The sequence below is a fragment of the Hafnia paralvei genome (assembly GCF_020150375.1).
Lineage (GTDB): Bacteria > Pseudomonadota > Gammaproteobacteria > Enterobacterales > Enterobacteriaceae > Hafnia > Hafnia paralvei.
On sequence record NZ_CP083737.1, the window covers coordinates 2,930,469 to 2,988,139 of the forward strand.

The 57,671-nt window shown below is 49.2% G+C and carries 39 protein-coding genes and 1 tRNA gene (2 of these 40 cut by a window edge); 26 read left to right on the forward strand and 14 right to left on the reverse strand.

Annotated elements, in window-relative coordinates; genetic code table 11:
• The 3 genes in view from fruA to fruB are tightly spaced (at most 14 nt apart) and all read right to left on the reverse strand, a layout consistent with a single transcriptional unit that may run on beyond the window.
• Positions 1-373 carry the start of a PTS fructose transporter subunit IIBC gene (gene fruA, locus K9N75_RS13895; protein ID WP_039187575.1) on the reverse strand. The gene continues 1,319 nt to the left of window position 1, outside the view, so the window shows 373 of its 1,692 coding nt (coding positions 1-373); its start codon is at positions 371-373; its stop codon lies beyond the left edge, outside the window.
• Positions 374-387: 14 nt separating this feature from the next.
• Positions 388-1,326, reverse strand: coding sequence for a 1-phosphofructokinase (fruK, locus tag K9N75_RS13900; protein ID WP_004089482.1), 939 nt, complete (start codon positions 1,324-1,326; stop codon positions 388-390).
• A 2-nt stretch (positions 1,327-1,328) separates the two neighbouring features.
• Positions 1,329-2,462 (reverse strand): fused PTS fructose transporter subunit IIA/HPr protein, encoded by a 1,134-nt coding sequence (gene fruB / locus K9N75_RS13905; RefSeq protein ID WP_061059877.1) that lies wholly within the window; start codon positions 2,460-2,462, stop codon positions 1,329-1,331.
• Positions 2,463-2,722: 260 nt separating this feature from the next.
• On the opposite strand from fruB, the gene K9N75_RS13910 reads away from it, so the two are divergent.
• From K9N75_RS13910 to ybiO, 5 genes are all read left to right on the forward strand, one after another.
• Entirely contained in the window at positions 2,723-3,157 is a 435-nt protein-coding gene (locus K9N75_RS13910) for a nucleotide triphosphate diphosphatase NUDT15 (RefSeq protein ID WP_008813921.1), read from the forward strand.
• 434 nt (positions 3,158-3,591) lie between these two features.
• On the forward strand, positions 3,592-4,335 hold the full coding sequence (gene glnH, locus K9N75_RS13915; protein WP_008813922.1) for a glutamine ABC transporter substrate-binding protein GlnH: 744 nt from the start codon (positions 3,592-3,594) through the stop codon (positions 4,333-4,335).
• Positions 4,336-4,562: 227 nt separating this feature from the next.
• On the forward strand, positions 4,563-5,231 hold the full coding sequence (glnP, locus tag K9N75_RS13920; protein ID WP_004089507.1) for a glutamine ABC transporter permease GlnP: 669 nt from the start codon (positions 4,563-4,565) through the stop codon (positions 5,229-5,231).
• A complete protein-coding gene (gene glnQ / locus K9N75_RS13925; protein ID WP_004089509.1) occupies positions 5,228-5,950 on the forward strand; it encodes a glutamine ABC transporter ATP-binding protein GlnQ in 723 nt (240 codons plus the stop codon). Before glnP ends, glnQ begins: the two co-directional genes overlap by 4 nt.
• A gap of 249 nt (positions 5,951-6,199) precedes the next feature.
• Complete coding sequence (ybiO, locus tag K9N75_RS13930) at positions 6,200-8,443, forward strand: mechanosensitive channel protein (RefSeq protein WP_114444902.1); 2,244 nt, start codon at positions 6,200-6,202, stop codon at positions 8,441-8,443.
• Between the two features lie 60 nt (positions 8,444-8,503).
• Here the strand turns inward: ybiO and rlmF are convergent, their stop codons facing one another.
• Positions 8,504-9,451, reverse strand: a complete 948-nt coding sequence (rlmF, locus tag K9N75_RS13935; RefSeq protein WP_008813924.1) for a 23S rRNA (adenine(1618)-N(6))-methyltransferase RlmF — start codon at positions 9,449-9,451, stop codon at positions 8,504-8,506.
• Between the two features lie 174 nt (positions 9,452-9,625).
• Between rlmF and K9N75_RS13940 the strand changes: the two genes are divergently transcribed.
• From K9N75_RS13940 to yejF, 6 genes are all read left to right on the forward strand, one after another.
• The gene (locus tag K9N75_RS13940; protein WP_224451751.1) at positions 9,626-10,267 is read left to right on the forward strand and encodes a flavin reductase family protein; all 642 of its coding nucleotides are present in this window, start codon (positions 9,626-9,628) and stop codon (positions 10,265-10,267) included.
• Between the two features lie 288 nt (positions 10,268-10,555).
• On the forward strand, positions 10,556-12,139 hold the full coding sequence (gene pdeN / locus K9N75_RS13945; RefSeq protein WP_064573481.1) for a cyclic di-3',5'-guanosine monophosphate phosphodiesterase PdeN: 1,584 nt from the start codon (positions 10,556-10,558) through the stop codon (positions 12,137-12,139).
• 249 nt (positions 12,140-12,388) lie between these two features.
• Positions 12,389-14,215 (forward strand): extracellular solute-binding protein, encoded by a 1,827-nt coding sequence (locus K9N75_RS13950; protein ID WP_039187566.1) that lies wholly within the window; start codon positions 12,389-12,391, stop codon positions 14,213-14,215.
• 10 nt (positions 14,216-14,225) lie between these two features.
• Positions 14,226-15,323, forward strand: coding sequence for a microcin C ABC transporter permease YejB (locus K9N75_RS13955; protein WP_008813928.1), 1,098 nt, complete (start codon positions 14,226-14,228; stop codon positions 15,321-15,323).
• Positions 15,323-16,345 (forward strand): ABC transporter permease, encoded by a 1,023-nt coding sequence (locus K9N75_RS13960; protein WP_224451752.1) that lies wholly within the window; start codon positions 15,323-15,325, stop codon positions 16,343-16,345. Before K9N75_RS13955 ends, K9N75_RS13960 begins: the two co-directional genes overlap by 1 nt.
• Position 16,346: 1 nt before the next feature.
• Positions 16,347-17,960, forward strand: coding sequence for a microcin C ABC transporter ATP-binding protein YejF (gene yejF / locus K9N75_RS13965; RefSeq protein ID WP_224451753.1), 1,614 nt, complete (start codon positions 16,347-16,349; stop codon positions 17,958-17,960).
• A 124-nt stretch (positions 17,961-18,084) separates the two neighbouring features.
• On the opposite strand, the gene K9N75_RS13970 is transcribed toward yejF, so the two are convergent.
• The 3 genes from K9N75_RS13970 to rsuA form a co-directional block, all read right to left on the reverse strand.
• Positions 18,085-18,465, reverse strand: coding sequence for a YejG family protein (locus tag K9N75_RS13970; protein WP_008813931.1), 381 nt, complete (start codon positions 18,463-18,465; stop codon positions 18,085-18,087).
• An 886-nt stretch (positions 18,466-19,351) separates the two neighbouring features.
• Complete coding sequence (locus K9N75_RS13975) at positions 19,352-20,560, reverse strand: Bcr/CflA family multidrug efflux MFS transporter (RefSeq protein ID WP_008813932.1); 1,209 nt, start codon at positions 20,558-20,560, stop codon at positions 19,352-19,354.
• A gap of 90 nt (positions 20,561-20,650) precedes the next feature.
• Complete coding sequence (gene rsuA, locus K9N75_RS13980; protein ID WP_008813933.1) at positions 20,651-21,373, reverse strand: 16S rRNA pseudouridine(516) synthase RsuA; 723 nt, start codon at positions 21,371-21,373, stop codon at positions 20,651-20,653.
• A 297-nt stretch (positions 21,374-21,670) separates the two neighbouring features.
• Between rsuA and K9N75_RS13985 the strand changes: the two genes are divergently transcribed.
• The 3 genes from K9N75_RS13985 (at position 21,671) to rplY (ending at position 24,125) form a co-directional block, all read left to right on the forward strand.
• On the forward strand, positions 21,671-21,910 hold the full coding sequence (locus K9N75_RS13985; RefSeq protein WP_008813934.1) for a YecH family metal-binding protein: 240 nt from the start codon (positions 21,671-21,673) through the stop codon (positions 21,908-21,910).
• Between the two features lie 24 nt (positions 21,911-21,934).
• On the forward strand, positions 21,935-23,695 hold the full coding sequence (gene radD / locus K9N75_RS13990) for a DNA repair helicase RadD (protein WP_224451754.1): 1,761 nt from the start codon (positions 21,935-21,937) through the stop codon (positions 23,693-23,695).
• 145 nt (positions 23,696-23,840) lie between these two features.
• Positions 23,841-24,125 carry a 50S ribosomal protein L25 gene (gene rplY / locus K9N75_RS13995; RefSeq protein WP_004089547.1) on the forward strand — a complete coding sequence of 95 codons (285 nt, stop codon included), beginning with the start codon at positions 23,841-23,843 and terminating at the stop codon, positions 24,123-24,125.
• A gap of 91 nt (positions 24,126-24,216) precedes the next feature.
• Here the strand turns inward: rplY and yejK are convergent, their stop codons facing one another.
• Positions 24,217-25,221 (reverse strand): nucleoid-associated protein YejK, encoded by a 1,005-nt coding sequence (gene yejK, locus K9N75_RS14000; protein ID WP_224451755.1) that lies wholly within the window; start codon positions 25,219-25,221, stop codon positions 24,217-24,219.
• Between the two features lie 210 nt (positions 25,222-25,431).
• Between yejK and K9N75_RS14005 the strand changes: the two genes are divergently transcribed.
• The 8 genes from K9N75_RS14005 (at position 25,432) to K9N75_RS14040 (ending at position 31,887) form a co-directional block, all read left to right on the forward strand.
• Entirely contained in the window at positions 25,432-25,659 is a 228-nt protein-coding gene (locus tag K9N75_RS14005) for a YejL family protein (RefSeq protein WP_020303680.1), read from the forward strand.
• 30 nt (positions 25,660-25,689) lie between these two features.
• Entirely contained in the window at positions 25,690-27,474 is a 1,785-nt protein-coding gene (gene yejM / locus K9N75_RS14010; RefSeq protein WP_039187552.1) for an LPS biosynthesis-modulating metalloenzyme YejM, read from the forward strand.
• Between the two features lie 74 nt (positions 27,475-27,548).
• Positions 27,549-27,625 (forward strand) — tRNA-Pro (locus tag K9N75_RS14015).
• 312 nt (positions 27,626-27,937) lie between these two features.
• Positions 27,938-28,264, forward strand: a complete 327-nt coding sequence (locus K9N75_RS14020) for a hypothetical protein (protein ID WP_061059827.1) — start codon at positions 27,938-27,940, stop codon at positions 28,262-28,264.
• Between the two features lie 226 nt (positions 28,265-28,490).
• The gene (locus K9N75_RS14025) at positions 28,491-29,480 is read left to right on the forward strand and encodes a glycosyltransferase family 8 protein (protein WP_224451756.1); all 990 of its coding nucleotides are present in this window, start codon (positions 28,491-28,493) and stop codon (positions 29,478-29,480) included.
• A gap of 483 nt (positions 29,481-29,963) precedes the next feature.
• Positions 29,964-30,719, forward strand: a complete 756-nt coding sequence (locus K9N75_RS14030; RefSeq protein WP_008813939.1) for an AraC family transcriptional regulator — start codon at positions 29,964-29,966, stop codon at positions 30,717-30,719.
• 137 nt (positions 30,720-30,856) lie between these two features.
• Complete coding sequence (hdeB, locus tag K9N75_RS14035) at positions 30,857-31,177, forward strand: acid-activated periplasmic chaperone HdeB (RefSeq protein ID WP_004089553.1); 321 nt, start codon at positions 30,857-30,859, stop codon at positions 31,175-31,177.
• A 440-nt stretch (positions 31,178-31,617) separates the two neighbouring features.
• A complete protein-coding gene (locus K9N75_RS14040) occupies positions 31,618-31,887 on the forward strand; it encodes a DUF1883 domain-containing protein (protein WP_061059824.1) in 270 nt (89 codons plus the stop codon).
• Positions 31,888-32,170: 283 nt separating this feature from the next.
• On the opposite strand, the gene K9N75_RS14045 is transcribed toward K9N75_RS14040, so the two are convergent.
• From K9N75_RS14045 to K9N75_RS14070, 6 genes are all read right to left on the reverse strand, one after another.
• A complete protein-coding gene (locus tag K9N75_RS14045) occupies positions 32,171-32,692 on the reverse strand; it encodes a cysteine hydrolase family protein (protein ID WP_224451757.1) in 522 nt (173 codons plus the stop codon).
• A gap of 393 nt (positions 32,693-33,085) precedes the next feature.
• Positions 33,086-34,483 (reverse strand): ATP-dependent RNA helicase RhlE, encoded by a 1,398-nt coding sequence (rhlE, locus tag K9N75_RS14050; protein WP_008813941.1) that lies wholly within the window; start codon positions 34,481-34,483, stop codon positions 33,086-33,088.
• Between the two features lie 356 nt (positions 34,484-34,839).
• The gene (locus tag K9N75_RS14055; protein WP_008813942.1) at positions 34,840-36,009 is read right to left on the reverse strand and encodes a beta-barrel domain-containing protein; all 1,170 of its coding nucleotides are present in this window, start codon (positions 36,007-36,009) and stop codon (positions 34,840-34,842) included.
• A gap of 11 nt (positions 36,010-36,020) precedes the next feature.
• On the reverse strand, positions 36,021-38,165 hold the full coding sequence (locus K9N75_RS14060) for a type I secretion system permease/ATPase (RefSeq protein WP_039187546.1): 2,145 nt from the start codon (positions 38,163-38,165) through the stop codon (positions 36,021-36,023).
• Between the two features lie 30 nt (positions 38,166-38,195).
• Positions 38,196-39,557 (reverse strand): TolC family outer membrane protein, encoded by a 1,362-nt coding sequence (locus tag K9N75_RS14065; RefSeq protein WP_008813944.1) that lies wholly within the window; start codon positions 39,555-39,557, stop codon positions 38,196-38,198.
• Positions 39,558-39,843: 286 nt separating this feature from the next.
• Positions 39,844-53,265, reverse strand: a complete 13,422-nt coding sequence (locus K9N75_RS14070) for an Ig-like domain-containing protein (protein WP_224451758.1) — start codon at positions 53,263-53,265, stop codon at positions 39,844-39,846.
• Positions 53,266-53,760: 495 nt separating this feature from the next.
• Between K9N75_RS14070 and K9N75_RS14075 the strand changes: the two genes are divergently transcribed.
• The 4 genes in view from K9N75_RS14075 to K9N75_RS14090 are tightly spaced (at most 11 nt apart) and all read left to right on the forward strand, a layout consistent with a single transcriptional unit that may run on beyond the window.
• Positions 53,761-54,498: a CerR family C-terminal domain-containing protein gene (locus K9N75_RS14075; RefSeq protein WP_224451759.1), complete on the forward strand. Its 738-nt coding sequence runs from the start codon at positions 53,761-53,763 to the stop codon at positions 54,496-54,498.
• A complete protein-coding gene (gene hlyD / locus K9N75_RS14080; protein ID WP_008813947.1) occupies positions 54,491-55,489 on the forward strand; it encodes a secretion protein HlyD in 999 nt (332 codons plus the stop codon). Before K9N75_RS14075 ends, hlyD begins: the two co-directional genes overlap by 8 nt.
• An 11-nt stretch (positions 55,490-55,500) precedes the next feature.
• Complete coding sequence (locus K9N75_RS14085) at positions 55,501-57,237, forward strand: ATP-binding cassette domain-containing protein (RefSeq protein ID WP_130961519.1); 1,737 nt, start codon at positions 55,501-55,503, stop codon at positions 57,235-57,237.
• On the forward strand, positions 57,234-57,671 hold the 5' end (the start) of the coding sequence (locus tag K9N75_RS14090; RefSeq protein ID WP_004089570.1) for an ABC transporter permease. The gene runs 708 nt beyond the window's last position; the window shows 438 of its 1,146 coding nt (coding positions 1-438); it begins with the start codon at positions 57,234-57,236; its stop codon lies beyond the right edge, outside the window. Before K9N75_RS14085 ends, K9N75_RS14090 begins: the two co-directional genes overlap by 4 nt.

A 57,671-nucleotide genomic window follows, 5' to 3' on the forward strand; every position in this document is an offset into this window, starting at 1 on the left:
TAGCTTCAGCAGCCATAAAGGTATGTGCAACACCCGTCGGGCAAGCGGTAACGGCCACAATACGCATCTGGCCTTTGGCCGGTGCTGCCGCGGTAGCACTGGTATACTGGTAAGATTGCGCTTCAGCCATCGCCTGAGCTAAAAACGCTTCCGGCTCACGAATCGCTTTCTCAGCACTGCCAATAAACAGGCGTTTGCCATTGAATGCGGTATCCTGTGGCTGCTCGTCACCGATAACGATGATCAGTTCAGCATCCTGAGCAGCATCAAGTAGCGTGATATCCAGTTTAGCTGCAACACTTTCTAACATGCGCTTGGCGAGGTAGCTACGAGCCTGCCCCTGAGCGCCTTCGGTTAACAGTAAGGTTTTCATGTGGCCATCCTCAATTAATTAAAAGGCTTCAGGTCAACACGCGCCATCATGGCTGCCAGTTGTGTACGATCGGCAATTCCTACATTACTCTGGCTGACGGCCAACGCGGCAACGGCAGTTGCCAAACGCAGGGTGTGTTCGCTGGACTCACGCATCATTAGGCCGTAAATCAAGCCACCTACCATGGAATCCCCTGCACCCACGGTGCTAACCACTTCACACGCTGGTGGCTTAGCCAGCCATGCGCCGGATGCATTAACCCACAGCGCCCCTTCAGCACCGAGAGAGATAACCACGTGTGCAATGCCCTGATCGCGCAACGCATGTGCCGCACCGACCACATCGTCTAAGGTTGGCAACTCACGCCCCGCCCAGATCTCCAGCTCGCGACGGTTCGGCTTCACCAGCCAAGGCGCCGCTTTCAAACCAGCAACTAACGCTTCACGGCTGCTGTCAAAAATAATACATGGGCATTGGCTGCGCAGACGGCGCATCCAATCGGTGAAATCATCAGGATCAACGCCCGCTGGCAAACTGCCACTCACGCAAACCATATCAAACTGTCCCAACCAGCTCAGAGAGTCATTAACGAAACGCTCCCAGTCCGGCTTGGTCACTTCAAAACCAGAAAAGTTGAAGTCAGAAACTTCGCCGTCTTTTTCAGTCAGTTTAACGTTGATACGCGTACGACCGGCTACGACCTGAAAACGGTTCGCAATACCCAGCTCGCTGAACAACTGCTGAAAGCCATCCTGATTCTCTTTACCGAGAAAACCACCCACGGTCACGTCGATACCAAGATCTTTTAATACTTTGGCAACGTTGATCCCTTTACCTGCCGCATGAAGGCCTGCAGTCTGAACGCGGTTAACCTCACCACGTTCAATCTCGGCGCAGTAACCAACCAAGTCATAGGCTGGATTTAAGGTAATTGTTGCAACTCTTCTACTCATTCTTATGCCCCTTCGCCTAGACCATCATTGATAGCCTGACCGATTGCTTCTAATGCTTGCGCTGCGTCGCTACCATTAGCAGTGAAACGCAGGCGATGACCTTTTTTAACGCCCAGCGCGACAACTTTCATCAGGCTGCGCCCATTAGCAGGAACGCCAGAACCATCGAGGTTTGTTACGGTGATCTGGCTTTCAAATTTCTTAATAGTATTCACCAGCAGCGTCCCCGGACGCGCATGCAGGCCATGCTCGTTGCGCAGAACGAACTCCGCGCTAAGCACAGAATCTTCTTCAGCCACTTCGCTGGTCAGTAACGCCACCAAGGCGGCGGCATCCGTCGCTTTCAGCAAGCGCTCGGCCTGATTGTTCTGCAATAAGGTGCTCAAATACCCCAGCATGCCTTCTGGCTGTGCATCCGCCATGGCAACCGTCAGCAACAAACCCACTTTCTCGCCATCCACGTCAAACGGAGTCTGAGGCCGAGCGGCGGCCGCGGCGCTAGCCTGATTGCCCAACGCACTGTCGCTTAGCCAAATACCTTGACCAAGATTCAGCGGCTGACGCGTAATCACGTCGCTAACAAATTCTGCATTGACCGCACCGGCCTGTTGCAAACGACCCGCATTGATAGCCTGTAACGTCATCAGGCTATCGGCGTTGATATCCAGCGTGACCATTCCCGCGTCGAAACGAAAGGCCGCCACGCTACGCTCTCCCATCAACAGGCTACGTAACTCTTCTGCTGAAGTAGTTTGTGCCATCTGCTGTGCAACGCTGTCATCACTCAGCACATGTGTCAGTTGACGCAACAATGCGAGATGTTCATCAGAGCGCGCAGCAATACCGATAACGACGTAAGCACGCTGGCCTTCGCTCCACTCAACGCCCTGTGGAAACTGGAAAACCTTGACTCCGGTTTTCAGCACCATATCGCGGGTATCGGTGGTACCGTGTGGGATCGCGATGCCGCTACCAAGATAGGTCGAGGTCTGTTTTTCACGATTAAGCATACCCTGCACATAGCCTTCGCTTACATACCCAGCCTGAGTCAGTGCAGCTGCAATTTGTTGAATTGCTTCTTCTTTATTACTCGCCGAAGCGGCAAGATGTATATCTTGTGGGGACAGGTGAAACATAAACGCTCCTCTCACACTGGGCAAAATTTATGGTTGAATCGTTTCAGCTATGTTTTAAAAAAATCGCGCTGTATTTTCTAAAACAGATCGAATACAACGCTGAATCGTTTCGATGAGTTTGGCCTCTGCCCTTTTTATAAGCAAGATATTCGATGAATGTTATTTTCGTTTTTTGAGGGACAGCACACTTTTGCTGAAGTGCTGTCATTAAAAGTATGAAGCTGAGATAATTTGCTGAAGTTTGCTGATGGAGAAAACTAATGGCAGTAAAAGTCGGCGTTGGCGTCATTATCGCTAATCCACAAGGTCAGGTGCTACTGGGAAAACGTTGTGGCAGCCATGCACCATTCTGGTCGATCCCCGGCGGGCATGTTGAGGAAGGCGAAACTTTCGAGCAAGCAGCGATCCGCGAAGTTGAAGAAGAAACGGGCCTTATCGTTACCGAACCACGTTTGATCGGCGTGACCAATAATTTAGCCACTTGGTTAGATGAAGGCGTCCATAGCGTCTCCATGATTATGGTAGCCACCTATGTTCGCGGTGAGCCCCAGTTACGCGAACCAGAAAAATGCGAGCAGTGGCGTTGGTGTAATCCACAACGCATGCCAGAACCCTGCTTTGAAGCCTGTCGTAATGGTATTCACCTATGGCTGAATGGTGAGTTTTACCTCCCGTCGGCGGCCAATAACGCCTGACACCCTGCATTCAATAAAACCCCTGATGTGCAGCGCGAGTAGGTGCTTAGATGTCATCATCTACTCGCTTTTCGTTTTCTCACGGGTTTGTCCAACGCCACCCCATCGCACCATTTTAGTGCAAAACAATCCCTTCGATGAACAAAAGTTAGATTTAGTTATCACAACTGAAACAAAATTGTTAAATATAGATTGTGAATCCTGTGTTTTTCCCTTAAATCTACTGCGGTGCACCATTTGGGAATTCGATGCACCAAAAAAGGGCACCAAAACAATGCGCCCACAGGTTTAGCCTGACCTTTATGGGTTAATCTCTATCCACACCATCTGATAACCATTTGATATGCATAGAATATAAATAGTTGGCATGATTCTTTCATTGTCAATCAGGTACACACCAATGGGCTATCCCGAAATTTAAGGAATTTTTGCTTATGAAATCTATAATTAAAGCATCTGTAGCTGCTCTTACCTTAGCTCTTGCCATGAGTTCTCACGCCGCTGAAAAACAGCTTATCGTTGCTACGGATACGGCATTTGTTCCTTTCGAATTCAAACAGGGTGATAAATACGTTGGCTTCGATATCGATCTGTGGGATGCCATCGCTAAGCAGTTAAACCTTTCTTATACCCTGAAGCCAATGGATTTCAGCGGGATTATCCCTGGTCTGCAAACTCGTAACGTCGATTTGGCGCTGGCGGGCATCAGCATCACTGACGAACGCAAAAAAGCGATCGACTTCTCTGATGGCTACTACAACAGCGGTCTGCTGGTAATGGTGAAGAAAGACAATAACGACGTGAAAAGTGTGAAAGATCTGGATGGCAAAGTGGTCGCCGTTAAGAGCGGCACTGCGGGCGTTGATTACGCCAAAGCCAACATCAAAACCAAGGATTTGCGTCAGTTCCCAAATATCGATAACGCCTATCTGGAGTTAGGTACTGGCAACGCCGACGCGGTACTGCACGACACGCCAAATATCCTGTACTTCATCAAAACCGCCGGTCATGGCCAGTTCAAAGCCGTGGGTGATTCTCTAGAAGCACAACAGTATGGCATCGCGTTCCCTAAAGGCAGCGACCTGCGTGAAAAAGTAAATGGCGCGCTGAAAACGCTGCGTGAAAATGGCACCTACAACGAAATTTACAAAAAATGGTTTGGCGTAGAACCGAAATAAAACCAATAAAAATTTAATGAATTTATCCGGGGGGATTTGTCCCTCCGCGATATTGGCGGTAATGGGTAAATAGTTGAAGTAATTGCCCGATAGAACTTTCTATACTCACCATCCTTGGAATTGCATCACAAAAGGCTTCAGCCTTTGAACAGCGCTTGCGCTGACCCAAAAGGGGCAAATTCAAGTACGACGAGTATAAATGGGCAAAGTTTCCAGGAGAATACAACATGCAGTTTGAATGGAGCGCCATTTGGGACGCTTTCCCTATCCTGCTCGAAGGTGCCAAGCTGACGCTATGGATATCTATCGTCGGGCTGTTAGGTGGCTTGGTTATCGGCCTCGTCGCGGGTTTTGCCCGAGCGTACGGTGGCTGGCTGAGCAACCATATCGCGCTGGTCTTTATTGAGCTTATCCGCGGTACACCTATCGTCGTTCAGGTTATGTTCATCTACTTCGCCCTGCCGATGATGCTACAAGCATTCATGCAAGTGCGTATCGATCCGCTCACCGCGGCGGTCGTGACGATCATGATTAACTCTGGCGCCTATATTGCTGAAATTACACGCGGAGCTGTACTTTCTATTCATAATGGCTTCCGTGAAGCAGGTTTAGCACTAGGCCTTTCCAAACGCGATACCCTGCGCTACGTCATTATGCCACTGGCGCTACGCCGCATGTTGCCGCCGTTGGGTAACCAGTGGATTGTAAGCATCAAGGACACATCCCTGTTTATCGTTATTGGCGTCGCCGAATTAACTCGTCAGGGACAGGAAATTATTGCCGGTAACTTCCGCGCAATGGAGATTTGGAGCGCAGTCGCCGTGATTTATCTGATCATCACGCTGGCACTGAGCTATGTATTACGTCGTCTGGAAAGAAGATTGAAAATAATATGATTGAATTTAAACATGTTGATAAAAGCTTCGGTCAGACTGCGGTTCTGCATGACATTAATCTGAACATCAATCAGGGCGAGGTGGTTGTCATCATCGGCCCATCAGGTTCAGGGAAATCAACGCTGCTGCGCTGTATCAACAAGCTGGAAGAAATCAGCGCCGGTCAGCTACTGGTTGATGGCATGGACGTGAACGATCCGAAAGTTGACGAGCGTCTGATTCGTCAAGAAGCGGGCATGGTGTTTCAGCAGTTTTATCTGTTCCCGCACCTAACCGCACTTGAGAACGTCATGTTTGGCCCGACGCGTGTTCGCCACATGAAGAAAGAAGATGCAGAAAAGCGTGCGCGTGAACTACTGGCAAAAGTGGGCCTGTCTGAACGCGCCGATCACTATCCATCTGAACTTTCTGGTGGGCAACAGCAACGTGTGGCGATCGCTCGTGCGCTGGCGGTTAAGCCCAAGATGATGCTGTTTGACGAGCCCACCTCTGCACTCGATCCTGAGTTACGTCATGAAGTGTTGACGGTCATGAAGGATCTGGCTGAAGAAGGCATGACGATGGTTATCGTGACGCACGAAATTGGCTTCGCACAGAAAGTGGCCTCGCGCCTGATCTTCGTGGACAAAGGCCGCATCACTGAAGATGGCGAACCTGACGCGCTAATCAGTCATCCGCCAAGCGACCGTCTGCGCGAATTCCTACAGCACGTTTCCTGATAATACTAAGTACCTCATCTCAAGGGCGCTTTTAAGCGCCCTTACTTTTTTGTCCACTACGGCTGCATGCGTATTACGCACGAATCGCTCACGGATACTCAGCAAAACCGGTTCACTATTCCTATACTTAACACCGTTTAGCCTCATCAACACCGCAGTTTGACGGCGTCAAATAATCAGCCGTCTGCTTTTTTTACCGCAATCCCCATCACCGAGCAGCGTTGTAAGCTTATTTAATGGAGTCTTTTTATGTCACAGGGAGCCCGCCTTATCCCCACTTTCTTACGCTACTGGCTTTTCGTTTTTGCCTTACTCTTTTCATTCACCGGTGCGATAAGCAGCGCAAATGCGGCTGACGCCGCTAAAAACAGCGATTCAAAAGCCGCCTATACGGCTCTGGCCGATATTCTGTCTGACGCCTCCAGCCGCGATGCACTGATTGCTGAACTACGCGACAGCGCCAAAACAGGCAAACCACCCACGCCTCCATTAAACAAAGAGACCACGGCGCCACCACGCTCAGACTCTTTTGCTGAGCAACTCGACACCACGGTTCAGGGTTATCTGGCCGCGGCTCAAAATAAGCTGAATAACGTTGTCACCACGCTAAAAGCGCCGCCACATAAGGCGTTTAACCCTGACACATTTTGGCCTGCGCTAAGTCACTTTCTGCTCACCGTGGCAGTGACCTTTGCCATTTTCTTATCAATCCGTTTTTTTGCCACCCCGTTTTATAAGCGCATCGGCAGTTGGGGACATAAAGCGCGCGAAAAGCGTGTGGATTGGGCACGACGCCCAACCGCCATCTTAAGTGCGTTTATTATTGATTTACTGATCCTGCTATTTTGCATTACGGCGGGCAATATTATCGCCGCCTCGTTTGGCAGCAATTCGTTTGGTCACAACAGCCCTGCGGTCATGCGCCAACAAACGCTATTTCTGAATGCTTTTGCGCTTATTGAGTTTTTTAAGGCCGTCTTACGTCTGATCTTTGCCCCTAAATTTGACTATCTGCGTCCGTTCCCTTTTAGCGACGCTACGGCCAAATATTGGAATACGCGACTTGCGTGGCTAAGTGGTCTTATTGGCTATGGGCTGATGGTCGTCGTTCCCATCACTAACGCTCAGTTAGGCACCTCGGTGGGGGTTCTCGTTAACTTCTGTATTATGCTGGCGCTAACGGTCTATGCCATTGGGCTGATACTGATAAATCGCACACCTATTCAGAAAGAAATCACCGCGCTAGGCAACCGTTCTCTGGCGTTTTTCGGCATGTTCTTACACGCGCTGTCTCACGTCTGGCATCTGTTAGCGATTGGCTATTTTCTCGTGCTGTTTTTACTTTCTCAGTTCGACCCCGGTAACAGCCTCGCCTTCATGATGGACGCTACGATTAAAAGCCTGTTAGTCGTTGGCTGCGGTGCTTTAGTCTCCGGCCTGCTAACACGATGGATTTCACGCCGCATTACGTTACCGGCCGATATGAAACTGAAATATCCCATGCTGGAGCGTCGGATAAACTCTTATATTCCCAGCGCGCTACAGATCATGCGCTTTATCGTCGTGGTCGCGATCCTGCTGTTCCTGCTCGACGCTTGGCATATCTTTAATCTACGTTCATGGCTAGACTCTGCGACCGGCGAAAAGATTATTGGCGGCATCATCCATATCCTGCTGATTATGTTTATCGCCGTATTAGGCTGGACGCTGCTGGCAAGCATTATCGAACATCGACTCAGCTTAGAAATGGATAACCCCAAGCATCCCGGCGCACGCGAACGCACTTTACTGACGCTGTTCCGCAACGTGCTTTCCATTGTCATCACGACCATAACGGTGATGATTATTCTTTCTCAAATCGGCATTAATATCGCCCCCCTGCTGGCTGGCGCGGGGGCTCTCACCCTAGCGGTCAGCTTTGGCGCTCAAACACTGGTCAAAGACGTTATCAACGGTATTTTTATTCAGTTTGAAAACGGTATGAATACTGGCGAGTACGTCACCGTGTTTGGTATTACAGGCACCGTTGAACGGATGACCATCCGCTCTATCGGCCTGCGCGATGATTATGGTGTTTATCATCTGGTGCCGTACTCCTCAATCACCACCGTCGCCAACTACGCTCGCGAATTTGGGGTTTATCGTGCCAACTATGTGATTAGCCGTGATGAAGATATTGAGAAAGCCAACGAAGTGTTGAAACAGGCCGTGGCGGAGCTACGAGAAAATCCGCGTTTGAAAAGCCTACTGATTGGGGAACCCGCGTTTAACGGTGTGGTTAAGCTGGATGATATTTCGTTCACTCTACGCACGACGATCCGTACCGTCGCGCTACAGCAATGGACGATTCAGTATGCATTGGACAAACTGGTTAAAGAACATTTCCAACGCGCGGGGATCAAAACGCCGCATCAGAATGTGCAAATCAGCTATGCAGAACAGCAGAGAAAGGCGTTACCGCCGCTGGAGGGTGCAGATGGCATAACGCCGTAGGAAAATCAGGTTTCCTCTCCTAATCACTTGAGAGGAAACCGTTGATTCAGCTAGCGCTGATTAGCGGATTTTACGTTTGTTCTCAGGCAGGAATGTCCATGCCACAAAGCGGCTGACTTTCTGCCCCTGAGACATCTCTACGGTGCGCACGTCCAAGGCCTCGACGTCTTCTAAAGCCTCATAGATAGCCGGCAGATTCTCTTGGCGAGAGACTAAACTGGTGAACCATCCCACTTGTTTAGCGTAAGACTCGCTCTCTTCAATCATTTTGGTGATGAAGGCCACTTCCCCGCCTTCGCACCACAGCTCCCCGGCTTTTCCACCAAAGTTCAGCACCGGTTTGCTCGCATCGCGCCCCAGATTAGTGAGTTTGCGACGGGTACCATTCAGCGCCTCTTCAGCCGAGCTATGGAATGGGGGATTACACAGCGTTGCCGCATAGTGTTCGCCAGCCTTGATTGCCCCTTTCAGGATTTTGGCCGGATCTTGCTGCTGACGCAGACGGATATTTTTTGCAGCTTCAGGATTAGCCTTGATAACCGCACCCGCAGATTTCAACGCCACAGGATCAATCTCGGTACCCGTAAAGCGCCAGCCATACTCATGCTGACCAATCAGCGGGTAGATGCAGTTCGCACCGACGCCGATATCAAGAATGCACACGTTAGGTCCGCGTGGCACCTGATAGCCATTGTCCGACGCGAGGACATCAGCCAAATAGTGCAGATAATCGGCACGGCCAGGAATAGGTGGGCACAGATAGCCATCGGGAATATCCCAGTGACCGATCTGATAAAAATGCTGCAACAGCGCGCTATTCAGCGCTTTCACCGCCAGCGGATCGGCGAAATCAATGCTGTCATCTCCCCACTGGTTACGCGCAACAAAGGCCTTTAACTCTGGCGAGGTTTCGCACAAAGCCGGAAAATCATAGCGTTCACGATGGAGATTACGTGGATGCAAATTGGTTTTTTGTGCAGGAAAACTTTTCTTTTTTGGGTTTTTCATTCGACGGTTTCGATCAACATTAAGACATCATGAATGTATGCCCCACACGCACGGATAGGCTACGAGTTAGGGTATAGAATAGGGAAATTAGGCGAAGTATACCCGTTTCTACTGACACTGACTAACACACCCGCTAAGCTGTTGCTGACTCTATTGAATGCGTAAGGATGTGCCATGTCTTCACTCTTTGAGTATTACAGCTATCAGCCCGCCCAAGGCCACGGATTAGCACACGATCCCCTTAATGCCATCATCGGCCCGCGTCCTATTGGTTGGATAAGTTCTATCAGCGGCGATGGACAACACAATCTTGCTCCGTACAGTTTTTTCAACTGCTTCAGCTATCATCCACCGGTGATTGGTTTCGCCAGTAGCGGCTGGAAAGACAGCGTAGCAAACATTAGTGAAACCGGTGAATTTGTATGGAATCTCGCCACCCTTGATAATGCTGAGGCGATGAATCAAAGCTCGGCATCATTACCACACGGCGAAGATGAATTTGTGTTTTCAGGGTTAAACATGCTGGCTAGCCGCTGGGTTAAGCCTGCTCGGGTAGCTGAAAGCCCAGTGAATTTTGAATGTAAACTCACACAATGCATTCAGCTCCAAGACCAATACGGTCAGCCCTTTGACTCTTGGCTAGTATTAGGCGAAGTGATTGGTATTCATATTGCCGAAAACCTACTTGATGAGAATGGTATATATCAAACCGCCGCGGCCAACCCTATTTTGCGTGCAGGGGGTCCCTCAGCCTATTACTCAATCAGTGATGGAAATCGTTTCGATATGCGTAGACCAACAATAAATAGAACGTAGCGAAGATTAAAAAACAGACACTTTCTATATAAGAAGCCAATTATATTATCCTTTTTGGCTTCAACACCTTACAGCGATTTCCTGCTTTTTAGCCTCATATTAATTCACAATAGATAAACATTTTTAATTTTTTATTAAATACCCAGCAATAGAATAATTCATACCAAAAACAAATATCCCTGTATTTATTAATGGAAATATCTTATTTTCTATTTAGAAAAATCCTAACCATTAATATCAGGCGCTCCAGAATTATCTCTGAGCCCTACTTTGCTCAGGAACTGCGGCATGGTGTTACCCACAGCCTTGTATAAAAGATCTGCCTCAACGTCATTGCGCGTATTGATATCAACAATCGTCGCCATCATCGTCGCCGCGGTTTTTTTTATGCTGGCGGGTCACTCCCTACAACAACAACGCGAAAAACAGCAGTTTGAGTTAGCAAAAACGGGACTGATGTACGCATCACATCTTGCCGATGATTTAGACCAAAAAATGGTCTCCCTGTTACCACTCACTCATGTGCTCTGTGAAGAGGTGGCAAACACCCTCTCCAGCAAAGCCGTCTTCAGTGGAGGCGTACGGGCCTATATTCTGGTTCGCAACGGTACCGCAGTGTGCTCCAGCGTCACGCACACGATGTCGTCTCCAGCAACAAATATCTATCCCGATATCGATCTAGACCGTGATGCCGATATGATCTTACAGCAAGGAACGCCGCTGGTTCCCGATCGCCCGGTCATTGCCTTTTGGCGCTCCACTGGTGATGGTACTCGCTCCGGTGTTTTGCTAACGCTGGATATCAATCCCGCGCCTTACATGCTGTTTTTCAGCCGCGAACGTACTATTTCTGGCTTAGCGCTGATTATCAAAGATCGCGCAATTAGCACCTATGAGCCCAACATTATTACCGTTGACGAATTACCTTCGAACCCTGATGTCACCGTGCAGGATGAGAAAAACCGCTTTACCTTCCGCCTATATGGAAGCCCTCTCTCCACCAGCGATTTGGGATTATTAGGCATGTTTTCTCTGCTGGTCGCGGTGATTGCTTGGCTGATCACCTTCTATTTCTTATCTCAGCAACGCCGCTTCGATCGCGAGATCCTGCAAGGCATCAAACGCGATCAGTTTTATCTGCTCTACCAGCCAGTGATTCATGCAGAAACCCATCTGCCGGGAGGATTTGAAGCCTTAGTCCGTTGGAAACATCCTAAACTAGGGCTGATCCCACCTGATGAATTCATCCCGTACTGCGAGTCACAGGGATTGATCGCGCAACTCACCCAACACATCATGACACTGGCGGCTCGCGATGCGCATCGTCTGATCGATGTTGTCCCCAAAGGGACTAAGCTGGGCTTGAATATTTCGCCATTGCATATGACACTCGACGGTTTCAAAAATGACGTCCTGCACTTCATTAACATGATGCCGACGGAGTATCTCATTCCACTGTTTGAAATTACCGAACGCAGCATGGTGCAACATGGCGGCGCCGAGGCCATCTTTGACTGGCTCCACGCTCAGGGGATTGAGATCGCCATAGATGATTTTGGTACGGGTCATAGCGCGCTGATCTATTTGCAGCGCTATAAAATTGATTACCTGAAAATCGACCGCGGTTTTGTGAACTCAATTGGGCTCGAAACGGTCACTGCGCCTGTTCTTGATGCAGTGCTCGAATTAGCCAAAAAGCTTAAACTGCAAATCGTCGCGGAAGGTATTGAAACCGAAGAACAGGCAGAATATCTGCGGCAACGCCATGTTAACTACTTACAGGGCTATTTATTCAGCCGTCCTATTCCGGTTGAGCAGCTGTATGACTATTATCGTGACCACGTACTTCCAAAACTCAACGCCATCATTTGAGTTGGCTTTAGACAAAATATTGCCAATAACCGTGTTTGCACTAATAAAAGACACAAAAAAATACAATGAATTGAAACTTTTATCCCCCGCTTAGCTTAACATTGCTATTCTTGGTACATCTGCAGGGTTGCGGAGAATTCGACGGAGTAACACGCGGTTGATTTTATTCACCGTGGATCCCTCGTTTGCCTGATTGAATATCATGTTTGCCCAGAAGATTCTGGGCGTAAAGCAGGAGCTAACACATTTATGCACTCGCGCTTTCTGAAGACTTTGTGCACGGTGGTTCCCCTTGTGGCCGCCCTCAGTTTTAACGTTCGTGCCGACGTCATTAACGAAAGCTATGCCTTTTCCATTTTAGGCGAGCCGAAATACAGCAGTGATTTTACCCACTTTGATTATGTGAACCCCGCGGCTCCTAAGGGCGGTGATATCACACTTTCGGCGCTGGGTACCTACGATAATTTTAATAGTTACTCTTCTCGCGGGCATGCCGCCGTGCGTGCTAACCAGCTCTATGACACGCTGTTCACCAACTCCGCTGATGAAATCGGCAGTTACTATCCCCTCATTGGCGAATCCGTACGCTATGACGACCAATTCCGCTGGGCCGAAGTCAACATCAACGCTGATGCGCGTTTTCAGGATAATACGCCGATAACCGCGCAGGACGTCGCGTTCAGCTTTAATAAGTTCATGACTGAGGGTGTTCCTCAATACCGGATTTACTATAAGGGAGTGAATGTCAAAGCCATCTCTCGCCTGACCGTGCGCTTTGAACTACCGACGCCTGACAAAGAAATGATGCTTAGCCTGATCGGTGGCTTAAAAGTGATGCCAGAAAGTTTTTGGAAAAATCATAAACTTTCCGAGCCGTTGAGCACTCCCCCGCTGGGCAGTGGCCCCTACCGCATTTCAGATTATCGTTTAGGGCAATTCGTCACCTACTCGCGTGTGACCAATTATTGGGCGGCTAACCTACCGGTCAATCGCGGGCAGTACAACTTTGATACCATCCGCTACGATTACTATTTGGATGACAAAGTGGCGCTGGAAGCCTTTAAAGCCGGTGCTTTCGATTTTCGCATCGAAACCTCGCCAAAAAACTGGGCGACACAATACAGCGGCGGCAATTTTGCCAAAAACTATATCGTTAAATCTGACGAAACTAACCAGTCAGCACAGGATACACGTTGGCTGGCGTTCAACACCAAGCGCCCTATTTTTGCCGACCGGCGCGTGCGTGAAGCGATTTCACTGGCCTTTGATTTTGCTTGGATGAACAAAGCGCTGTATTACGACGCCTATCAGCGTACCAATAGCTATTTCCAGAATACCCAATACGCAGCGCGAAGCTATCCAGACTCTGCCGAACTCGCGTGGCTAGCGCCGCTCAAGGGCAAAGTGCCAGCGGAAGTCTTTACCCAGATTTATCAGCCAGCCAGCACGGATGGCAGCGGCAATGACCGCGAAAATCTGCTGAAAGCCACCACACTCTTAGAAGACGCAGGGTGGACGGTAAAAGATCAAAAGCTGGTCAACAAAACGACCGGAAAACCGTTTGTCTTTGAATTGCTGCTGCCCAGCAGTAGTAATTTCCAATATGTCATGCCGTTCAAACATAATCTGGAAAAGCTCGGCATCACATTAAATATTCGTGAAGTGGATACCTCGCAGTACACCAACCGTATTCGCTCGCGGGATTTCGATATGTTCCCCACCGTGTATGGCGGAATGAATTATCCTGACCCGTCGCTAAAAATCCTATGGCGCTCAGACTATATCGACTCTACGTGGAACAGCGCCGGCGTGCAGGATCCTGCCGTTGATAGCCTGATAGACAACATCATCAGCCATCAAGGCCAACCGGAAGCTTTGCTATCGCTTGGCCGTGCGTTAGATCGCGTACTGACGTGGAATCATTACATGCTGCCTATGTGGTACTCCAACCACGACCGCATCGCCTACTGGGACAAATTTTCCATGCCGGCACTGCGCCCAGCCTATGATCTTGGATTTGATACCTGGTGGTATGACGTAAACCGCGCGGCTCAGTTGCCGCAGCAACGGCGATAAGAGGTTTACGATGACCGCTTATCTTATTCGTCGCCTATTACTGATAATCCCCACGCTCTGGGCCATTATCACCATCAATTTTTTCATCGTGCAAATCGCGCCGGGTGGCCCCGTCGATCAGGCAATTGCCAATATCGAAATGGGGCAAAACGCGGGATTTGGCTCCGGCGGCGGCGACCAAATCGGAGCCGCGCGCGGCGGTATTGCGGCCAGTAACGTTGGCGAAGGTCAATATCGCGGCGCTCGCGGATTAGATCCGCAGATTATTGCCGAAATTGAAAAGCGCTTTGGCTTCGATAAACCGCTCCATCAGCGATATTTCGACATGCTATGGAACTACGTTCGTTTCGATTTTGGCGATAGCCTGTTTCGCGGCGGCTCCGTTATGTCACTGGTTGGGCAAAGCCTGCCGGTCTCCGTTTCTTTAGGGCTATGGAGCACGCTGATCATTTATTTGGTGTCGATACCGTTGGGTATCCGCAAAGCGGTTCATAACGGCTCACGGTTCGATACATGGAGCAGTACGCTGATTATTATTGGCTACGCCATCCCCGCATTTTTGTTTGCCATCATGCTGATTGTCCTGTTTGCAGGCGGCAGCTATTGGGATTGGTTTCCGCTACGCGGTCTGGTTTCCAGTAATTTCAGCTCGCTGCCGTGGTACAGCAAAATCACCGATTACTTTTGGCATATCACCCTGCCGGTGCTCGCCACCGTTATTGGCGGCTTTGCCAGCCTGACGATGCTAACCAAAAACTCATTTCTGGATGAAGTCCGCAAACAATACGTTGTCACTGCACGTGCCAAAGGCCTCGACGAACAGAAAATTCTCTACCGGCATGTGTTCCGTAACGCCATGCTACTGGTGATTGCAGGTTTTCCCGCGACGTTTATCAGCATGTTTTTTACCGGTTCACTCCTGATAGAAGTGATGTTTTCACTTAACGGCCTTGGGCTGCTGGGCTACGACGCCATTTTGCAGCGCGACTATCCGGTGATGTTCGGCACGCTGTATATCTTCACGCTGCTTGGTTTATTACTGAACATTATCAGCGATATTACCTACACGCTGGTCGATCCGCGTATTGACTTCGAGGCTCGCCACTAATGACGCTTAATCCAATAAATCAGGCTCGCTGGCAGCGCTTCAAGGCCAACCGACGTGGCTATTGGTCGCTATGCATTTTCCTGATCGTGTTTATCATGAGCCTCGGTTCCGAACTTATCGCTAATGATAAACCCTTGTTGTTACGCTACGACCAGCAATGGTATGCCCCTTTTTTAATCAACTATCCAGAAACCACTTTCGGCGGCGATTTTAAAACGGCGACCGATTATCAAGACCCGCTGATCCGTAGCAATATCGAACAGCATGGCTGGGCGGTTTGGGCTCCGATTCGCTACAGCTATAACAGTATTAATTTCGCCACCAAAGTGCCGTTCCCCTCTCCGCCGTCTAGCCAACATTGGCTCGGCACCGACGAAAACGGCAACGATATTCTGGCGCAGGTGTTATATGGCCTAAGGATTTCCATTCTGTTTGGTCTCATGCTCACGGTACTCTCGAGCATCATTGGCATCACCGTGGGGGCGACTCAAGGATTTTACGGCGGAAAAGTGGATTTAATCGGCCAACGTTTTATAGAAGTGTGGTCCGGTATGCCAACGCTATTTCTGATTATTTTGCTTTCCAGCGTGGTGCAGCCGAACTTTTGGTGGCTACTGGCGATTACCGTTATTTTCGGCTGGATGGGTCTGGTGGGCGTGGTACGCGCCGAGTTTCTCCGCACGCGCAATTTTGACTATATCCGCGCAGCCAGAGCGATGGGCGTAGACGATCGCACGATCATGCTACGCCACATGCTGCCGAACGCGATGGTCGCAACGCTCACTTTCCTGCCCTTTATCCTATGCGGCGCTATCACCACCCTCACCTCTCTCGATTTTTTGGGTTTCGGCTTGCCGACCGGTTCTCCCTCATTAGGTAGCTTGCTGCTGCAGGGGAAAAACAACCTGCAAGCACCATGGTTAGGCATCACGGCGTTTGTGGTTCTGGCGGCGCTGTTGTCGCTACTGATATTTATATTCGAAGCGGTACGCGACGCTTTCGATCCCTCGAAGGTGAATTGATATGACGGAAATTTCACTCTCGCACTCACAGCCGCCTCTGCTTAGCATTCGCGATCTACATATTCATTTTCGCCATGGCGAAGTGACTCGTCCGGTGGTTAACGGGGTATCGCTTGATATCAACGCCGGTGAAACCCTCGCACTGGTCGGAGAATCTGGTTCTGGAAAAAGCGTCACTGCGCTTTCGATTTTGCGCCTGCTCTCTTCGCCTCCGGCACAATATCCTAGCGGAGATATTCTGTATAACGGCCAATCGCTGCTGCACGCAGACGAAGCCCTTTTGCGTAGCATTCGCGGCAATGAAATTGCCATGATCTTCCAAGAGCCGATGGTGTCGTTAAACCCGTTACACTGCATCGAAAAACAACTGGCTGAAGTGCTATCGCTGCACCGAGGCATGCGCCGTGCTCAAGCTCGCGCAGAGATTATCCGCTGCCTAGATCGCGTGGGAATTCGTCAGCCTGAAAAACGCCTGAATGATTATCCCCACCAACTCTCCGGCGGGGAGAGACAGCGCATCATGATTGCCATGGCTATTCTGACTCGACCTAAGCTGCTGATCGCCGATGAACCGACCACGGCGCTTGATGTTTCCGTGCAGGCACAAATCCTTGAACTGCTGGCTGAACTCAAGCAAGAGCTCAATATGGGGATGTTGTTCATCACCCATAATCTCAACATCGTTAAGCGCTTGGCCGATCGCGTAGCCGTGATGCGCTATGGCGAAATCGTTGAAACCGGTGAATGTCAGGCGCTGTTTTCAGCACCGCAGCATCCGTACACTCAACAGCTCCTCGACGCCATCCCTTCTGACGATCCGGTGGCGCTGCCTCAACCGGCGCAAACCCTGTTGGAAGTCAAAGATCTCAGCGTCCGGTTCCCCATTCGGCAGGGAATACTGCGCCGTACCGTTGGCTATAGCCATATCGTCGATCGTCTCAACTTCACGCTGCAACGAGGGGAAAGCTTAGGGCTAGTCGGTGAATCAGGATCGGGGAAAAGCACCACTGGTTTGGCTCTTTTGCGGCTCATTCCGGCGCTAGGCGAAATTTGGTTTGAGGGTACTGCGCTACATTTGCTGAATTTAAAGCAGCTTCAGCCGTATCGCAGCCAGATTCAGGTGGTGTTCCAAGATCCGTATTCGGCGCTGAACCCTCGGCTGAACGTTTTGCAAATCATCGCCGAGGGCTTGCAGGTACACCAAAAGCTGAGCGAACAGCAACGGGAAGAGCGGGTAATCAGCGCTATGAACGAAGTTGGGCTCGATCCAGAAACTCGTTATCGCTATCCCACCGAGTTCTCCGGCGGTCAGCGTCAGCGTATTGCGATTGCCCGCGCATTAATTCTTGAACCTCGGTTATTGATACTAGACGAACCGACCTCTTCGCTCGATCGCTCCGTGCAGGCGCAGATTTTAACGCTGCTGAAAACGCTTCAGCAACGCCACCAACTCAGCTACCTGTTCATCAGCCATGACTTGCAGGTAGTGCGGTCACTGTGCCATCAGGTGATGGTGATGCGAAACGGAAAAGTGATTGAACACGGAAACTGCGCTGAAGTTTTTTCAAATCCAACTCAAGACTACACGCGCCAGCTATTAGCCTTTGCTGACTGAGATACGCTAAATCATTGCGGATGCAGCAAAAGAACGATAGCGAAGAAAGACAGGAATGATAGGCAGATCCCTGCATGCACCGGCAGCCACACAGGCGTGCCGGTATGCGGTTCTAACAAGGAAGTCAGAACGGATACTGAGCGATAATCGGCTCGGCGATCGCCACACCGACGTTTTTCAAACGGCACATCGCCGCACTTTCATCTTCAAGATGAACAAATAGGCAAGGTTCACCGTCAAGCTCAACGACAGAGCAGTTTACCTGCATCTCTTGTAAAGACTGATTCAGACGTTTCATGATTTGCCATGCAGCTTCTCCCTCTTCACTCAGGAGCTTCAGGCCAATCAGACTATTACTCTCAATAGCACTATTATTAACGTCCGTATTCTCAACGCCAGCCGTCTTTTCCAAATAAATGGGTTCGACCTGCACGCCGGTGAGCCCTGATGACCATCGGTAGCTTTGCGGCAACCGGTGGACTATCGAAAGCTGGAAACTATTCACATTTTTACCCTGATTAAAAACTAACTACAATTTTTTCACAAAAAACTCACATCGTAAACCTAAGTTCGCACTATTCCGGCTATTTGATGACTTAATCGTCATTTTGTTATGAGTTTGTTTATTACATTTCGGTAACACCGAAGAATAAACAGCCTAAAGCACGATCTTGTTGGCGCTACTCCATTTTTTCACTCTAGAAGTACCACGATGGAGGGAGATCGGTTATTGGGGTTATATGTATACTTTTATCTTTATTACCACAACCATTTTCGTTTCATTTTAATTACTTTGTCGTGTTTTTCAATTTACATACAAAATACAATAAATCACTGAACCATGATCAATGAAATTAGCTAATTAATTGTTTTGATGGAAAATAAAAAGCACAACGAATGCTAAATAACTTTAATGTTTTTTCTTTTCACAATGGATTTTACCTAGTTAAGTTAGGTGTTCTGTTAAAAAAATGAAAATCCATGCCAAAAACTGAAAATAGTTAGCACGATTATATTTTCTAAGCTTCCTGTACGGCAGTGAACTGTAGAATAATAGCAAAAAGGTTTGACTAATCAGAGCGGTAACTCATTTTTGGTTAAAAGACCTTTTTTATTTCTGGCTCGGCACCACACATAAAATCAATACGTTACGTGTGGGTGAGAAAAAAGGGTTTTGCGCCACGGATTTTCATTTCTAAGTAAATCACTGGAGAATGGGGCTCAAATCCCGCTGGAGAGTTTGGATCAGGCGAGTGCGTGGCTGAAAGCATCTGCGTATCTGATGCTAAAGCTGTGTGATATGGTCAACACACGGTTGCCGCAGATATCTCCGAACGCCCAGTCGTCGGCCTCCCCGCCTCTTTCAGCGACGGGGAGACGAGCGGTCAAGCTCAGACAGGTTCTACGCGGCTACTCTTGGAAGGTCTAGAAGCGTACAGGAACAACATCATTGCGGCGAAAATGCATAAGAACATTGAGCTGACCATAGGCCATTCACTGCGCGCCGAAGCCAGTGCCAACAACGTTCCTACCACTGCACCAAGGCTGAAACGTAACGTTCCTGCCAGTGACGAAGCCGTTCCCGCCATATGTGGGAAGTCATCCAAAATAACCGCCATCGCATTCGATGTGATCATTGCGATACATCCCACGTAAGCCGCTACCCCAATCACCAGCGACCAAAAGCCTAGGCCTAGCGCTGCCGTGATGACCAACCAGATCCCCATAACAAACTGCACCAGCAGACCAAATCTCAGCATGTTTATCGCACCAAAACGGCGCACATTGCGGCTATTAATCAGCGTCATGATAAACAGGAATACGATGTTTAACGCAAAGTAGTAGCCAAAATGCTGTGGCGATACGCCGTTAAGATCGATGTAAACAAAGGGACCCGCACTAAGGAATGAGAACATACCGGCAAATGAAAAGCCGCTGGCTAGCATGTAACACAGCACCCGCTTATGGCGGAACAACGACGCAAAGTTGCCCAACGTGGTACGCAATCGGAACTTTTGTCGTTTCTCTTTCGGCAGCGTTTCCTTAATAAAGATGGCCACCAAGATCGTGCCCAACAGTGCAGCACCTGCCATCGCCCAAAAAATCGCATGCCAGCTAAACCAAATTAGCAATGCTCCGCCCATGATCGGCGCCAGCAGCGGCGCGATAGTCATAACCAGTACCACAAACGACATCATGCGAGCGAAATCGTCTTTCGTGAACATATCACGCATCAGCGCATTGATAACGACGCTTGCCGCCGCGGCGGCTAAACCGTGGATCAAGCGCATCACAATCAGTTGGTCAACAGACTGCGCCATCGCACACGCCGCACCGGCCAAGGCAAAGAATAGTGTGCCGTACATGATGACGGGTTTACGCCCAATGCTGTCTGCCATTGGACCATAAATCATTTGCCCAAACGCGAAGCCCAGCGTGTAAGCACTGAGCGTCATCTGCACATCACCGCTTGGAACACCAAATTGTTCAGCGATCACCGGCATACTCGGCAAATACATATCGATAGCCAACGGCATCAACATAGATAACAAACCGAGGATCAGGATCAATCCAAGATGGGAACTACGGGGTGTCTGCACGCAGCACATTCCTTATTCATTGTTCTTATCGTACTTCAGGCTGTCGCCATGTTGCGACAGCGCGAAGTATTCTAAGCGTTAACGCATTGATTAATCTTTCGACTGTAGCTCAATGGGTAATCCCACGCTGGCAATCTCTTCCTCAGTCAGAGGACGGTATTCACCCGGCGCTAAGTCTTCATCCAACTCAATGGCGCCAATTCGCTCACGGTGTAGTTCAACCACGCGATTACCGACTGCAGCAAACATGCGTTTTACCTGATGGTAACGCCCTTCGCTGATGGTCAAGCGCACGACATTGGCATCCAATTGTTCAAGCGTAGCGGGTTTAGTCAGATCTTTCTCGCCGTGCAGTTGCACACCGTGAGCGAACTGTTCTGCCGTATCGTCTGCCAGCGGATGTTCAAGGGTAACCAAGTAGGTTTTATCGCATTCATGCTTTGGTGAAGTGATTCGGTGCGACCACTGGCCGTCATCGGTTAATAGCACCAGACCCGTGGTATCCAAATCCAAGCGCCCCGCGGCATGTAGTTTTTCGGCCAGCGGCTCATCGATAAAATAGAGAATGGTTGAGTGATCGGGATCGTCCGTGGAACACACATAGCCTTCAGGCTTATGCAGCATGAAATAGCGTGGACCGTGGATCTGTTCCAATACTTGACCATCAAAAGCCACTTCTTGTTCTGGGGTGAGCTTGTGCGCACCGCTCTTTACAATTTCGCCGTCTACAGTGACGCGCTTTGCACGCAGTTCTCGGGCAATCAGCGCACGGCTGATACCTAACTGCTGGGATAAAAACTTGTCCAGTCGCATGGAACCTGCTTTGTATTTCTATAAGAATCGGAGGGTTTCATTGAGCGTGCGCGCTATTACCGCCTGAGCAGTACGGGCATCGTTCATAAACCAAAGAAGAACCGAGGATTATAGCGACTCTTCACCGCCGCGCCTATCTCAAGCGTAGTTTAATTATCCGCGGAGTATCTGAAACAAGGGTGATATTGCCGTAGCGCCCCTATTTTGACGAATCCTAGCAATATTGCTCAGCAACATTGCCAAACTCACCCTTTTTACTGCATGCTATATCACTGTACACTTTTACAGGAGATTTCAATGTCGTCCATCCACGGTCATGAAGTGCTCAACATGATGATTGATTCTGGCGAGTCGTTTTCAACCGCTAGCCTGATTACCGCCATTGAGCAGCGCTTTGGTGCCGACGCCCGTTTTCATACCTGTTCTCAGCAAGATTTGACCGCCGCTCAGTTGGTGGATTTTTTGGCATCACGCGGCAAATTCATTCCTAGCGATAACGGTTTTAACACTCATAGCAGTAAAATCTGCCAACATTAATAGACATTCGATAATAGCAATTTAATGGCCTTTACTCTTCGCCCTTACCAACGTGAGGCGGTGGACGCAACCATCGCACACTTTAGAAAACACCAAGAACCTGCGGTTATTGTGTTACCTACCGGCGCGGGTAAAAGTTTGGTCATTGCCGAGCTGGCAAAGCTGGCCCGCGGCCGCGTTCTGGTTCTCGCCCACGTAAAAGAGTTGGTGGCGCAAAACCACAGTAAATACTGTGCTTATGGTCTGGATGCCGATATTTTTTCCGCCGGTTTGCAACAGAAAGAGAGCAGCGGAAAAGTGGTATTTGGCAGTGTGCAGTCCGTAGCGCGTAACCTGCCGCTGTTCGACGGCGAGTTCTCATTGCTGATCGTGGATGAATGTCACCGAATCAGCGACAGCGACGATAGCCAGTACCAGCAAATTCTTCAGCATTTGCGCAGTAACAATCCCAATCTGCGTTTGCTCGGCCTTACGGCCACGCCCTATCGTCTTGGCAAAGGTTGGATCTATCAGTATCACTATCACGGAATTACGCGCGGCGACAGCAACAGCCTTTTCCGCGACTGCATTTACGAATTACCGCTGCGTTATATGATCAAAAACCAATTTCTGGTTCCGCCAGAAAGATTGGACATGCCGGTAGTGCAGTACGATTTCAGTCGTCTGGAACCCAACAGCAACGGATTATTTCGTGAAGCCGATCTCAACCGTGAGCTAAAGGATCAGCAGCGGATCACGCCGCATATCGTCAGTCAAATTATGGAATTTGCCGCCACGCGCAAAGGCGTGATGATTTTTGCCTCTACCGTTGAACATGCGCGTGAGATCCACGGTCTTTTGCCTCCTGAACAGGCAGCGCTGGTGAGCGCAGAAACCCCAGGCGATGAGCGTGACGCCATTATCAACGCGTTTAAGCGGCAGGAGTTGCTTTATCTGGTGAACGTCGCGGTGCTTACCACCGGATTTGATGCGCCCCACGTCGATTTGATCGCCATTTTACGACCAACGGAATCTATCAGCCTTTACCAACAGATTGTCGGTCGTGGTCTGCGTCTATCACCGGGGAAAACAGACTGTCTGATCCTCGATTATGCCGGTAACCCACACGATCTGTTTACACCAGAAGTGGGAACCACCAAACCCCATAGCGATAGCCAACCGGTACAGGTTTTTTGCCCTGGATGCGGTTTTGCCAATACGTTTTGGGGGAAAACGACGGAAAACGGCGACATTATTGAGCACTATGGCCGCCGCTGTCAGGGATGGCTGGAGGACGATGAAGGTGGGCGTGAACAATGTGACTACCGTTTTCGCTTCAAAACCTGCCCACACTGTGGAGCAGAAAACGACATCGCTGCTCGACGCTGCCATCAGTGTCATCAGGTATTAGTCGATCCCGATGATATGCTAAAAGAAGCCCTCAAGCTAAAAGACGCCTTAGTGCTGCGCTGTGGTGGAATGCAGCTTCAGCACGGAGAAGATGACAAAGGTGAGTGGCTGTCGATCACCTATTACGACGAAGATGGTGCTGACGTCAGTGAACGGTTTCGCTTAAAAACTCCCGCTCAGCGTACCGCCTTTATGCAGTTATTTTTACGTCCGCACCTTCGCGCCCCCGGTATAGAGCTGGTTTGGAAGCGTGCTGCGGATATTGTGGCTCAGCAAGAGAAACTTCGTTACCCCGATTTTGTGGTCGCCCGCATGAAAGGACGGTTTTGGCAAATAAGAGAAAAAGTTTTCGATTATCAGGGGCGTTATCGCAAAGCTGATTCGCTACGCGGCTAGGTTTTCTTGCCAAAGCGGGCAGATTTATTTGCCGTAAGCCCTGTGTTTCGTTAGAATGCCGCCCGCTTTTACTATTAAAAGCAGAATCTCCTGCCTGTTGCTGGGTCGCCTGTAACAGGTCTAAATTTTATATAGAGATACAATTATGTTCACTATTGAAGCAACTGCACGTAAAGAGCAGGGTAAGGGTGCGAGCCGCCGCCTGCGTACTTCTGGTAAGTTCCCAGCTATCGTTTATGGCGGAAACCAAGAACCAGTAGCCGTAGAAATCGATCATGACACGACTTGGAACATGCAAGAGAAAGAAGGCTTTTACGAACAAGTAATCGCTCTGATGATCGACGGCAAAGAAACCAAAGTTAAGGTTCAAGCTGTTCAGCGTCACCCGTTCAAACGTAAACTGACTCACGTTGACTTCGTTCGCGCTTAATTGCCGACTGAGTTAAATCGAGTTTCGTTAGTTTGAAAGAAAAAACGCCGCAATTGCGGCGTTTTTTTTATCTCAAATTCGGTGCAAAAGATTAATTCCCACCGAACTTACGCTGTAGCTGATCGCGTAAGTTCGGTGGTGTTCCTTTGATGGTCAGCGTATCCGTCGCCGGATCCCAGAAAATACGCTCGCCGAGCAGCATCGCATCAAAGTTAATGGTCAAACCGCCACCGCTGCCCGCCATTTTAGTCAGTTGGCGCAGCGTACTGCGATCGGCAGGGAAGCTCTCTTCTAAATCATAGCCCTGTTCGGCGGTAAACTGCTGGAAGTCTTTCTCTCCCACCGGTGGAATTTCTTTGGCTAACGCTTCGAGCTCAATCTCTTCACCCGCCTGTAACTGGCCGTTACAGTAGCTGTACACCTGCTGACGATATGCCTGCCGCTCGTTCTTATCCAACTGCCCTTCAGCGCAGTAATCATCAACCGCCTGTAACAGACCTCGGTTTTGAGCTTTGGCATCGAGCCCTTCGCTCGCGGCGAGAAAATCCATAAAGAAATCGGAAACTTTTCGACCGACACGACCTTTCAGGAAGGTCAAATAGCGGTGGGATTCTGGGTTGGTTTCCCACTCGGTGAGATCTATCCGCGCAACAATATCGGCGCGCATGATATCGAGGTAGTGGGTGCTGCTGATATCGAGTTCTTCATTAACGCGCATGCTGCTACAGCTGTTAAGCACCGCAATCAACAAATACTCCACGGCCAGATAGCGATATTGGCAGAACAGCACCACGCCGCCATCGGCGAACGGATATTTTGCGAGTTCATCACGCAAACGGCCCGTCGCTGCACGACTAAATGCCAGAAAATCTTCATTGCCGCGACGATAGTTACGCAATGCCTCTGCCAACTCGCTCTCTTCAGAGAAGGTGCCATAGGCTTTGCTTTTCGCACTGTATACGCGATGCAACTCAGCCATCATCTCTTCTACTGCCGCATTTTTGGCTAACAATGAATCACGTAGCACCACATCTAATTGCTGCTCGTCGCGTTTAACCAACTGATGCAACGCAATCTGTTCGAGATCCAGACTCATTTTTCTTCTCCCATTTCGCCCCGGACACGTTTAGGCGCGTATTCAAACACTGTTGATTCTTCCCCGCAAGCGAGGCTGAATGTATTTTGATAAATTGGGTGGTGGAAGCTAAGGTATAATCAATGAAAATAACAAATGTATAAAAGAGCGGAAAATCACGCGCCTATACGGTAAGATATGGCACTTTGTCAGTCTGAGAAGCTTAATTCTATGCCACAATCATCCCGTTACAGTGACGAACACGTTGAACAACTGCTCAGTGAGCTGGCCAACGTACTGGAATCGCACCACACACCAAACGATCTTTCTTTGATGGTTTTGGGTAATATGGTGACGAATCTGATTAACACCAGCATCGCACCCGCACAGCGCCATGCTATTGCACGTTCTTTTGCTGAAGCTTTACAGGCTTCAATTCGGGAAGATAAAGCCCATTAATTTTTTGCCCGGACGTATAGACATACTTTTATGGTGACAAACCGTCAGCGATACCGTGAAAAAGTTTCCCAGATGATTAGCTGGGGGCATTGGTTCGCTCTGTTTAATATTCTGCTCGGTCTGCTTTTGGGCAGCCGGTATCTGTTTGTTGCCGATTGGCCCTCTTCATTGTTTGGGCGTGTCTATGCGGTGATCAGTTGGTTAGGGCACTTTAGCTTTGTTGGCTTTTCTGCTTATCTACTGATTATATTCCCACTCACGTTTGTGGTGATGTCGCAGCGACTGCTGCGCTTTATTTCCGCCGCGCTGGCGACCACAGGGTTAACGCTCCTACTGGTCGACTCTGAGGTCTTTACGCGTTTCCATCTCCACCTCAATCCGGTGGTGTGGGAGCTGGTAGTAAACCCAGATCAAGGTGAGCTGGCGCGAGACTGGCAGCTGATGTTTATCTGCGTGCCGGTCATTTTTCTGGTCGAAATGCTGTTTGGCACCTGGAGCTGGCAGAAGCTTCGTAGTCTGAACCGACAAAAATTCGGCAAACCCCTCGCTGGGCTGTTTATCACGGCGTTTCTGGCATCGCATCTTATCTACATCTGGGCCGATGCGAACTTCTATCGCCCTATCACCATGCAGCGCTCCAACCTTCCGCTTTCATATCCAATGACAGCGCGGCGTTTCTTGGAGAAACATGGTCTATTAGATGCTCAAGAATTCCAAAATCGATTGAACCAGACCGGTAGCCCGGAGGCGGTATCCGTTGAATATCCACTCAGTAAGCTTAGCTTTGCGGATAAAGGTACGGGTTATAACCTTCTGGTAATTGCCGTTGACGGCCTGCGTGCCGACGATATTAAACAAGATCTACCGCAGCTTGCCGCGTTTAGTGATGAGAATCTGGATTTCACCCAGCACTATAGTTCAGGTAACAATCTGGATAACGGGCTGTTTGGTCTGTTCTATGGTATCTCGCCTTCCTACCTTGAAGGTATTTTGGCTGGACGCAAACCATCTGCGTTGATTAACGCACTCAGTCAGCAACACTACCAGTTTGGTCTGTTCTCTTCCGATGGCTTTAGCGCCCCGCTCTATCGTCAAGCACTGCTGACCGATTTCAGCCTGCCAGCGCCAATCCGTCAAAGTGATGCCGATACCACCAAACAATGGCAACAATGGCTGGCAACCCAAACGACTCAATCGCCGTGGTTCTCTTACGTAAATTTAAACGGTACACGTAGCGCATTGGCGGGCAGTTCTGGACATAAACCTGAAGATTTCATGGCGAAATATCAGAAGGCAGCTTCCGGTGTTGATGCCCAGATAGCAACAATTCTGGATACGCTCAAACAACGCGGCGAACTCGATAAAACGGTCGTTGTGATTACCGCCAGCCACGGTATCGAATTTAACGACAGTGGCAAAGGTGATTGGGGCTTCGGGACTAACTATAGCCGCTATCAACTGCAAGTTCCGTTGATTATCCATTGGCCAGGAACACCGGCTCAAACCATCAACAAACTCACCAGCCACGCCGATGTTATGGCAACGTTGATGCAACGCTTACTGCACGTTGATACTCGAGCCGTTAACTACACGCAGGGCGAAGACCTGTTTGCTCCGAGTAGGAAACACAACTGGCTAGCGCTGGGTGATAGTGATGAGTTAGTCATCGTGACACCAAAAGAAACCATCATTTTGGATAAAAATGGCCGCTATCGTACCTACGATGCTGACAATGAAGAGATGAAAGGTGAGAAACCACAGCTAGCCTTACTGCTGCAGGTGCTTACGGATGTGAAACGCTTTATCGCCAATTAAACCTGGTTAAATAACGCGCGAACGCAACGCCATTATCTTGATAAACGGCAATTTTTGAGTACTATATGCCTGTTCGGCACGTAGCGCAGCCTGGTAGCGCACCGTCATGGGGTGTCGGGGGTCGGAGGTTCAAATCCTCTCGTGCCGACCAAATTATCCCAAGAAAACCAACCTATTATGGGTTGGTTTTTTTATGTCTTCAATTTGTCACTACGGCCAATATTACGCGCAGCAAGAAGTAAAAAGCCCCCAAAGTGATTGGGTGGCGGGCTGAGGAAGTGCTCGAGATGGCTGAAGCAGGACTGATATACGACGAATTTAGGGCAGTCTAAAGCTATTTGAATCCTCATGACCACGCTGAGGTTGAGGTATACTGCTTCAGAGCGGGGTAAATAAATTACGTCGCTATAGACAGACATAGGGATTGTCGCAGTTCTGGTCAGAAGACATTAGGATTGAGAATATGGAAATAAATCACTGCGAATTACATGTCAAAGACCTTGTCGGCCTGTCCCTGATTTTGATTGTGTGGGCTGTACTCGTCTGGAACTTCATTTCCTGCTGCTTCACAGGGCGTGCTAGCTTTATGTTTTCCCGTTATAGCTTCAGACGCACCAAGGACGAATTGGGAATCATTGGGGATCGAACGGGAAGTAAGATACTCTATTTCTTAGCTATGGCGCTCAAGTTACTTTTAATTGTATTTTTTTCATACAGTGTATTTGTGCCATTGTTCAGCCCTGGAGTATTTGAGGAAGTAATGGGTCACATTTTTACCTGCCATAAATGAGTTCTGATACTCTACCCTCCCCCACGATGAACTTTTAATGTTAATAAGTTTGTTCATTTCGTTACGTTGCTTCTGCAGATGGAGCCCCTCTATAACGAATAAAAAAACAATCATTAGGGTCTCTTAATACCTAATTAACCAAAAGTAACATAGCATTTTCATAATAGATAAAATTAGATATAATCAAATATTATCTATTATTAATAGCATGGCTAATTTTTATTACATGGATACAGACAAAAATTTCAATCATGAAAATGATTCACTATTCAAAAAAAACACTATTAAAACAAGCAATAACAATCTAAAAGTACTAAATATTGCATTCTGTTTTGATGATAATTTTGTGATGCCAACAGGTGTAGCCATTGCATCTGTCATTGAAAACAATAAAGACTCGCACCTCCACTTTCATTTATTCTTCGAATCCATTTCTGAAAAAAACAAATCTAGAATACTTGAGGTACAAGGTGATAACGTTTCAATAACAACATATGAACTTCAGGAAGAAATATCCGTCAATCCTAATACACTCATTCTGGGAATCCCAAAGTCCACGTGCTTAAGATTTATGGTTCCTTTTGTTCTACAGCATGAGGTTGATTCTGTTTTATATTTGGATGGCGATATGATTTGCTTAGATTCATTACACGCCTTACATGACCTAAACCTTACAGGACATATTGCTGCTGTAGTTGCTGACTCTAAAGAGATGCAACAGAAAGCCAGCACACTAGGATACGGTATTGATACCGATAAATATTTCAATGCAGGATTTTTATTTATCAATGTATCTGAGTGGAATTTTAAAAACGTCACCGCCGTGGCATTTAGCATGATCAATAGCGGTACAATTTATAAATATGCCGATCAGGATGTATTAAATATACTCTTAAACGAAAATATTAAATTAATTGATAAGAAATATAATAAAACTATAACGCTAAGCCCTATCGATAGGGTAGATGATAATGCATCTCGTGGCACAACCATTTTGCATTATGTTACAAAAAATAAACCGTGGTTTATGATATTTGAGTCTCAGATTTTCTTTTATTACCTGAATCAATCTCCATGGAAAGACACGCAATTAAAACTGACACCTAATGCTAGCCTGCTTAGAATAAAGGCAAAAAAACTCCTTTCTGATAAGAAATTTGTCGATTGGATAAAATACTTCTCCCTATATATTAAATATAAATTATTTAGCAAATAAAACCATCCGCATTATTCATGTAGCATTTGACCTAAATTGGCTATTTCAAATGCTACATCATTGATCTCTTAACCTTCCACCGAGCCTAGTGTAGTTCGGCGCGCCTCTTCCTCGATATGAATTCACCCACCTCATCATAACCATCATTATAGTTTTTCATGGGACTATATCGTTAAATATAAAAACGAACATCACTGTGATTAGAAAAACGATAAAGATATAGATTTCATGAGGCTATAACCTCTGTACTTACTTTAAAAAAAGCTTATTGTTATAAAAAAATACATAATAGTGACACTCAAATTTCTCATAATTAAATAAACCTCAAAGCATTTGAAATACCGATTAAGATAAATCTTATATTCATTTCATGGTGATATTATTTCATTTTACATCCAATTAACATTGAGCTATATCTACGGCTATCACTGATTAAAGTGATTTATAACAATTAGATTATATTGAGTACTTATTGGAGGGTGTATGAAGCTTGGATATGATAGCTGTTTTGCGGTTGTGCTTTGTCATCAAGAATCAACGGTAGTCATTGATGATATTACAAAAGTCCTTGTACCTGCATGCCATAAAATACTCCTCAACTGTCAAGCAAGCAGTCATACCATACTGTCTGATGGGCTGATTGAAGTGATAAAAATTGATCACTGCACTATTCGTGACTTTTTGGCATCAACGACATCTGATGCTTATCATTTGCCCTATAGACCGAAAAAAAAATATTGGGAGTTTATCTCTAAATGCATATTCGTTGAAGTATTCTCATTAGTCATCAGACTTTCAAAAAGTTCCCACTTATCAACGATAGAGGCATACTACCACAAGAGATTACTTCATTTACTGCTTTATGCATTCTCCACAGATAAAGACTTTATCCCCTACCTCGTCAAAGAGATTAATTTAGGGCTAGCATTCGCTGTTCAAGAGTTAATTATGAGTGACCTTACAAAAAACTGGTCTTTAGACTCAATCGCAAGATTACTTTTTGTCAGTTCAAGCACCTTAAAGAAAAAACTTAAGCAGGAAGGTACGAGTTACCAAAAAATACTTGTTAAGAGTAGGATGCAGTATGCTGCTAAGCAGTTGAGTATAAACAGTAACCTAACAATATCACAGCTAGCTGAGCAGTGCGGCTATAGCCATTTATCTTACTTTATATTTGTATTTAAAAATCATTACGGCGTTACACCTTATCAATTTTGCCGAAAACAGATGGCTGCGTAACAGCCCACCGAGACTTAGATCCTTGCCGTTGTAAATATCCAAAATCGACAAACTTTGGCCCATTTTTTGTCAAATTTAAATTTTATCAGCCTATACTTACAGCGATAATTTTCGACATATGTATAAAGGATATCTTAATGAAAACTAAACATGCTTTACTATCTGGATGCGCTTTAGCGGCAAGCCTACTACTTGCATCAATAACCAGCGTGCAGGCAGCAGAAAATAACCCAAGCAAAATGACCTGTGAAGAGTTCGTCAACCTTAATCCTAAAGCCATGGCTCCTGTCGCGCTTTGGATGCTCAACGATAAGACTGAATACAAAGGTGGAGACTCTGTTGATCTGAATATGGTCGAAACCGTCGCCGTTCCTCAAACACTCGAGTTTTGCAAAAAATCCCCAAAAGCTAACGTCTACGAATTCAAAAACAACCTACAATCGCTGATTGCTCATTAGTTTTCTCCTGTAGAGAGCAACATGTTATCGCGTCGACCTGCACGCTCAGGTCGACGCAAATTTTCATTGTCAGCACAACAATAAATGGCTTCCATCCTGAAGCAAACCTCATCCATCTATAAATAAATCATGCACGAATTTTGTTAAATGGTTTAATGAAGCGATTTATCCTATCCAACACCCCCCCCCACACCACTTAAAAAACTTTTTATTTTCAATTAGTTAATTAATTCAATAAGATTTGATTATATAAAAAATCAAAACACGCATTTGGTTAATAAATTTAATAGATCTAAATCAATAACTTATGTAAATTTATGCGTTATAACAATTTCATCACTCAACGTAATTTGTAAGTTTCCCTGGTGTTGGCCTATGGCTACTCTCATCCACACATACGGGGATGAGAGTTTTTTTTATTGCGTATGGAGCTCTATTGAATGAAAACCAGTCGTTGCTATTTAGCGGGCAATAGCTATGTGAAAGTAGTATGTTCGGAGCCTGCAAAGGTTCTTCTGATCCATGAAAAGCAATACGACCGCTTTTGTCGCGATAGCTGGGCTGATTATCATGGGGGATTTTTTAGTTCTTTTCCCGCGGTGATAGAAGTTCCGTATGACGGTATATGGAACATCGTTATCGATACGCACAGCGCAGAATGCGCTCCTCCATCTGTCAAAATAAGCATCATTTCAGATAGCGACTCATGAACGGGCTAGCTGCGCATCCGCCACACACCTTGGACTGTTACCTGCGTCATAACTCAAAACACGGCTTTATGCTAAGCTGTGCCCTCTTCAAATTAGCCAGAGCCCCCTAATGAGAAAAATAACCATCGTGATGATTATCATGGCCGCTGCAGTATACGCGTATAACTACCTGTAACTTAAGAAATATTAATTTGACGAAAGCGGTGATTGATAAGACAGATTTCGTAGATAGAGTGGCGGTGCAGACCAACAGCATCGCCATTTTGAGGAAGCAACATCAGCGCTATTGCAGCTCAGTGCTTGAATCAACCAACGGTACACGGATAGATAATGCATTTAAGGCAATCCGATGAACCATCTGGCTAACGCTGGTGCAACAGTCAGACAATACCTTTATAGAATACTTCTCTGCCGCTTTTGAGACTGCCGTAAATGCCACGCAGTTCTGCGTCATCATGCCACAAATAAGCAATTCCTCGATGTCTCTGGCTGATAAAACATTTTCCAAATCAGTATGATAAAAACTATCGGCAAACGCCTTGACGACGACTTCAGCCTGCGGTGCAGCAGCCAAAATACGCGGATGAATATCCACACCCGTCGTGCCTTTATTGAAGAAAGGAGCAGTGCCGCGGCTTACATCCGCAACATGCTGAACCAGAATGATCGGTATACTTTTTAACTGAGCTTTAGCGACGGCATTTTCAATCTTGCTCAGCGTATCCTCAGTATTCCATTGAGGGTAATTCCCCCCATCGAAGTAATCATTCTGGATATCAATAACGATTAGGGCTTGCTTTGGCATGCTGTTTTCCTTGTATGTGAGATAACATCCACCGCTATGATCTGTACTCTAGAAGAAAATTCCAACCATAATCAACATTAAGCTCTCTGCAATAATAGTGGCATAAATCGAGTATCCCCTTCCCTGCTATCGCACAACTAATTTTGATTTATGTTAGGTTTGCAGGGCTGTTGAGGCGGAAACGGTGGGGATGGCAAAAAGATTTACCAACAAGCTCGATTCAAATCAGCTCACTATGCAGCATAGTGGTTTTATAAAATAAAACACCCTGCCAGCAAACTGCTCACAGGGTGTGATGGGTACTTTGTTAATCCAGCCACAGAATATGCGCTGAATTTTTCTTGATGGCTCTCTTACATCCTGATGTTCATCTGGCCTGAAGAGGAGCTAGGCTTACGCAGTCGTTGCCGTTTTCTTGTTTCCACGATACGGACGACGCTGCTGTGATGCAGGAGCATCACCGCGAGATTCAGGCTTACGTCCTTCTCCCTGCGCACGGCGTTGGCCACCGTTGTTTGCGCGAGGTTTATCGCCGGAGCGAGCACCATCACGCGATTGTCCGTTACCTTGGCTGCGTCCCTGAGATTGACCACGGCCTTGACCGCGACCTTGGCTTTGACGGCCATTCTGGATTGGATCGGCCTTAATGCTAGGGTCTGGCTCATAGCCTTCAATAGCGATACGCGGAATTTCGCGTTTAAGCAGGCGCTCAATATCACGCAGCAGCTTATGTTCATCCACGCAGACTAATGACAGTGCTTCGCCGGTACATTCGGCACGACCAGTACGGCCGATACGGTGTACGTAATCTTCCGGTACGTTTGGCAGCTCGAAGTTAACCACATGAGGTAACTGATCGATATCTAAACCACGAGCGGCGATATCGGTCGCCACCAGTACACGAATTGAGCCTGTTTTGAAGTCGGCTAATGCTCGGGTACGTGCGCCTTGGCTTTTATTACCATGAATAGCCGCAGCGGTGATACCGTCTTTATTCAACTGTTCAGCCAAATGGTTTGCACCATATTTAGTACGGGTAAATACCAGCACCTGCTGCCAATTATGAGTGCCAATCAGCTGCGACAGCAGTTCACGCTTACGGCGTTTATCCACAAAATGCACCGACTGCGCAACCTGCTCAGAGGCAGTGTTGCGACGCGCGACCTCAACGGAGGCAGGATTGGTCAGCAGTTTGTTTGCCAGTTCTTTGATTTCGTCAGAGAACGTTGCGGAGAACAGCAGGTTTTGGCGCTTAGCGGGCAGCTTAGCTAACACGCGACGGATATCATGGATAAAGCCCATATCCAGCATACGGTCAGCTTCATCCAACACCAAAATCTCAACTTTAGACAAGTCAACCGCGTGTTGATGTTCCAAGTCCAGCAAACGTCCCGGCGTTGCCACCAGAACATCCACACCACCGCGTAGTTTCATCATCTGCGGGTTAATGCTGACGCCGCCGAATACCACCAACGAACGAAGATTCAGATATTTGCTGTAATCACGCACGTTCTCGCCGATCTGGGCTGCCAGCTCGCGGGTTGGTGTCAAAATTAACGCGCGTACAGGGCGACGGCCTTTTGCTGGCTGAGTATCCTGAGAAAGAATTTGTAACAGCGGCAAGGTAAAGCCCGCGGTTTTACCCGTGCCCGTTTGCGCACTGGCCATCAGGTCACGGCGCTGTAGAACGACGGGGATAGCTTGGGATTGGATAGGCGTAGGTTCGCGGTAGCCCTGTTCTTCAACAGCGCGCAGCAATTCGGCACTCAGGCCGAGAGTATCAAAAGACATATTAGGGTAAAACTCCAAATCCACCTTGACCCGAAAGGACGGGTGCAGTTTCCGGGTGGATTTATCAGACGCGGTAGTATAAGAAATCACCACGAGGGATAGGCACAAACTGCGAGTGCAACATAATTGTGCTGGATTCTAACAGAAAATGTGATCGGAGTCTGATTTGTTTTTTAGGGGGGATAAGGTTTCGCTCGCCATTCGTTTATAGAACGGCGGCGAAATGTTTCGACCGCCTATCAATTACGGTATTTATACAACCACCTCAGTCGAAGGTGACCGAGCTGAATGTACCAGCGCACGCACTCCGCACAGTAGATATACGAAAAGTTGCGCCGTTATCATATCTCTCATACCTACCGCTCCCTAAGCGCTTCTTTCACCTTATTCAGCGGCTTAATCAAATAATCCAACACCGTTTTCTGACCCGTTTTGATCTCTACGCTGGCCACCATCCCCGGTAATATTGGGAATTTACGCCCTGCTTTGTTGCTTAGCTCTGCGCTTTGGGTACGTACGTATACTCGGTAATAATATTGGTCGCGACGGACTTCATCTTGCAGCGTATCGGGCGAGACAATTTCTACCGTGCCATTTAAGTTGCCATAGATGGAGGAGTCATAAGCGGTGATCTTAACCGTGGCCGGTAGCCCCGGACGAATGTAGGCTATGTCGCGAGGGTTAATACGTGTTTCTATCAGCAGCTGATCTTCTAACGGAACAATTTCCATCAATTTGCCGCCCGGCTGCAGCACACCACCAACCGTCATCACCTGAATATCCTTCACGATGCCGCGCACCGGTGAAATCATAGTGACGCGATCTAGCTGATCTTCCTTACCGGCCATAACTTCAAGTTGAGCATCCAAATCGGCATTGTTCTTAACCTGTTCTTCACGCGCCCTAAGCGCATATTGGTTACGAGCGTCATCGATTTTTCCCTGTAATTCGCTGGCCTGCCGCTGTAAACGAATAACCTCAACCTGACTTGCCGCCCCTTTGGCAACCAGCGGCTGAGTCATCCTCAGCTCGGCAACCACCAACCGATACGACTCTTGTAAATTAGCCACGGTCTCATTCAAATTACGACGGCGAGACTCATAGAGCTGACGTTCACGCGCCACTAACGCGGGCTCAGCCAGCGTACTGGCACTGAATTTTAGCGGTTCCCCGGTCAGTTCAGAACGCAAACGCTCAGAAGACGCACGAAGCGCCCGAGCTCTGGCCGCGGCTTCACCGTAGTTAGACTGAAATCGCTTGGGATCAAGGCGCGCAAGAATTTGTCCCTTTTTGACAATATCGCCTTCATGCACCAACAGCGCAGAAACAATACCGCCATCCAAACTTTCAATCAGTTGGGCACGGATTGACGTCGTCACCTTACCAGTACCGACGGTGACTTCATCCAGCGTGGCAAAATAGGCCCAAATGAAAAATCCCACCATACCCGCCAACGTGATCCAAACGACTGATGAATAGAAACGTGACTGACGCGCCATATCTTCCTGCATTGTGAGTTCTGCCATATCAACCCCGCTTAGGCCACAACCGATGTCACGTTACTGTTACGCTGCGCCTGCCCGAGAATCTCGTCTCGAGAGCCATCAGCCACCACTTTGCCGTTATCCATCACGATAATTCGATCAACCATAGCTAAAAGCGCTGGACGGTGTGTAACTAATACCAACGTACGCCCCGCCATCCAGCTCTGAAGCTGGCGGATCACGTAGCTTTCGAGCTGCTCGTCCATGGACGCCGTTGGTTCGTCTAACAGCACGACCTGGGGATTACGCACGATCATACGGCTGAGCATCACCATTTGCCGCTGTCCTCCAGAAAGTCCGCGCCCACCCTCGTTGATCATACGATCTAAACTGGCGGCGTCTTTTTGTACCATGCCTAATGCTCCGCTAATCCGCAACGCCTGAATCAGCTCCTGATCGGTGGCATGTGGATGTCCTAGCATCAGGTTTTGCCGCAAAGTGCCAAAGAACAGTCGCGAATCCTGCGATAGCAAACCAATCTGTCGCCGAACATCCACCGGATCAATATGAGCCATATCAACGCCATCAATAATTAGCTTTCCTTTGCTAGGCTCTGCCTGACCTGAAAGCAATTTTAACAAGGTGGATTTTCCCGCGCCCACCTTGCCCACCAACGCCACACGTTCGCCGGGTTTTATTTCTAATTCAGGGATATATAACGCCTGTTCCCCTTTCTCTATGTCATAGCTGTATTGCACATTTTCGAACTGGTAGTGCCCCGCTAACGCCGGACAGTGCGCCATTTTTTTCTCTGGATCGCGATCTAACGGTTTCTTCAGCAGCTCATTCAGCCCTGTCATGGCGCTTTTAGCATGCTGCCAGCGTGAAAAAACCATCGTGAGCTGCATGAGTGGCGCAATGGTGCGTGAAGAAAGCAGGCTACAAGCCACCATAGTACCTGTGGTGATATCCCCCGCCAGCACCAGATATGCCCCGAGAACCAGCATCCCTGCATAGGTAATTTGTTGTACCGTCGAGGCCCATCCGCTAAGCCGAGCGCCCCACACGCGCTGTTTCATGCCGATAGCCGCACTGACATGGTGTGTCTGTTCCCACTGACGCTGAAAATAGGGTTCAGCCTGAAGCGCTTTAATATCCTCAACGCCCTCGATGGACTCCACCAGCACCGCGTTACGAATGGCGCTTTCACGCATCCCTTCTTTCGCCAATTTAGCCAGCGGCCACTGGATCAAAATGCCAGGGATCACAATCAGCGGAATAGCGATCAGCGGGATGGCAACCAAAGGCCCGCCCACCATTGCCATAATGGCTAAAAACAGCAGCACGAACGGCATATCCATCGCGGCACCGACGGTTGTCGACGTCAGCAGCTCACGCACCTGATCGATTTCCCGCAGTTGAGAAATAAAAGAACCGGTGGATTTTGGACGCGCGTCATTTTTAATCGCCAGCGCTCGGGCAAAGAACATCGATGACACTTTTAAGTCGATATGTTTGCCCATCAGATCGGAAATATGGGTACGTGATAGGCGAATGAAATATTCCAAAAATGCAGCAAACAAAACGCCGATAAACAGCACCCATAGTGTCGGATACGACTGGGCAGGTATCACTCGATCGTACACCTGCATAGAAAACAGAATTCCCGCCAGCGCGAGTACGTTGCCCAATACCGAGGCGAGAGAGATTTCAGACAGCTTGCGTCCTGCATGTTTAAAATGATGCCAGAACCAGTGCTCTCGATAAGGCTGCACGAAATCGTCAATGCGTGAGTCTTGCCCGCGAGCCGCAATCCCCAACAGCACCACATCGGGTTGTATGCGTGCCAACAACGCGTCGAGTTCCTCTTCACGCACCATGTCGCCACAGTCGCTTAACCAATAGCTCACATGCTTTTCAGCATCCATGTTTTCCAAAATCAGAACAGAACCATCTTCCAGCTGCGCCATCACCGGCATGATCTCATTACGCCACTTGACATTGTTTTTTGGACGAATGCTGATCTGTAATCCGAGTAACGCCCCCAACCGCTCCAACCGGCGCTGCACGGGAAGATTTTCAAACCAGCGCATCTGCTGGCGTAATGCGGGTATATCACAGGGAAGTCCAAAACGCCCTGCCGCGCGCCCCATCGCTAAAATCCATTTATCGGCGTTTGCATGTTGATCTGCTGCCATTGCATACCTCTTCTGGATTTAACGCGTTCGTCATAATGCAGGCAGGGTATCGCCCGTCACTTTTGGCCGCGAAATATTCAACATATCGAGTAAGTTATCTACTGCGCCCGCATAGCGAACAGCCGCATCCCAGACGTCATAGCGGGCAATAATCGCCGCACTATCAGCCTGTAATACATCTTGCTCAACGCTGAGTAGGTCATTCAAACTACGTTTGCTGAGCTTGTATTCATCCTGATAGACGCTGCGAGTATTTTCCGCCGAGCTGAATTGCTCTTCACCCGCCAATTGACGCTGCTGCGCACCGATCAGATCGGCATAGGCCACCGACGCCTTTTGGTTTATATCCAACTTACTCGCCTCGACCTCAGCCTGAGCCGATTGGCGATCGCCCTCCGCGGCATCCACTTTGGCACTGGTCGCTCCCCCCTGATATATCGGGGCCTGTACCACTAATTGCACCTGATCGTCCCAATAGGAGCTGGCGCTGTTTTCGTAGCGAGTTCGCCCAGCCTGCACTGAAATAGTGGGCCAGTGTTGAGCCTCGGCCTGTCGCACTCGCTGTTCGGCTGCTAACTGCTTAGCCTGCGCACTGCGAACAGCACTGTTTTGCTCATAGGGAAGGTCTTTAATGGTGATCTTTTGATCGAGGAGGTCTTTGGGTAAATCGGGAAGGTTTGTCGCCACAACGCCCGTTAAGACTGAGAGATTCGCCTGCGCTGAACGTTCTTGTGCGCGATACTGTTCATAGGTGGCGTTCATTCCAGCAATGCGGGTTTCCGCCTGAAGAACATCAGACTGCGAGCTTAGCCCCGCATCCGCGCGGAGTTTCGACATCTCTTTGACCGCTTCCAGCGATGCCAGATTGCGCTGTGCCGCAGCCATAAGCTCTTGATAACGCTTGACCTGCAAATAGGCCTGTACCGTCTGCTGTCCGACGTTATTCAGGACGCTATAGAGTTGATAATCATAAGCCGCACCGAGGTTTTGTTGCTCATCGATGCTGCCGCTCGTTTTACCAAAATCGTACAGCAGTTGATTCAGCGTCACGCCCGCCGACGCATTGCTGTTTAGCGAACCGGAAGAGTCCGTTTGATGCGAACGCCCTGCCGCACTCTGCAATGAAATCTGCGGAAACCAAGCACTTTTTGCCACGGTCAAGTTTGCCGCGCCGACATGAATCTGCGCCGACGCTTGGGCGATTTGTGGATGGCGACCAAACGCCCGCAGAATCGCTTCTTTGATCGAAAGCTCAGCCTCCATTTGCTCGGAGGGTGCCGACTGCCACTGATAATCCGCAGCCGGAGTTTTAGCCAACAGCGGAAACGAGGTAAAACAACTCAAACCACAGCACAACCAAGCCGTTACCGGCCATTTTTTTAAGCGCTTCATAATGTTGCCCCACCTTTACATCGTGATGATGGCTTATCGATTTTTGTGTTTAGAGCTCATCCCGCTCTGTGCTCCTATTCTCAAGCGAGAAAAAGGATAATGTTGGTGTAACTGTTGGCGCCCCTAACAACCACGCGTTTTTCCGTGACGCCCTCTTCGCACAGGGTTGACATGCCACATCCCTGTGGCCGCCTTCCCACACCAACATCCTGTTGGCGTTGCTTTAACTGCCTAGGTTTAGGCTAAAACCCATGCGTGAACTCAGGCAGCACATTGCCTCGACCATCTACATCAAATTCACGTGCAGCCCCTGTTGGATCAGAACGTCTCCCAACGTGCTGTTGCCGGTTGATGAGTTATGGTAAACGTCATAGGTCACGCCATTGACTTCACGTTGGCCGCTGACGTCCCAAATATCCCCTTGCCCATGCACCAGATTGACCCGATCGCCGACGCTACCTTTAATCAATAGGTCATCTTCAGGTTTGTCCGTCACCTTGAGCGCCTCCTTAAGATCTAATGTGATGGTGTTATTGCCCGCTTTGCCTAGATCGAAAATCTCAATGTGCTCGACTTTCATCCCCAGTGACGTTAAATCCAGATTCATATTGCTGCCGTTCAGTACCAATGTGTCGGTGCCTGAACCGCCGTCAATATGAGTGAAGCCAAGATCGGTAACGTGCACGGTATCGTTCGCCGTACTACCAGTGACTGAAGCACCGCTGTTATGCGTCCCATCCGCCAGATCAATGGTGACGCCACCGATGGTGAAAGTGCCGGAGGATGGTGTGGTGACGGATTCATCGCCACTCGTGCTAGACAGCGATTGAGACAGGTGATCCTGAGAACTGGATTGGCTGGTATCAACATCATCCAGACTCATTGCCATCATCATCGGTGCTGGCGCAGAGGTTGGAGTGATATCAATAATATGGCCATCGAGTCCCACGTTGACGCTAACGCCGTTGCCGGCATAATCGTGAGCACTCAGGTTAACGACCTTGTTGAGCAGTAATAGGTTCAGCAAATCCAACGTCAGCGTTAGCGATGCCGACCAATTTCCTTGCCCATCGACTTTGGCATCCGCCGCGAGCGTGTCATTCAGCAATGAAACATGGACGTTGTCTCCTTGCTTCAGATTGCCCGCCGTCCCTTTTATCACCAGCAATTTGCCGCCGAACAACAGATCGGTCAGCGATGGCAAAGCGAGAGCCGCCATCGTTAAAATCGGTTGGGTGAGTTTGACGCCAACATCAACGGCGGTGCTGTTGGTATTGCCCACCACGTCGGTGACTTTAACGCCAATATGCAAATTGCCGTCGGTGAGGGTTTTAAGCAGCGTAGGACTGAGGTTTAACGACCAAGTACCGTTGGTATTCACCGTGGCCTGATAGTCTACGGCACCTAACGTGACCACCACTTTTGCACCCGGTAATGCGCTACTCACCGTACCGCTCAGCAGTTGTGAAACGCCTGATTCAGCGATATTCAACACGCCATCGCTGCCAAATAGACCACTCGCAATCCCCACGGTTGGTAAATGGGTAATGACGTTGAGTGAACCCCCGGTGCTCACCGTATTGCCAATTGGGTTAGTCAACGATACGTTGACGCCTAAATTGCCATCACCAAGCAGTGACAAATCCGTTTGAGGAACGCTAATGCTCCATGAACCGTCGCTTCCCACCGTTGTGAGGTAGGACTTACCCCCTAACGTCACGGTGAGCTGAGAACCTTGTGCGTTGGTACTGGTTCCGCTGATCACTTGAGCGCTGGCTAAATCGCCAATATTCAAGCCACCGTCGCCAAAAATGCTGCCAATGGCCAGCGTCGGTAACGCGTGCGTGATAACAGAAAGCAGGCCGCTGGCGCTGGCAGGGTTACCGGCCACATCTTTCGCCGTAACGCTCACCGTGAGATTGCCATCCAGCAACGCTTTCAGGTCTAACGGTGGAACGGAAAGACTCCATGCGCCGTTGTTATCTACCGGTATGCTGTACGCTTTCCCGCCTAGCGTCAGGCTTAATGATCCCCCCGCCAAATTCACGGATGTTCCACTTATCACCTGAGCCGACAGCAAATCACCCACGCTCAACGCGCCATCACCAAACAGGCTGCCGATAGAAATCGATGGGAGTGCATGGGTCAGCGTGGTCAGAATCGATGGCTGGGTAATAATATTGCCAACCGAGTCGGTCACACTCACGCTAATGTTGAGTTTTCCATCGGGTAGATTGCTCAACACACTGCTGCTAATGACCTGACTCCAGGTGCCATCGGCATTGATGGTCGCTGTCAGCAGCGTTCCACCGACGTTAATATTGACGGAACCTGAGGTCATATTGGTCACTTTGCCGCTGATAGTCTGATTCACCAGCGACTCAACGTGATTAAGGTATCCATCCCCACCAAACAGAGCGTTGAGAGCAATCGTCGGCAGATTCGTCAACCCTACTTTAACGCCAGCCGTCGCCGATGAGGTGTTACCGGTCGGCGTGGTAACGGTCACCGTTGCGGTTAAGCTACCATCCGGCAATTGAGACAGATTAGCCGGCGTGAGCGTGATGCTAAAGCTACCATCCGCCAAGGTCACGCCGGTGAAGGTTTTCCCCCCCACCACTACGCTAACGGTTGAACCCAGTGGCGCACCGGTCGCAGTACCTGTAATCAATTGGTTAGTCGTCGCATCCACCGCGTTCAGCAAACCATCGCCAAACAAGGAGATGTTGCTCAATACCGGTGGCAGAAGATCGAGCTTCAGACCTGCAGTTTGATCGATAGGGTTACCCGCAATGTCTTTACCGGTCACTTCTACCGTCACATTGCCGCTACCAATGCCTTGCAAAATTCCCACTAAGTCAGGCGTTAACGCCAGACTCCACTTACCATCAGAGCCGACTTTCACATTGACCGCAGGTGAACCGGCAATGCTCACGGCTAGTGTTTGCCCTGCCAACCCCGAGCTTGAGCCACCGATAGACAAGCCACCGGCCAATAGCTCCGACAACGATAATGTGCCGTCACCAAACAGCGGGTTGAAACTTAAAGTTGGTAGATTATTAACAATGACGTCCAGCAGGCTATTGCTCGTCACCACGTTGCCCGCGGGATCGGTCGCCGTAATGACGACTTTGACATTGCCATCTTGCAACGCGGCCAGATCGACCTGAGGTATACTTGCCGACCATGAGTTCCCTGTTAAGGTCGCCGTATAAGTTTTGGTACCCAGTTGTACGGTGACTGTAGTACCCGCCACCACGCTATTACCCAGTAGGCCGGATATCACGCCGCTGGTGGTACTTTCAGCCTTGTTCAAGAAGCCATCGCCCATGGCGACCACATTTTGAATGATTGGCAGATTAGTCAGCGCTAAATCAAGATTAACAGGGGTATGTTTGACGTTGCCATTAGCATCCGTGAGCACGACATCAAGCACAACTGAGCTCCCCGCCGCTGAGAGCCAAGCGCTCGGATCAATATTTAGACTCCACTTGCCATCGCTCCCCACATTCGCGGTAAATGGATGACCAAAGATGTCTACCGAGACTTTAGCGCCGGTATAGTTACCGCTGGCCGTTCCGGTTAACGTTTGGGTCAGCAAGGATTCAGCCAGATTCAACACCCCATTGCCACCAATGAGCGTGTTAATCGTATCGCCTAACCCAGGGTTAAGAGCCACGTTAAGACCAACGTTGACAGGCTTACTCACGTTGCCATAAGCATCGGTGCTGGTAACGCTTATTACCTGTGGGCCATCGGTCAGAGATTGCAAATCAATCTTCGGCACAGTCAGCGACCAAATACCGGAGCTGTTGGTTTGCACGGTTTCAGTCAATGGCCCGATCTTGATAGTAATATTACTGTTAGCCTCTGCATGCCCCGAGAGCAACATACCTGCGCCAAGAGTTACCGTGTTCAACAGTCCTCCAATACTCAGAGGATCTATGCTCACGAGCGGAATAACCGTATCTACATTGACTGTATGAGTGACCTGGGTTGAGTTGCCCGCCTTATCGGTGAGCGTAACCGTGATGTCATTGTTACCTTGATTCAACAGAGCCAGATCCGCCGCAGGAACAGAGACTGACCATGTCCCTCCGCTGCCGCCATCGCTAATGACTGTAGCAGCATAGTTTTTCCCATTCAGTTGAATCTGAACGTTCTGCCCAACCTCGGAACCACTTGCCGTCCCGCTAAGAATTTGAGCTGTAGTGGCTTCAGTTGCATTGAGTTTGTCATCACCCGCAAAGGCGTTCACGGTTAACACTGGTGCTACGGTATCAACGGTAAAATTCACCGCGCCGCTTTCGCCCAAAGAGACCGCCGTGATCACATGTGGGCCATCGGTAAACTCACTGCGAGGGATCGTGACCGACCAAGAACCATCAGCATTGATGATTCCCAGATAAGGTCCGAGCACGTCCAAGCTCACGCTAACCGGCGATCCCGGTGCGATATTGATAGAGTGCCCGGTGATGGTGATATTCGCCGTCGAAAGATCGGCAATCCCCATCAGGTTATCGCCACCCACAGGATCGACCGTTAAAATTGGAATAATCGAGGCAGGATTCAGTGTAAAGGACGTCGTCAGCGAATCGACGTGGTTGTTTGCTGCATCATTGGCAGATACCACCAACGTACCTGGGCCACTGGCCAGTGAAGCTAAATCAGCAATGCCTAAATTATAACTCCATGAACCATCGGCCTTCACCTGCGCTAAGAACGTTTTTCCACCAATAGCAATGCTGACGTTTTGCCCCACGCTCAACCCTGTCGAGGTCCCGCTGATGGTTTGTGACGCATGCAAATCGCCAAAATCGACCACGCCATCGGAGGCAAAGTTCGCATTCACCACAATAGTCGGCAGTGTCAGAGCAATAAGAGCCTGACCCGACGTTGATGACGTATTGTGAGCCTGATCGGAAACGACAACGCTGATAGTTTGATTGCCGCTTCCCAGATTTGCCGCTGTAAGATCCGTCGGTTGCAGTGTTAACGACCAAGAGGTGCCATCTGCACTAATCGCCGCATCATGGGGAATCCCGTTAATCGTCACCACAACGCTGGAACTCGCCACCGTCGAACCATGCAAATCCAAAGATCCCTTCAGGACTTGAGCAGAGAGCGCATCATTGACGTTCAGCGCACCATCACCAAACGGCGTATCCAGCGTTACCGTTGGCGGCGTGAGGAATGCATGGAACACCGGCGCAGGGGTCAGTGTGGTGGAGTTTCCAGCCGCATCTTGCGCCGTCACGCTAATGGTGTGATTACCGTTGCCGATATCCAGTAAAGATTTCGGTGGAATGCTCACCAGCCAGTTACCGTTGATGTCTACGGAGCCGGTATAAACGACGCCGCCGATATCAATGCTGATTTTCACCAGTTGGTTCGCGCCCGTTAGCCCCGTTGTCCCACTGAGCAACGCGACATCGTTAGCTTCACCGATACTTAAATTGCCGTCACCAAACGGTAGGTTGATCGTCGGATTAGGCGGGGTCAACATGGCGGTAAAGTTGCCATCAACGCCAACGCTGTTACCGGCATGATCGGTGACTTGGACATGAATTTTTCCTGCCCCGTTAGCAATAGTCGATAACGCGCCAGTCGGAGCGGTAACGGTCCATTGCCCATTATCCTGTACCGTCGCGGTGAGTATCTGAGTCCCCACGGTGACTTTAACGATCTGCCCCGCGCCGGTGATCCCCGTCGTCCCCGTTAAGATTTGTGCAGCACCGGCCTCAGCAATGCTCAGTAAACCATCACCAAACGGCTGTAAAATGGTCGGCGTCGGTAAGAGATGAGTGAGGATTTCGATGTTTTGCGGTGCCGAAGTCACCACGTTTTGTGCAGAGTCAGTTACCGTGACTGTCACCGGCCACACGCCGTCTGGCAGAGACTGGAGTACGGCGCTGCTCAGCGGCAGCGTCCATGAGCCATCAGCGTTAACTGTCGCCGCCAGCGGAGTTCCGTTAACATTGACAATCACAGTAACGCCGACGTTCGTACTAAGCCCAGATGTGCCACTCAAGCTCCCGTTGCTCTGCGCTTCAAGCGCGTTGAGAATGCCATCGCCAAACGGCGTATTCAGCGTCGGAATCGGTAATGTCACTTTCGACGTAAAACCCACAACGTCGCTAGTGTCGCTGTTACCTGCACGGTCTGTCAGCGTCACACTAATCGCATGGCTGGAATCCCCCAACGCCAGCAGCACATTGGAAGGTAATTGCACACTCCAGTTGCCATTCACGTCTACCGAACCGGTGTAGGATTTTCCATCCAGTGTGATCGTTACCGTTTGACCCGCGCCCGTGAGCCCTGAAAGGCCCGTCAGCGTTTGACCCAGTCCCGCTTCAGCATTATTCAAAATCCCATCGCCAAACAGAGGCAATGTAATCGTCGCATCCGGCAGTTGGTGAGTCAGCACATCTAGCGTCGTCGAGACCGAGCTTGGGTTTCCATAGGCGTCCGAAGCCGAGACGGTAAGCGTGGCTTTTCCATCGGCCAAAACATCCAGCACATGCCCATTGACGGGAATAGACCAATTACCATTAGCATCAACGCTGCCTTTTAAGGTCACGCTGCCCACGGTGACGGTCACGATAGTTCCGGCAAGCAGATTGGTCGCTTTACCGTTTAATACCCCACCCGCGGCCGATTCGGCAATGCTAAGAATTCCGTCGGTAAACGGGGTATTCAGCGTTAGCGTTGGCAACAGATGAGTACCTACGTTAATGCTGAGATCTTTATTCGTCACGTTCCCCGCCGTATCCGTGACGACGACCGAAATCGTATTTTTACCATCCGGCAGTGCTTGTAAATCCACGGCGGCGATAGGCAATTGCCACACACCGTTGTTATCCGCCGTTACCTGTACCGTTTTGCCATTAACCGTCACGCTGACGGTCAGACCCGACTCTGTTTTGCCACTCAGAATCTGCGTTACCAATGATTCGGCATAATTTAGGATATTGTCGCTGGCGAACACATCTATCGTAAGCAGCGGAGATAGCGTATCAACCTGAATAGGGTGATTGTCGGTAACGACGTTTTGCGCCACATCTTTCACCGTCGCGCTCACGGTTTGAGTGCCCTGACCCAACGCTTGTACATCAGCCTGTGGCACGGTGGTGGACCACTGCCCGCTGGCGTCCACTCTCGCCGTGTACGTTTTACCATTCAGCGTGACGGTGACCGTTTGACCCGCGGTGACATGCGATGTGGTGCCGGTAATTTGCAGTGGACTGTTAGCTTCCTGCGCATTAATCACGTTGTCCCCAGCGACGGTATTGACGTGAATCGTCGGCAAATCAGCAGGCTGTGCAATCACAGTGACGTTGTGGGAATCCGTTGCAGGGTTACCGCTGGTATCGCTGACAGACACATTAATGCTATCCAGACCATCTGGCAGCAGCTTAACGTCACTGGCTGGAACACTGTATGACCAAGTACCATCGGCGTTAACATTCGCGGTATACACTTTGCCGTTTAGCGTAATGGTGACTTGCTGGTTCAGCTCAACGTGAGTGGTGGTGCCCGAAATCGTCAGCGCCCCATTCGCTTCCTGAGCATTGATGTAATCGTCGCCCGAGACCGTATCAATATGAATGGTAGGTTGATTGGCCGCAGACGCGTCTAATTTCACCGTTTGGCTGGTGGTTCCCGTATTTCCCGCCATGTCGGTAAGCGACGCGGTAAAATTAATATTGCCGTCATTAACGCCATTGAGCGCTCCTGCCGGCAACGTAATACTCCAGGTTCCATCCGCGTTCACCGTAGCGGTGTATGTTGAACCGTTGACCACAACCTTAAGCAACACAGACTGCCCGCTATCACTGATAGGCGCAGTGCCGCTCACAACGATCGGGCTCTGAGCCTCTGCGGCGTTAATGATATTATCGCCCGCGATAGGATCTATGGTGATCTGTGGCAGCGTTTTGTCGATTTGAGCAGAGCCATTGAGGACATCCGAATTACCCACCGCGTCACTCGCAGTCACGGTGATCGCCTGCTGACCATCATTCAAATTCGCAAAATCACTGCTTGGAATATTCGCTTTCCAGTTGCCTTGAGCATCGACCGTCGCGGTGTAACTCTTGCCACCAAAGTTGACGGTGACAGTTTGTCCAATGCCTGATACGCCGGTACTCCCACTAAGCACCTGATTATTTGTCGCTTCGACAGCATTCAAATAGCCATCACCAAATGGCGTATTTAACGTTACATGCGGTGAGGTGTGAGTAATAATTTCAAAGTTCTGGCTAGAAGATACGGGGTTTCCTGCGTTATCCAAGACCGCCAGCGTCACCGTCGAGGTACCATCAGGGATCGCCTTGGCATCTTGCACGGGAACAGTAAAGTTCCAGACGCCATTTGCCTGAATTGTGGTGGTATAAACCTTCCCATTGAGGGTTATCTCTAATGTTCCCCCCACCGGAATATTCGAGGACGTTCCACTCAGCGCCAGCCCTGACGCTATTTCTGAAATATTAACCAGATTATCACCGGTGATGGGCGACACCGTGACCACGCTAGCGGCCGTGTCCACAGAGAAATTATGAGTGGTTTGAACGCTGTTGCCGCTCAGATCACTCACCTTAACCGTGAGTGTATAGCTACCGTCATTCAGCCCATTTAATGCACTTTGTGGGATCGTCACCGACCAACTACCGTCGGCGTTCACCGTACCTGAATAACTGCCGGCGCCCAGCGTCACCGTCACCGTCTGCCCCTGCTCTACGTTGACTGTTTTACCCGTCAACGTCTGTGGATGTTGCTGTTCACCGCTGTCAACCACGTCATTTCCCGCAAAGACATTCACACTCAGCAACGGAGCATTGTTAGGGTCGGAATCAACGGTAATGTTCTGTTGCAGACTTGCGCTATTCCCCGCTTTATCCGCCACGCTAACGTTAATCGTGGCGGTGCCGTTATGTAATGCCTGTAAATCGCTGGCAGGAATACTGACGCTCCAGTTACCGCTGCCATTAACCTGCGTGGTATACATTTTGCCGTTAAGCGTTACAGTCACCGTCTGGCCTTGCTCTGCCCCCACGGCGGTTCCTGATAAGGTTTCAGCCGTTTTCGCCTCTTGGATGTTCAACCGATTGTCGCCGGTAAATGGATCAATCGTCAGTACAGGAGACACGGTATCCACCGATGCAACGACGCTCACATTCGCCTGATTACCCGCGATATCACCTACCGTAACGGAAATCTGAGCACTGCCGTTGGTTAATGCCTGTAAGTCAGCCGCGGGAATCGTCACTTTCCAACCACCACTGCTGTCCACCACGCCCTGATAAGTATGACCACCAATACTCAGCGATACGGTTTGTCCTGTGCCAGCAACGCCTGTATTACCCGTGACAGTCTGTGGATTTTGGGATTCAACCTGATTCAGAACACCATCACCAAACGGTGTGCTAATCGTTGGATGCGGCAAGGTGTGGATCAACACGTTGAGGTCATGTGAAGCGTTAACCGTATTACCGGCATTATCACTCACGCTGGCAGTGATTTTCGTCACGCCGTCTTTAAGCGCCTGCAAATCAGCACTATTTACCGATGTCTGCCATGTGCCATCAGCGAGAACCGAAGCAGAATAGGTTTTACCGTTCAGAACAACCGTCACCAAGGTGCCGACTGCAACATTGTTCGTCGTACCGCTGATGGTTAATGGCCCTTTGGCTTCTGATGCGTTGAGGTAGTCATCGGTTGATACAATCGCGATAGCAATGCCACCTTGAGCGGCATCCGTGCTCACCGTAAAGTTAAAACTACCAGTATTGGTTTGGTTGGCTAAGTCAGTGACACTTACCTGACCAACAACATTGCCTTCGGCAAGTTTGGCAAGATCCGCCGATGGAATTGTCAGGCTCCACGAGCCATCGGAGAGTACGTGTGTCGTATAAGTGTGACCGTTCAGCGTCACCGTCACCAAACTACCGGCCTCTGCGTTGGTGGTGGTCCCTTTGAGGATCTGAGCGGTTTTCTCTTCCGCAGCATCCAACTTGCCATCACCCGTAAATGGAGAGACAGCAATAGTTGGTAGCAGTGTTTTAACGGTAAAGGTGTGATTAGTGCTTGTGGTATTGCCAGCAGAATCCGTGAGGGTTGCGTTGATGGTATAGCTGCCATTCGTCAGCTTCATCAGATCATTTGCCGGTACACCAACGCTCCAACGTCCATCTAAGCCCACGGTCGCACTATAGTGTTTACCATTAATAACCACATCAACCAGCTTGCCCTGCTCAGTCGTCGACGCAGTACCTGACACTAATTGTGTTTTTTGCTGCTCGCTAACATTCAGAATATTGTCTGCGGTGAAAGCCAGAACCGAGAGCATTGGCGGTGTAATATCCACCAGCGCAGAGCCGTTTAAGACGCTGTTATTACCTGCGACATCAGTGGCTGAAACGGTGTACGTGAGATTTCCGTTCGGGAAACTATGCAAATCGTTCACTGGAACCGAAACGCTCCAGTTACCCTTGGCATCAACCTGCGCGACATACACCTTATCGCCTAAGGTCACACTGACGGTTTGCGGCGATCCACTGATCCCCGTCGTTCCTTTCAGAACCTGAATCTGCCCCGACTCTTGCAAGTTCAAGATGCCATCGCCAAACGGTGGATTGATCGTCGGGGATGGAAGCGTATGCGCCAAAACATTCACAGAATGTGTCGTAGAAACGGCATGGCCTAAACTGTCGGTAGCCGTCGCGGTGACGGATTTGGCACCGTCAGTAAGACCAGCCAAATCAGCAGTGGGTACGCTGATAGTCCAACCTCCGCTGATACCGACGGTCGCGTTATAGGTTTTACCGTTAAACTCCACCTTGACGATTGCGCCAGCGCTAACCCCCGACGTCGTGCCACTAATGGCTAGCGGCTGCAATAATTCTTGCGCATTAATATAGTCATCCGTCGAGATAATCGAAATAGCAATACCTGACTGATCCGCCGCTGAGGTGAAATTATGCGAAGCAGTCGCAGATTGTCCTGCGTTATCGCTAACGCTGGCGGTAAAGCTATGCGAACCGTTGGCCAGACCAACAAGATCTCCTGATGGAACAGTGACTTTCCAACTACCGTCGGCGTTTACCGTGGCAAGATAGGTTTTACCGCCGTCGAGGGTAACCGTTACCGTCCGGCCCGCTTCCACATGGGTTGTTTTACCGCTCACCGTTTGGCTAACCTGAGCCTCTGCACCATCTAGCTTATCGTCGCTTGCAAACACCGCGACGCTAATTGTTGGCTTACTCTCTTTAACTTCGACGTCCGTCGTGACCGTCGTGACGTTTCCAGCCGGATCTTTCACGGTAGCAACGAGAGGATAGTTACCGTCATTAAGACCGCTGAGATCGCTACTTGGGATCGAAAGCTGCCAGTGACCATTAGCATCAACAATCGCCGTATAGTTTTTCCCGTTAAAGCTAACGGTAACCGTTTGTCCTTTTTCGTCAGGCGTGGTTTGTCCGCTTACTATTTGCGCTTTTCCAGCTTCACTCGCGCTAAGGACATTATCCCCAGCAAAAGGCGCAACGTTTAACACCGGTGGCGTAGTATCCACGGTGGAATTAGCCTGAGTGCTGCCGGGGTTGCCCGCCTGATCGGTTACATTGACGTTGATAGGCACCGTTCCAGCCGGAAGGTGCTGTAGATCGCCTGCAGGAACCGTGACACTCCAGTTACCGTTTTCATCAACGCTGCCGGTATATTCTTTACCGCCAATCGTGACAATAACGGTTTGCCCTGGACCTTTACTGCCGGTAGTACCGCTTAGCGTTTGATCTTTTTGCGCTTCACTGCCGTTAAGATAGCCATCACCGAACGGAGGATTCAGTGTTGGCTGCGGAAGGTGATGCGTCACAACCAGGAGATTTTCCTGATCGGTAACAGTATTGTGGTTTTGATCGGAAACGCTGGCTTTAAGGAGGTAATTGCCATCGTTTGGCAACGCCTTAAGGTCGGCCGTTGGAATGGTGGTGTTCCAATTTCCTTGAGCATCGACTTTCGCAGTATAAGTCTTGCCGTTGAGCGTAACGGTCACTGTTTGACCCGCTAAAACGTTGGAGGTCGTTCCGCGAACCAAAAGGTCTTTTCCAGACTCTTGGGCATTAAGAATATTGTCACCCGCAAGGATGGCAATCGAGATACCGCCTGCGCTGCTATCAACATTAATGGTATGGCTATCTGTTGCTTTCTGGCCTGCCAGATCGGTAGCACTCACCGTAATTTGGCTGTTGCCTTGCGCCAGCAACATCAGATCTCCTGCAGGGATGGTGACCTTCCACGTACCATCAGATTGCACCTGAGTCGTATAGCTTTTCCCTCCTAGTGTCACCGTGATCACTCGACCAGTTTCAAGGTTCAAGGAGCTTCCGCTCAGGATCTGATCGGTTTTTAGCTCAGAACCATTTAACTTATCATCGCCGGTAAACGGTGAAATGGTGAGAGAGGGGCTGGAGGTCTTCACATCGAAACTTTCATGTACCGTCACCGTATTACCATACTTGTCCGTGATGGAAACGCTGAGGTCTTGTGCACCTTGCTGTAGCAATTTCAGATCGGTGCTTGGAACGCTAATACTCCAAGTACCATCAGCATGAACAACGCCGGTATAGGTCTTGCCATTTAGCGTTAGAGTAACGGTTCTTCCTGCGTTGGTTGCCTGAGTTGTCCCGCTCAATAATTGATCGTGCAAACTTTCTGCTTTGCTCAGAACATTGTCACCGGCAAAAGGACTCAACGTGAGATTAGGATTCACAGTTTTGACATCAAAACTTTCGTGTACCGTCACCGTATGGCCATTTTTATCGGTGAGAGACACGGTTAAATCGTGGGAGCCTTGCTGCAGTTGCTTTAGGTCGGCGCTAGGAACGCTAATGCTCCAAGTACCATCGGCATTAACAACGCCGGTGTAGGTTTTACCATTTAGCGTCAGGGTGACGGTTCGTCCCGCATTGGTCGCCTGAGTCGTTCCGCTTAATAGTTGATTTAACAAGCTTTCGGCGCGGTTAAGTACGTTATCGCCAGCAAAAGCATTCAATTTTAAGGTTGGGTTTGTTGTTCCACCACCATTCCCGTTGCCATTGCCATTGCCATTGCCGCCGTTGCCATTTCCATTGCCTCCACCATTGCCATTGCCATTACCACCATTTCCATTTCCGCTTCCGTCTCCTGAGTTGCTGTCGCCATGTCCTCCGCCTCCTCCACCAGCAGCCAGTGCTATACCACCGCCGATGGCTAATGCCCCGAGAACCCCGCCAATCACACCGGCAGAGATACCTTCATGCCCAACTAATGTTGTGATCCCATCACCCAACGTTTGATAAGTCGGGATCACGGCTTGTGCGGTCGAAGAACCGGCCATATCTGCAAACGGGAAAATGGCATGGTGCGTCGTTTTGCCATCGTCAAAAACTAATTCGCTGTGTTCACCGTGTTCATCAATAAAGAAGAAACGCTGATAACGCATGGTAGAGCCATCTTTCATATGAACAATAAGATCGTTACCCTGACGTTCATAGCTGGCAACCATTGCAGAATCACCGTGGATTCTAACCACGCTGGATTCGGTCAGGGTAACCACTCGGTTACCTTGCGCATGCGCATACTGAGTTATTTGCTTGCCGTTAGAACGCGCGACAATATCAACGTTTCCAGAATTCTCTAATGTGCCAGATGCTGAATTCGACTGTGCCATAACCGCCCCTTCAATCACTTTGCTGTATATAAAGCGCGCTTAAAAGCGACGCAAACTGAACCGCAGAACAGCTTTTAAGCTGTTCCGTAAAAATCACTGGCCTAGTTAAAAAAACTAAAAACAAAGAGTAGAAATGCGTTGATACTTTTTAGAATAAATTCCCTTACCTAGAAATATATAAACAACGATTGATAATTAGGCAATCTGCAATTTACATAAATTTAACTATATGGCGAGTAAGTAAGGTTTTTTTTCATGGTATGCTGCATAGAACTGATTAAAATAAAAATATTTAAATTAAAATCAATAAGATAAAAGAAAACACAAAAAGCAAAGACGAAAAGAGAGGATGTTAATGGTTAGTAAATTTATTCATTCCTAAAATCTATCATTAGTCCAACTAATCATAATTTCTAATTATTTATTATCGACCTTTACAGCCAGATCTTTAGCGCCTAAAGTTAATCAATCATATGATTAACTTTAGGCGTGGCGATGAAATCATCTGACCAACCTTTAAATACGCCGACCACATCCCGCGGCGAGCAAGCAAAACAAGCGCTGATAGATTCCGCCATTATTCTCTTCGGCGAACGCGGGCTTGAAGGGGCCACCACACGCGATATAGCCCTAAAAGCAGGGCAAAACATCGCGGCAATTACCTACTACTTTCAATCTAAAGAGGGGTTATATCTGGCCGTGGCCCGATGGATCAGCGAGTTTATTAGCCGAGCGTTTGCCCCATTAGAGCACGAGTGCTCGCTGTTTCTTGCGCAGAAGGCCCCCGCGCCAAGCGAATACTTATCCTTTATTCGTCGCGGCCTGAGCATTTTCTGTCATCTGATGACGCAGCCCGAAACGCTGCATCTCAGCCAGATAATGTCCCGCGAGCAGTTGGCCCCCACCGCCGCCTACCCGCTGATCCATCAACAATGTATTGCCCCTTTGCATCAGCTAATGACAAAACTGGTCGCGGGTTACAGCGGTTTGCCCCCTGAAAGCAGCATTACGACCCTGCATACACACGCCTTATTAGGCGAAGTGTTGGCTTTTCGCATGGCGCGCGAAACGATACGGATTCAGGCCGGTTGGGCGTCGATTGGCCCCGAACAGGCTGATTTAATTAATCAGGTATTACAACAACATATCGAGTTATTACTGAACGGACTGCGTATGACTTATTCATCTCACGGTCAGATGCAGTCGACTACGTATGGAAATAGTGATGAATAACAAAAAGCTTATTGGGATCGTTGCCGTACTGGTTATTGTTGCCCTCGCGCTCGGTGGTTTTTACTACTACCGCAGCCATGAGGATCGTGGTTTAACGCTTTACGGTAATGTGGATATTCGAACCGTAAACTTAGGCTTTCGCGTCGGGGGGCGCCTGGCTTCGCTGGACGTGGATGAAGGCGATACCGTGACCCGCGGAATGTTGTTGGGAAAACTTGATGATGCCCCCTTCGTCAACTCGCTAAACGAAGCTAAAGCCAACGTCGCAGCAGCCCAAGCTCAGCTGGATTTATTGCTAGCAGGCTATCGTACTGAAGAGATTGCTCAGGCTCGCGCTGCCGTTGCACAGCAACAGGCGGCCTTTAGCTACGCCGACAGTTATCTGAAACGTCAGCAAGGCTTGTGGGCAAGTAAAGCCACCTCTGCCAACGATCTGGAAGATGCCAAAACCGCACGCAATCAGGCATTAGCTAATTTGCAGGCGGCCAAAGATAAGCTGTCTCAATATGAAACAGGTAACCGCCCGCAGGAAATTGAACAGGCGCAGGCGAGCTTAGCTCAGGCTCAGGCTGCGGCGGATCAGGCGGAACTTAATCTAAAAGATACTCAGCTGATTGCCCCCTCGGATGGCACCATTCTGACTCGTGCGGTAGAACCCGGCACCATGCTGGCCTCTGGCAGCACGGTATTCAGCGTATCGTTAACCCGACCAGTTTGGATCCGCGCGTATGTCAGTGAAGAGAACCTCAGCAAAGCCATACCAGGAACGGAAATACAGATTTATACCGACGGTCGCCCAAATAAACCTTATCACGGCAAAATCGGTTTTGTTTCGCCAACCGCAGAATTTACCCCGAAAAGCGTCGAAACACCGGAGTTACGCACCGATTTAGTGTATCGCCTGCGTGTTATCGTAACCGATGCAGATGACAGTCTACGTCAAGGAATGCCTGTCACATTGCGCTTCAACGACGACGGCGCAACACGCTAAGGAATGCAAGCATGAGTACGCAACACGAAATCGTGCTCGACGGCGTAGAAAAGCGTTTTGCGGGCATGGCACAACCGGCGGTCGCCAGTCTAACTACGCGCATTGCCAGTGGTGCCGTAATGGGGCTCGTCGGACCGGACGGTGCAGGGAAAACGACGCTCATTCGTATGCTCGCTGGTCTTCTGAAACCAAGCACCGGCAAAATACAGGTAGTCGGTTTGGATCCCATTGCCCAAGACAGCGAATTGCACGCTATTTTGGGCTATATGCCGCAAAAGTTTGGACTATATGAAGATCTCACCGTTATCGAAAACCTTACGCTGTACGCCGATCTGCGTGGCGTAATCGGTGAGGAGCGGCAAAAAACCTTCGAAAAACTGCTGAAGTTTACGGATTTAACCCGTTTTACCGAACGGTTAGCCGGTAAGCTATCCGGAGGAATGAAGCAAAAGCTTGGCTTAGCCTGTACCTTAGTCGGCGAGCCCAAAGTTCTGCTGCTGGATGAACCCGGCGTCGGTGTCGATCCTATTTCTCGCCGCGAACTCTGGCGCATGGTGCACGAGCTGGCAGACGAAGGAATGCTGATCCTATGGAGCACCTCCTATCTCGATGAAGCCGAGCAGTGCCGAGAAGTTCTGCTGATGAATGAAGGTAAACTGCTTTACAGCGGCGCCCCACAAGAATTAACCCAACGCATGGCGGGCCGCACCATTTTACTGCGCGCTAAAGGCATCTCACACCGTAAATTGCTGCAACGTGCTATCTGCCTCCCATCGGTCAGTGATGGTGTCATCCAAGGTAAATATCTGCGTTTGATTCTGAAGGAAAACGCCGATCACTCTGCTTTGTTACAAGCGCTCGAACAGCCTGAAGCCGAGTTGCTTGAAGCCGAGCCGCGTTTTGAAGATGCCTTCATCGATTTGCTCGGCGGGGGGCCCGACCATGAATCTGAGTTGGCGAAAATTATGCCGCAGGTCAAAGTCGATCCCGCTGAAACCGTCATTGAGGCGCAGCAGCTAACCAAAAAGTTTGGTGATTTTGCCGCTACTGACCACGTTGATTTTCAGGTCAAACGCGGCGAAATATTTGGTCTTTTAGGACCCAATGGTGCAGGTAAGTCCACCACTTTCAAAATGATGTGTGCCCTACTTAAACCGACCAGCGGCAAAGCGTTGGTGTTGGGACTGGATCTAAAAACCGATTCTGGTCGAGCACGTCAGCATTTGGGCTATATGGCGCAGAAGTTTTCGCTCTATGGCAATCTGACGGTGGCACAAAATCTGAAGTTCTTCTCCGGCGTATACGGGCTGAAAGGCAAACAGCAAAAAGACAAAATTAACGGCATGATCAATGCCTTTAACTTCACGCCGATTTTAGACCAAACCCCAGATTCTCTGCCGCTGGGTTTCAAGCAACGGCTAGCGTTAGCCTGTTCGCTGATGCATGAACCTGACATCCTTTTTCTGGATGAACCGACTTCAGGCGTTGATCCCCTCACCCGCCGAGAATTTTGGCTGCACATTAACGGTATGGTTGATAAAGGCGTCACGGTTATGGTCACCACGCACTTTATGGATGAAGCGGAATATTGTGATCGCATCGGGCTAGTCTATCGCGGCAAAATTATCGCCGCAGGATCGCCCGATCAGCTAAAAAACAGCGTCGCCAACGATGACAATCCAAACCCGACCATGGAGCAAGCTTTCATCGAGCTGGTTCAGGGATACGATAAGGAGCAAATGTCATGAGTGAAAGTGCTAACAATATCCATTTTTCCTGGCGGCGGCTGCGCGCGTTATGTCGCAAGGAAACCGCACAGATCCTGCGTGATCCAAGCAGCGCGTTAATTGCCGTGGTCATTCCGCTGATGCTGCTGTTCATTTTTGGCTATGGTATCAATCTAGACTCCAGCAAACTGCATGTCGGTATCTTAATGGAACAGCAATCCGAAGACGCCCGCGATTTGGCAAATACCTTTATTGGTTCCCCCTATATCGCGGCTACGGTGAGCGACGATCGTCAGGGCCTCATTAAGAAACTTCAGGCTGGGAAAATTCGTGGGCTGATCGTGATTCCCGTCGATTTCTCTGCTCAATTGGCTCGCCCAGAGGGAAAAGCTCCCATTCAGGTTATTACCGACGGCAGTGAACCTAATACAGCAAACTTTGTGCAAGGCTATGCC

Coding starts and splice junctions, on each gene's coding strand:
- fruK (WP_004089482.1), bottom strand. CDS start 1,326: ATGAGTAGAAGAGTTGCAACAATTACCTTAAATCCAGCCTATGACTTG.
- fruB (WP_061059877.1), bottom strand. CDS start 2,462: ATGTTTCACCTGTCCCCACAAGATATACATCTTGCCGCTTCGGCGAGT.
- K9N75_RS13910 (WP_008813921.1), top strand. CDS start 2,723: ATGGCAGTAAAAGTCGGCGTTGGCGTCATTATCGCTAATCCACAAGGT.
- glnH (WP_008813922.1), top strand. CDS start 3,592: ATGAAATCTATAATTAAAGCATCTGTAGCTGCTCTTACCTTAGCTCTT.
- glnP (WP_004089507.1), top strand. CDS start 4,563: ATGCAGTTTGAATGGAGCGCCATTTGGGACGCTTTCCCTATCCTGCTC.
- glnQ (WP_004089509.1), top strand. CDS start 5,228: ATGATTGAATTTAAACATGTTGATAAAAGCTTCGGTCAGACTGCGGTT.
- ybiO (WP_114444902.1), top strand. CDS start 6,200: ATGTCACAGGGAGCCCGCCTTATCCCCACTTTCTTACGCTACTGGCTT.
- rlmF (WP_008813924.1), bottom strand. CDS start 9,451: ATGAAAAACCCAAAAAAGAAAAGTTTTCCTGCACAAAAAACCAATTTG.
- K9N75_RS13940 (WP_224451751.1), top strand. CDS start 9,626: ATGTCTTCACTCTTTGAGTATTACAGCTATCAGCCCGCCCAAGGCCAC.
- pdeN (WP_064573481.1), top strand. CDS start 10,556: ATGGTGTTACCCACAGCCTTGTATAAAAGATCTGCCTCAACGTCATTG.
- K9N75_RS13950 (WP_039187566.1), top strand. CDS start 12,389: ATGCACTCGCGCTTTCTGAAGACTTTGTGCACGGTGGTTCCCCTTGTG.
- K9N75_RS13955 (WP_008813928.1), top strand. CDS start 14,226: ATGACCGCTTATCTTATTCGTCGCCTATTACTGATAATCCCCACGCTC.
- K9N75_RS13960 (WP_224451752.1), top strand. CDS start 15,323: ATGACGCTTAATCCAATAAATCAGGCTCGCTGGCAGCGCTTCAAGGCC.
- yejF (WP_224451753.1), top strand. CDS start 16,347: ATGACGGAAATTTCACTCTCGCACTCACAGCCGCCTCTGCTTAGCATT.
- rsuA (WP_008813933.1), bottom strand. CDS start 21,373: ATGCGACTGGACAAGTTTTTATCCCAGCAGTTAGGTATCAGCCGTGCG.
- K9N75_RS13985 (WP_008813934.1), top strand. CDS start 21,671: ATGTCGTCCATCCACGGTCATGAAGTGCTCAACATGATGATTGATTCT.
- radD (WP_224451754.1), top strand. CDS start 21,935: ATGGCCTTTACTCTTCGCCCTTACCAACGTGAGGCGGTGGACGCAACC.
- rplY (WP_004089547.1), top strand. CDS start 23,841: ATGTTCACTATTGAAGCAACTGCACGTAAAGAGCAGGGTAAGGGTGCG.
- yejK (WP_224451755.1), bottom strand. CDS start 25,221: ATGAGTCTGGATCTCGAACAGATTGCGTTGCATCAGTTGGTTAAACGC.
- K9N75_RS14005 (WP_020303680.1), top strand. CDS start 25,432: ATGCCACAATCATCCCGTTACAGTGACGAACACGTTGAACAACTGCTC.
- yejM (WP_039187552.1), top strand. CDS start 25,690: ATGGTGACAAACCGTCAGCGATACCGTGAAAAAGTTTCCCAGATGATT.
- K9N75_RS14020 (WP_061059827.1), top strand. CDS start 27,938: ATGGAAATAAATCACTGCGAATTACATGTCAAAGACCTTGTCGGCCTG.
- K9N75_RS14025 (WP_224451756.1), top strand. CDS start 28,491: ATGGATACAGACAAAAATTTCAATCATGAAAATGATTCACTATTCAAA.
- K9N75_RS14030 (WP_008813939.1), top strand. CDS start 29,964: ATGAAGCTTGGATATGATAGCTGTTTTGCGGTTGTGCTTTGTCATCAA.
- hdeB (WP_004089553.1), top strand. CDS start 30,857: ATGAAAACTAAACATGCTTTACTATCTGGATGCGCTTTAGCGGCAAGC.
- K9N75_RS14040 (WP_061059824.1), top strand. CDS start 31,618: ATGAAAACCAGTCGTTGCTATTTAGCGGGCAATAGCTATGTGAAAGTA.
- K9N75_RS14045 (WP_224451757.1), bottom strand. CDS start 32,692: ATGCCAAAGCAAGCCCTAATCGTTATTGATATCCAGAATGATTACTTC.
- rhlE (WP_008813941.1), bottom strand. CDS start 34,483: ATGTCTTTTGATACTCTCGGCCTGAGTGCCGAATTGCTGCGCGCTGTT.
- K9N75_RS14055 (WP_008813942.1), bottom strand. CDS start 36,009: ATGGCAGAACTCACAATGCAGGAAGATATGGCGCGTCAGTCACGTTTC.
- K9N75_RS14060 (WP_039187546.1), bottom strand. CDS start 38,165: ATGGCAGCAGATCAACATGCAAACGCCGATAAATGGATTTTAGCGATG.
- K9N75_RS14065 (WP_008813944.1), bottom strand. CDS start 39,557: ATGAAGCGCTTAAAAAAATGGCCGGTAACGGCTTGGTTGTGCTGTGGT.
- K9N75_RS14070 (WP_224451758.1), bottom strand. CDS start 53,265: ATGGCACAGTCGAATTCAGCATCTGGCACATTAGAGAATTCTGGAAAC.
- K9N75_RS14075 (WP_224451759.1), top strand. CDS start 53,761: ATGAAATCATCTGACCAACCTTTAAATACGCCGACCACATCCCGCGGC.
- hlyD (WP_008813947.1), top strand. CDS start 54,491: ATGAATAACAAAAAGCTTATTGGGATCGTTGCCGTACTGGTTATTGTT.
- K9N75_RS14085 (WP_130961519.1), top strand. CDS start 55,501: ATGAGTACGCAACACGAAATCGTGCTCGACGGCGTAGAAAAGCGTTTT.